This window comes from Paenibacillus sp. 2TAF8, assembly GCF_052114825.1.
GTDB lineage: Bacteria > Bacillota > Bacilli > Paenibacillales > Paenibacillaceae > Paenibacillus.
In genome coordinates, this window is sequence record NZ_JBFRFN010000004.1 from 230,687 (window position 1) to 288,357 (window position 57,671).

The 57,671-nt window shown below is 45.1% G+C and carries 56 protein-coding genes (2 of these 56 running past the window's edge); 14 read left to right on the top strand and 42 right to left on the bottom strand.

Annotated features, from left to right (window positions below):
- Positions 1-657, top strand: partial view of an AbfB domain-containing protein gene (locus tag AB4Z30_RS08290; protein ID WP_441925141.1) — the 3' portion only. 1,212 nt of this gene lie to the left of the window's left edge; 657 of the gene's 1,869 nt are visible here — the last part of the coding sequence; its start codon lies beyond the left edge, outside the window; its stop codon occupies positions 655-657.
- 97 nt (positions 658-754) lie between these two features.
- Here the strand turns inward: AB4Z30_RS08290 and AB4Z30_RS08295 are convergent, their stop codons facing one another.
- The 4 genes from AB4Z30_RS08295 to AB4Z30_RS08310 all read right to left on the bottom strand — a co-directional run bounded on the left by AB4Z30_RS08295 (position 755) and on the right by AB4Z30_RS08310 (position 3,544).
- Complete coding sequence (locus AB4Z30_RS08295) at positions 755-1,219, bottom strand: hypothetical protein (protein ID WP_441925143.1); 465 nt, start codon at positions 1,217-1,219, stop codon at positions 755-757.
- A gap of 48 nt (positions 1,220-1,267) precedes the next feature.
- Positions 1,268-1,822, bottom strand: coding sequence for a GNAT family N-acetyltransferase (locus AB4Z30_RS08300; protein WP_441925145.1), 555 nt, complete (start codon positions 1,820-1,822; stop codon positions 1,268-1,270).
- Positions 1,823-2,058: 236 nt separating this feature from the next.
- Positions 2,059-2,331 carry a CD3324 family protein gene (locus AB4Z30_RS08305; RefSeq protein ID WP_441925147.1) on the bottom strand — a complete coding sequence of 91 codons (273 nt, stop codon included), beginning with the start codon at positions 2,329-2,331 and terminating at the stop codon, positions 2,059-2,061.
- A gap of 283 nt (positions 2,332-2,614) precedes the next feature.
- Complete coding sequence (locus AB4Z30_RS08310) at positions 2,615-3,544, bottom strand: helix-turn-helix transcriptional regulator (RefSeq protein WP_441925149.1); 930 nt, start codon at positions 3,542-3,544, stop codon at positions 2,615-2,617.
- A 182-nt stretch (positions 3,545-3,726) separates the two neighbouring features.
- Here AB4Z30_RS08310 and AB4Z30_RS08315 point away from each other — a divergent pair, with 182 nt between their 5' ends.
- From AB4Z30_RS08315 to AB4Z30_RS08340, 6 genes are all read left to right on the top strand, one after another.
- The gene (locus AB4Z30_RS08315) at positions 3,727-4,293 is read left to right on the top strand and encodes a hypothetical protein (protein ID WP_441925151.1); all 567 of its coding nucleotides are present in this window, start codon (positions 3,727-3,729) and stop codon (positions 4,291-4,293) included.
- Positions 4,294-4,441: 148 nt separating this feature from the next.
- Positions 4,442-5,212: a helix-turn-helix domain-containing protein gene (locus AB4Z30_RS08320; protein WP_441925153.1), complete on the top strand. Its 771-nt coding sequence runs from the start codon at positions 4,442-4,444 to the stop codon at positions 5,210-5,212.
- Between the two features lie 112 nt (positions 5,213-5,324).
- A complete protein-coding gene (locus AB4Z30_RS08325; protein WP_441925154.1) occupies positions 5,325-6,290 on the top strand; it encodes an MBL fold metallo-hydrolase in 966 nt (321 codons plus the stop codon).
- Positions 6,291-6,667: 377 nt separating this feature from the next.
- The gene (gene rsgA / locus AB4Z30_RS08330) at positions 6,668-7,741 is read left to right on the top strand and encodes a ribosome small subunit-dependent GTPase A (RefSeq protein WP_441925155.1); all 1,074 of its coding nucleotides are present in this window, start codon (positions 6,668-6,670) and stop codon (positions 7,739-7,741) included.
- Positions 7,738-8,772 carry an aminoglycoside phosphotransferase family protein gene (locus AB4Z30_RS08335; RefSeq protein WP_441925157.1) on the top strand — a complete coding sequence of 345 codons (1,035 nt, stop codon included), beginning with the start codon at positions 7,738-7,740 and terminating at the stop codon, positions 8,770-8,772. Before rsgA ends, AB4Z30_RS08335 begins: the two co-directional genes overlap by 4 nt.
- A gap of 135 nt (positions 8,773-8,907) precedes the next feature.
- Positions 8,908-9,489 (top strand): dihydrofolate reductase family protein, encoded by a 582-nt coding sequence (locus tag AB4Z30_RS08340; protein WP_441925159.1) that lies wholly within the window; start codon positions 8,908-8,910, stop codon positions 9,487-9,489.
- A 271-nt stretch (positions 9,490-9,760) separates the two neighbouring features.
- Here the strand turns inward: AB4Z30_RS08340 and AB4Z30_RS08345 are convergent, their stop codons facing one another.
- The 7 genes from AB4Z30_RS08345 to AB4Z30_RS08375 all read right to left on the bottom strand — a co-directional run bounded on the left by AB4Z30_RS08345 (position 9,761) and on the right by AB4Z30_RS08375 (position 16,377).
- Positions 9,761-10,882: an SGNH/GDSL hydrolase family protein gene (locus AB4Z30_RS08345; RefSeq protein ID WP_441925372.1), complete on the bottom strand. Its 1,122-nt coding sequence runs from the start codon at positions 10,880-10,882 to the stop codon at positions 9,761-9,763.
- 139 nt (positions 10,883-11,021) lie between these two features.
- Positions 11,022-11,420, bottom strand: a complete 399-nt coding sequence (locus AB4Z30_RS08350) for a hypothetical protein (RefSeq protein ID WP_441925161.1) — start codon at positions 11,418-11,420, stop codon at positions 11,022-11,024.
- A 264-nt stretch (positions 11,421-11,684) separates the two neighbouring features.
- Positions 11,685-12,407, bottom strand: a complete 723-nt coding sequence (locus AB4Z30_RS08355; protein WP_441925163.1) for an amino acid ABC transporter ATP-binding protein — start codon at positions 12,405-12,407, stop codon at positions 11,685-11,687.
- A complete protein-coding gene (locus AB4Z30_RS08360) occupies positions 12,404-13,060 on the bottom strand; it encodes an amino acid ABC transporter permease (protein WP_441925165.1) in 657 nt (218 codons plus the stop codon). Before AB4Z30_RS08360 ends, AB4Z30_RS08355 begins: the two co-directional genes overlap by 4 nt.
- 18 nt (positions 13,061-13,078) lie before the next feature.
- Positions 13,079-13,876 (bottom strand): transporter substrate-binding domain-containing protein, encoded by a 798-nt coding sequence (locus AB4Z30_RS08365; protein WP_441925167.1) that lies wholly within the window; start codon positions 13,874-13,876, stop codon positions 13,079-13,081.
- 316 nt (positions 13,877-14,192) lie between these two features.
- Positions 14,193-15,089, bottom strand: a complete 897-nt coding sequence (locus AB4Z30_RS08370) for a response regulator (RefSeq protein WP_441925169.1) — start codon at positions 15,087-15,089, stop codon at positions 14,193-14,195.
- Positions 15,061-16,377 carry a sensor histidine kinase gene (locus tag AB4Z30_RS08375; protein ID WP_441925171.1) on the bottom strand — a complete coding sequence of 439 codons (1,317 nt, stop codon included), beginning with the start codon at positions 16,375-16,377 and terminating at the stop codon, positions 15,061-15,063. Before AB4Z30_RS08375 ends, AB4Z30_RS08370 begins: the two co-directional genes overlap by 29 nt.
- Positions 16,378-16,622: 245 nt before the next feature.
- On the opposite strand from AB4Z30_RS08375, the gene AB4Z30_RS08380 reads away from it, so the two are divergent.
- A complete protein-coding gene (locus AB4Z30_RS08380; RefSeq protein WP_441925173.1) occupies positions 16,623-17,120 on the top strand; it encodes a DinB family protein in 498 nt (165 codons plus the stop codon).
- 236 nt (positions 17,121-17,356) lie between these two features.
- Here AB4Z30_RS08380 and AB4Z30_RS08385 read toward each other — a convergent pair whose 3' ends face one another.
- Positions 17,357-18,328: an SMI1/KNR4 family protein gene (locus AB4Z30_RS08385; protein ID WP_441925175.1), complete on the bottom strand. Its 972-nt coding sequence runs from the start codon at positions 18,326-18,328 to the stop codon at positions 17,357-17,359.
- Positions 18,329-18,561: 233 nt separating this feature from the next.
- Entirely contained in the window at positions 18,562-20,187 is a 1,626-nt protein-coding gene (locus AB4Z30_RS08390; protein ID WP_441925177.1) for a rhamnogalacturonan lyase B N-terminal domain-containing protein, read from the bottom strand.
- Positions 20,188-20,771: 584 nt separating this feature from the next.
- Here AB4Z30_RS08390 and AB4Z30_RS08395 point away from each other — a divergent pair.
- Positions 20,772-21,560, top strand: a complete 789-nt coding sequence (locus AB4Z30_RS08395) for a hypothetical protein (protein WP_441925179.1) — start codon at positions 20,772-20,774, stop codon at positions 21,558-21,560.
- 97 nt (positions 21,561-21,657) lie between these two features.
- On the top strand, positions 21,658-22,278 hold the full coding sequence (locus tag AB4Z30_RS08400; RefSeq protein ID WP_441925181.1) for a hypothetical protein: 621 nt from the start codon (positions 21,658-21,660) through the stop codon (positions 22,276-22,278).
- A gap of 87 nt (positions 22,279-22,365) precedes the next feature.
- On the opposite strand, the gene AB4Z30_RS08405 is transcribed toward AB4Z30_RS08400, so the two are convergent.
- Together AB4Z30_RS08405 and AB4Z30_RS08410 are read right to left on the bottom strand one after the other, a co-directional pair.
- Positions 22,366-22,983: a hypothetical protein gene (locus AB4Z30_RS08405; protein WP_441925183.1), complete on the bottom strand. Its 618-nt coding sequence runs from the start codon at positions 22,981-22,983 to the stop codon at positions 22,366-22,368.
- A gap of 182 nt (positions 22,984-23,165) precedes the next feature.
- On the bottom strand, positions 23,166-25,556 hold the full coding sequence (locus AB4Z30_RS08410; RefSeq protein ID WP_441925374.1) for an S-layer homology domain-containing protein: 2,391 nt from the start codon (positions 25,554-25,556) through the stop codon (positions 23,166-23,168).
- A gap of 289 nt (positions 25,557-25,845) precedes the next feature.
- On the opposite strand from AB4Z30_RS08410, the gene AB4Z30_RS08415 reads away from it, so the two are divergent.
- Together AB4Z30_RS08415 and AB4Z30_RS08420 are read left to right on the top strand one after the other, a co-directional pair.
- Positions 25,846-28,185, top strand: coding sequence for a helix-turn-helix domain-containing protein (locus tag AB4Z30_RS08415; RefSeq protein WP_441925185.1), 2,340 nt, complete (start codon positions 25,846-25,848; stop codon positions 28,183-28,185).
- A gap of 20 nt (positions 28,186-28,205) precedes the next feature.
- Positions 28,206-29,861 (top strand): extracellular solute-binding protein, encoded by a 1,656-nt coding sequence (locus tag AB4Z30_RS08420; protein WP_441925187.1) that lies wholly within the window; start codon positions 28,206-28,208, stop codon positions 29,859-29,861.
- Positions 29,862-30,267: 406 nt separating this feature from the next.
- Here AB4Z30_RS08420 and AB4Z30_RS08425 read toward each other — a convergent pair whose 3' ends face one another.
- The 3 genes from AB4Z30_RS08425 to AB4Z30_RS08435 form a co-directional block, all read right to left on the bottom strand.
- Positions 30,268-30,450, bottom strand: coding sequence for a hypothetical protein (locus AB4Z30_RS08425; RefSeq protein WP_441925189.1), 183 nt, complete (start codon positions 30,448-30,450; stop codon positions 30,268-30,270).
- The gene (locus AB4Z30_RS08430) at positions 30,447-30,680 is read right to left on the bottom strand and encodes a hypothetical protein (RefSeq protein ID WP_441925191.1); all 234 of its coding nucleotides are present in this window, start codon (positions 30,678-30,680) and stop codon (positions 30,447-30,449) included. Before AB4Z30_RS08430 ends, AB4Z30_RS08425 begins: the two co-directional genes overlap by 4 nt.
- 351 nt (positions 30,681-31,031) lie before the next feature.
- On the bottom strand, positions 31,032-33,113 hold the full coding sequence (locus AB4Z30_RS08435; protein ID WP_441925193.1) for a TerD family protein: 2,082 nt from the start codon (positions 33,111-33,113) through the stop codon (positions 31,032-31,034).
- Between the two features lie 550 nt (positions 33,114-33,663).
- Here AB4Z30_RS08435 and AB4Z30_RS08440 point away from each other — a divergent pair.
- On the top strand, positions 33,664-34,842 hold the full coding sequence (locus AB4Z30_RS08440; RefSeq protein WP_441925195.1) for a hypothetical protein: 1,179 nt from the start codon (positions 33,664-33,666) through the stop codon (positions 34,840-34,842).
- 118 nt (positions 34,843-34,960) lie between these two features.
- Here AB4Z30_RS08440 and AB4Z30_RS08445 read toward each other — a convergent pair whose 3' ends face one another.
- The gene (locus AB4Z30_RS08445; protein WP_441925197.1) at positions 34,961-36,106 is read right to left on the bottom strand and encodes a response regulator; all 1,146 of its coding nucleotides are present in this window, start codon (positions 36,104-36,106) and stop codon (positions 34,961-34,963) included.
- 174 nt (positions 36,107-36,280) lie between these two features.
- Here AB4Z30_RS08445 and AB4Z30_RS08450 point away from each other — a divergent pair, with 174 nt between their 5' ends.
- Positions 36,281-39,418, top strand: coding sequence for a hybrid sensor histidine kinase/response regulator (locus AB4Z30_RS08450; protein WP_441925376.1), 3,138 nt, complete (start codon positions 36,281-36,283; stop codon positions 39,416-39,418).
- A 139-nt stretch (positions 39,419-39,557) separates the two neighbouring features.
- Here AB4Z30_RS08450 and AB4Z30_RS08455 read toward each other — a convergent pair whose 3' ends face one another.
- From AB4Z30_RS08455 to AB4Z30_RS08565, 23 genes are all read right to left on the bottom strand, one after another.
- Positions 39,558-41,063, bottom strand: coding sequence for a malate:quinone oxidoreductase (locus tag AB4Z30_RS08455; RefSeq protein ID WP_441925199.1), 1,506 nt, complete (start codon positions 41,061-41,063; stop codon positions 39,558-39,560).
- A gap of 405 nt (positions 41,064-41,468) precedes the next feature.
- Positions 41,469-42,227: an ABC transporter ATP-binding protein gene (locus tag AB4Z30_RS08460; RefSeq protein ID WP_441925378.1), complete on the bottom strand. Its 759-nt coding sequence runs from the start codon at positions 42,225-42,227 to the stop codon at positions 41,469-41,471.
- A 104-nt stretch (positions 42,228-42,331) separates the two neighbouring features.
- A complete protein-coding gene (locus tag AB4Z30_RS08465; protein WP_441925201.1) occupies positions 42,332-43,132 on the bottom strand; it encodes an ABC transporter ATP-binding protein in 801 nt (266 codons plus the stop codon).
- On the bottom strand, positions 43,129-43,983 hold the full coding sequence (nikC, locus tag AB4Z30_RS08470; protein WP_441925203.1) for a nickel transporter permease: 855 nt from the start codon (positions 43,981-43,983) through the stop codon (positions 43,129-43,131). The genes AB4Z30_RS08465 and nikC overlap by 4 nt, the downstream gene beginning before the upstream one ends.
- Complete coding sequence (nikB, locus tag AB4Z30_RS08475; protein WP_441925205.1) at positions 43,980-44,927, bottom strand: nickel ABC transporter permease; 948 nt, start codon at positions 44,925-44,927, stop codon at positions 43,980-43,982. Before nikB ends, nikC begins: the two co-directional genes overlap by 4 nt.
- Positions 44,927-46,486, bottom strand: coding sequence for a nickel ABC transporter substrate-binding protein (gene nikA / locus AB4Z30_RS08480; RefSeq protein WP_441925207.1), 1,560 nt, complete (start codon positions 46,484-46,486; stop codon positions 44,927-44,929). Before nikA ends, nikB begins: the two co-directional genes overlap by 1 nt.
- Positions 46,487-46,685: 199 nt before the next feature.
- Complete coding sequence (locus AB4Z30_RS08485) at positions 46,686-47,849, bottom strand: immunity 26/phosphotriesterase HocA family protein (RefSeq protein WP_441925209.1); 1,164 nt, start codon at positions 47,847-47,849, stop codon at positions 46,686-46,688.
- Positions 47,850-47,999: 150 nt separating this feature from the next.
- Positions 48,000-48,521 carry an SUKH-4 family immunity protein gene (locus AB4Z30_RS08490; RefSeq protein ID WP_441925211.1) on the bottom strand — a complete coding sequence of 174 codons (522 nt, stop codon included), beginning with the start codon at positions 48,519-48,521 and terminating at the stop codon, positions 48,000-48,002.
- Positions 48,522-48,569: 48 nt separating this feature from the next.
- Positions 48,570-49,067, bottom strand: a complete 498-nt coding sequence (locus tag AB4Z30_RS08495; RefSeq protein ID WP_441925213.1) for a hypothetical protein — start codon at positions 49,065-49,067, stop codon at positions 48,570-48,572.
- A 93-nt stretch (positions 49,068-49,160) separates the two neighbouring features.
- Positions 49,161-49,673, bottom strand: coding sequence for a hypothetical protein (locus AB4Z30_RS08500; protein WP_441925215.1), 513 nt, complete (start codon positions 49,671-49,673; stop codon positions 49,161-49,163).
- Between the two features lie 336 nt (positions 49,674-50,009).
- On the bottom strand, positions 50,010-50,477 hold the full coding sequence (locus AB4Z30_RS08505; protein ID WP_441925217.1) for a hypothetical protein: 468 nt from the start codon (positions 50,475-50,477) through the stop codon (positions 50,010-50,012).
- Positions 50,478-50,557: 80 nt separating this feature from the next.
- The gene (locus AB4Z30_RS08510) at positions 50,558-51,232 is read right to left on the bottom strand and encodes a hypothetical protein (protein ID WP_441925219.1); all 675 of its coding nucleotides are present in this window, start codon (positions 51,230-51,232) and stop codon (positions 50,558-50,560) included.
- Positions 51,233-51,875: 643 nt separating this feature from the next.
- Positions 51,876-52,289 (bottom strand): hypothetical protein, encoded by a 414-nt coding sequence (locus tag AB4Z30_RS08515; RefSeq protein ID WP_441925221.1) that lies wholly within the window; start codon positions 52,287-52,289, stop codon positions 51,876-51,878.
- 76 nt (positions 52,290-52,365) lie between these two features.
- A complete protein-coding gene (locus AB4Z30_RS08520; protein WP_441925223.1) occupies positions 52,366-52,638 on the bottom strand; it encodes a hypothetical protein in 273 nt (90 codons plus the stop codon).
- Positions 52,639-52,827: 189 nt separating this feature from the next.
- On the bottom strand, positions 52,828-53,217 hold the full coding sequence (locus tag AB4Z30_RS08525; RefSeq protein ID WP_441925225.1) for a pentapeptide repeat-containing protein: 390 nt from the start codon (positions 53,215-53,217) through the stop codon (positions 52,828-52,830).
- A 17-nt stretch (positions 53,218-53,234) separates the two neighbouring features.
- The gene (locus tag AB4Z30_RS08530) at positions 53,235-53,561 is read right to left on the bottom strand and encodes a hypothetical protein (RefSeq protein WP_441925227.1); all 327 of its coding nucleotides are present in this window, start codon (positions 53,559-53,561) and stop codon (positions 53,235-53,237) included.
- Positions 53,558-54,142, bottom strand: a complete 585-nt coding sequence (locus AB4Z30_RS08535; protein ID WP_441925229.1) for a hypothetical protein — start codon at positions 54,140-54,142, stop codon at positions 53,558-53,560. The genes AB4Z30_RS08530 and AB4Z30_RS08535 overlap by 4 nt, the downstream gene beginning before the upstream one ends.
- Entirely contained in the window at positions 54,129-54,530 is a 402-nt protein-coding gene (locus AB4Z30_RS08540; protein ID WP_441925231.1) for a hypothetical protein, read from the bottom strand. The genes AB4Z30_RS08535 and AB4Z30_RS08540 overlap by 14 nt, the downstream gene beginning before the upstream one ends.
- A gap of 21 nt (positions 54,531-54,551) precedes the next feature.
- Complete coding sequence (locus AB4Z30_RS08545; protein WP_441925233.1) at positions 54,552-55,043, bottom strand: hypothetical protein; 492 nt, start codon at positions 55,041-55,043, stop codon at positions 54,552-54,554.
- A gap of 521 nt (positions 55,044-55,564) precedes the next feature.
- Complete coding sequence (locus tag AB4Z30_RS08550; RefSeq protein WP_441925235.1) at positions 55,565-55,963, bottom strand: Imm7 family immunity protein; 399 nt, start codon at positions 55,961-55,963, stop codon at positions 55,565-55,567.
- 142 nt (positions 55,964-56,105) lie between these two features.
- A complete protein-coding gene (locus AB4Z30_RS08555; RefSeq protein ID WP_441925237.1) occupies positions 56,106-56,597 on the bottom strand; it encodes a hypothetical protein in 492 nt (163 codons plus the stop codon).
- A 119-nt stretch (positions 56,598-56,716) separates the two neighbouring features.
- Positions 56,717-57,220: a hypothetical protein gene (locus AB4Z30_RS08560; RefSeq protein ID WP_441925239.1), complete on the bottom strand. Its 504-nt coding sequence runs from the start codon at positions 57,218-57,220 to the stop codon at positions 56,717-56,719.
- 11 nt (positions 57,221-57,231) lie between these two features.
- A protein-coding gene (locus AB4Z30_RS08565; protein WP_441925241.1) for a WXG100 family type VII secretion target crosses the window boundary here: on the bottom strand, positions 57,232-57,671 show its 3' end. The gene runs 838 nt beyond the window's last position; 440 of the gene's 1,278 nt are visible here — the last part of the coding sequence; its start codon lies beyond the right edge, outside the window — the gene reads right to left on this strand; the stop codon is at positions 57,232-57,234.

The window sequence follows — 57,671 nt, forward strand, 5'->3', positions numbered from 1 at the left end:
TCTGAAGGGTATTACAAATACAAAATCGAGATTAGCAACGATGGTGTAAACTATGCCACGCTAGACCGCACCAATAATCTGACATATGGTTTCACCACGGATTCGGTGCACTTTACCGCCCGCTACGTGAGAATCAATATGGTCAATGCCGTCTTGTGGAACAATCCGGGCAACTGGTACACCCCAACGCTGCATGAAGTCAAAATGCTGGGCCCATCCACGCCTGAAGCTACAGGCTACAGCCAGTTTACTTCACACAATGTACCGGATCGCATGATCCGTCACGCCAACTATGTCGCTCGCATTGATGCAAATGTCTCCCCGGCTCTGGATGCCCAGTTCCGTGTTGTACCTGGACTTTCCAGCTCTACAGGTGTTTCGCTGGAGGCAATCAACCACCCTGGTTATTTTCTGAAACGCAATGCGAGTAATAAAATTGTTCTTGAAGCCTTCACAAACACCACCGCGTATAAGGGCGATGCCACGTTCCTGATTAGCCCCGGCTGGGCTGATAGTAGCAAACTATCTTTGCAATCCTATAGTCAACCCGGATATTACATCCGGCACTATGATTATGTGCTACAGCTGGATACTGTGAGCGCTGCCAGCAACGCTACAGTGAAGGGTGATGCTACGTTTGGGCGATTGAATTTCTAATCACCATAGATTATATCAAGAAAGCCGAAGCAGCGGTTTAGCGCACTTCGGCTCTTTGGCTTTTTCCAGCATTGCAGCGATTCTTCTGCTTCCAGAATCAACTTGTTATAGCGATACACCAGCTCTCATGAAGAACTACATCAAAATCGGAGAGTGTAAGCGTAGAGCGGGACAAATTTTTTCTTGTGATAACTTCATCTTCATGATCATATCCAAACCAGAGATGCCAGATTTCCAAGTTCGTTTCTTGATCGATGGAAGTTACATATTGATACAAGTCCTTTGTTAGACTGATATCAGGAGCATCGAATTTATAAATATGAGTCAGGTCTGTATACTGGCTTATGATTTTTACAGCATATGGTGCACTTTGGATGTGAAAACGATTAGAGGCTGCCGGGTTACCGTAAAGGACAGTTGCACTCTCATTCATCTCTTTCCAAGGAATCAAGCCATCCGGGACATTCAACCGAATCATATCACTGACAGCTAAAACCTCTTGCCCGCGAAGTTTGATCTCGGGAATCAGACGATCTGCTGCGATGTAGTATTCAAAGCTCATCTTGTGCTTCATCCTTCCTTCATCTGTTCCATGTCCCTATTATGACATTTAACGATGATTCGAGAAACGAAAGATCAATTTGAGCCCATCCTCGTCTGCGGTCATGGCTACTTCTTCCTCGTACAAACCTTGCGTGTAATTCGCTACCGTCTTGCGCCAGAAATGCTGACCCGTTTTGTTTTTCTCCCCTGGATTGGTGAATATCTCCCAGTTGCCCTTAAGCATAGCGAAGATCATTACAGCCGCCTTCTCCGCTACACCCGTTCCCCGATACGGCTGTAGCAGGAAAAATTCATGCATGAAAAAATCGATGCCTGGTGCACAGTGAGGCGGTGTTGCTACCATTGCAAATCCAGCAGGCCTGTCCTCGGCCATGATCAAAAAAGGAAAGAGACAGCCCGGCTTTTCCCACCATATATTTTGCACATCATATTGGTCTTGTAACGTTTGATAGGTAGAACTTTCCTCGTATATGCCATGTTTATTCGGTCGATGTCCCTCCCGCAGCCCATAATGTCCAGACAGGTCATGCAGGTATAACGGATACATGTTTTTGATGATGTACGCCTTGTCTGGATTCGTTAGTTCCACTTGGATGTTCATGTTGCAGATCACCGTTCCTTCCGCTGGTTACGCCCGCTTCCTTACTCTATATAAGTAAACGTGCTCTCTGGACTCTATTGTACGGATGCTGGCATTGGACAGATATGTAATATTCGTTTTCTAACCATTCTGTACATCTACATGTCCGCACATGAAAAGTGCATAGTAAAAAGCCACATCCGATAGCTCGAATGTGACTCACACTTCATCCAAATCATTTCGCTTTGATTTCAACTTCACTTCACTTTTTTGCAATATACAATTTTCTTGATGCTTTCGATAGATAAACAATATTGATCTGCAAGCTCATCGATCGTTGACCCCGTAGCAAACTTCTGGAAAATCTCGTTGTTCCGTTCCCGAATTAGTTGTCGGCCGCCTGAATTCTCTCCCCATTTCTTATGGGTATCCTTCGGCCTCGGAATATAGATTAATCCACCAGGGAGATGTCGCTGTATTTCTTCGAGCAATGCCTTCGGAAGGACGGCATCTGCATTCACATATTTCATCGTACTCCACTCCTTAAAAAGTTAATCTTTAAGGTAGCAGAGCCTCACGAGTAAACTTCTGACTTCATCACGTCAATGATGGCGGGAATGGATATTAGGCTCTATGCAAACAACCGCCGTTGTTCCTCGCATGGACTCTGCATAGAGCGGATGGTAAAACTTCTTATGAATCGAATCATGGTAGCCCCCCTTTCGCTGAATCGATATAAGATTACGTTAAGTCATGCCCCAGCATTTCGGGTAACAATTCTATATCTTCCATATGAGAAGCCGATATCCTCTATTAATCCCTCCATTCGTCGCTATTTTCGTTCCTATACTGCGCCAGACTTTGCTCTAACATCACACGAACCTGCTCCTGCAATTCCGGTGGCGATATCACCATAACCTCGGGTCCATAGGAAAGTAGCCTACGCGCGGTAAAAGCAAACTCCGAATGCGGCACAAGACCGTACCACTTTTGCTCTGACACGGTCTTGAATAACGCATCCGATGCCGCTATTCTTGCCCCGAATGCTGTAAATTGCAGTACAACCTCTTCGCCATCTGCGTGCGCAGCCTGTTTCAGCCATGCTTTTAGTGTGGGTACAGATTCATCGATCTGATCCAGCACCGTCAGCTGCTTTATTCGATCCACACGATATAACAATACGCGATCGTTATTTCGCGCAGGCATGTACCAATAACCCTGCTCATAATAGATGCCCAAGGGATACACGTTTACCTTTTTCCTGCCGCTACGAGCATGGTACATGAATGAAATAAGTTTCTTCTCGACTGCGGCCGTTAACAGATCGGATGTGAGAGACTCCAGATGTTCACCCGGACGCTGCATAAATGCAATGTGTTCCCTCATCCCTGCAATCCGTTCCTGAACATCCGCAGGCAGCGTGGAGAAATACTGTTCCGCCAGATGCTCCCGAATCATACCATACGGAAAATCAGGAACCTCTTCCAAATATTCAAGCATCATAAACAGGCCCAGTGCTTCTTGCTGTGTCAGTTGCAAGGGCGGCAAAATCCGATTGGGCAGCACCCGGTATCCGCCGTTAACACCTACCTCGGTGTATAAAGGGAATCCCATCGCCTGTAAAGCATCCAGATCACGCTGGATCGTACGAACAGACACCTCAAATCGTTCTGCCAGCTCCCGAGCTGTGAACTTATGTCTGGAATCCATAAGGCGCATCATTGCCAGCCTGCGTTGATTCATCAGAACCCCACCTTAATTACGTCACTTTTTGTCATAGTAAAATTGTAACACAGCCGAACTGATCCACGATCATATACGCCGCACAATATCCTTGAATAAGTTTGTTTGACAAGCAGGCTCTTCACACAACGATGTAGAACTATAGAACATTCACCATTAAATGTCGGGAGTTGAAAACAAGAATGAGCCGCAAAGAACTCTTTCCTGCAGATGTATGTGAGGTTATTGATTACATTGAACAAGGCGATGTATTGAAGGGGTCTTACCTTTCGGTTAACCATGACGGTGCAGTAAATGGAACAGCATTCGAGACTCAAGATTTGTTTGCGAATCTGGAGGAAGCCCTAATATTTTACCAGGAAGAAGACGTTGAGCCGCCTTGTTACTTTCTACTGGACATTACCGCAGACGCCTTAGGAGATATTCCACCTGCCTCTGGAGAGGAGCAAAAATCCCTCGCCCAAACATTTATTCTGTATGAAGAAGAACAAGACTTCTATGGCATGATGAAGAAAAAATTAGAGGGACAAGCCTCGGAACTGGGCCTGAAGCCTGATCAACTTAACCATCTTGCTGATATTATCAGCGGTGATCTATTTCAGATCGCCAGAGCCCGATTGTTATGCAAGGAGCCGCATCCGTATTTTGAAGCCATGTTTAATGTCTATAAAAATCAAGGACTTCCTGTAGGCTGGGTAGGTGGCGAATCTGCCGCCGAAGGACAATTCATCATCTACACTCGTCCTTAACATCCGAAAATACATGCCAAGTTAATGTTCAATCAACCAGCGATATCAAAATATCAACGGCTGGTTGAAGTTTCACCTAGGCCTCCATACAAGAAATGAAGAACACACGTTATTCTATAGAAAAACATGTTCAAGGAGGTTTTTTACAATGAACAATCTGCAAGGAATGGGAACAAAGATCGCACAACTCCGCCGGTCTAACGGCATGACTCAGGAGGAGCTAGGAAAGCTTTTATCCGTGTCAGCACAAGCTGTTTCCAAGTGGGAGAATAGTGATTCTTTACCGGATCTTCCCCTGATCGTAAAGATAGCAGAAACGTTTAATTGCTCGACCGATTACCTATTAGGACGTGAGGGTGGACTCACATCATTAATCCCTCAAATCCGTGAAACGCTCCATAAGATGGAGTTAACAGATCGAATCGCATTTCTTGAACATATAATTACATTAACCGAAGGACCTTCCTCTACACTACCTGTTAGTTCAGGTGGAAATCCATCTCTAGTACATATACACCTTGGTCCAGCAGGTTTAGGTCTCTGGGCGAAAGATCGCCTTGCTTGTATTGCTACACCAATATTCTTGAAAGAATCTGTGGAAATGCTGAGAACAGCAGCTGCATTCCCGCTCAACTTGTTATCGGATGACGTTCGCCTTGTCTTACTCATTCTCTTGCGAGAGATAGATGATTTGAAGCCAGAGTATGCACTGGATGAAAAGACACTACGAATGTACCTGCCAGACTCTATACATCTGGATCAGGTTCTTACGGAATGCATTGAACTTGGGTTTGTCGACCGCGTACGCGGTGGATATCGACTGAATTTCAGAGCCGATCTTACAGTACGGCTGCTCGCAATGATTCATCAGATCATAAATCAACAGGGAACTATGAATGTAACTGTAGGGAGCGTATAACCCGCCGAAGCCTACGATTGATACATCAAACACGGATGTAACCGAAGTTACCACTCAAATTAAAACATGAATTCAACAATATATTGCGAATAAACAGATCGGAGTGGAAATTTTGAGAGACAAGATCGCAGCCTTTCGAGGCTCCAAGCATTTTGAATTAAATCATGTCACGGATCATGTCATTGCAGCTATTTCAGTTCCAGGTACAGGCTCTTTGGGAAATGCAACCATCATTGATCTGGGTAATATAACACTCGTCGTTGATACCTTCCTGACCCTGCAGGCCGCATCCGACTTGAAAGAAGCCGCTACTTATATTACAGGGAAACCGGTAAGCTATGTTGTGAATACACATTGGCACAGTGACCATACCTCCGGGAATCAAGTGTTTGCACCCGAAGCCCACATTATTTCGACAACGGCTACTCGTGAGATGATGGATACTTTTTCGAGACAAAGAATAGCTCAATATCGGGAGAACACGGAGCAGATGAATCAGGCGATTCATCAACAAGAAATACAAATGCAGCAAGAGACCGATAAAAAGTTAAAACGAGAGATGGCCTGGGATAATGCCAGCGACCGTGAGTTTATGCAGATGCTCCCTGATCTGGAACATACCATTCCAACGATAACCTTTGATCAACAGATGGTCATTCATGGCAGCAAATGTACGGTTCAACTCCTTACATTTGGCGGAGGACATACACATAGTGATGCTATCTTGTACATTCCTGAAGAGAAAATCGTTATCACAGGAGATCTGGTCCTGTCCAAACACCATCCGGTTTTGGCTAATGCCAACCCGCAGGAGTGGCAGCGTATATTGGAGCAGATCGAGCAGCTTGAGGTGGAAAAAATCATTCCCGGGCATGGAGAGGTATGCTCTCTGCAAGAGCTTCATGATGTAAAAGGTTATATCTCGGATATGCTAGCTCTGGTGACAGAAGCTGTGCAAAACAAACAACCTATGGATGATATTGAAGTACCTCTTAAATATAACGGATGGTCTTTTACAACCTACTTCAAGTCGAATTTGAGCAAAGTCCATACGCTTATCACGGAGTCAGAAAAATGAAAATTGGATTTCAAAAAAATTGAAATCGGCCTCCAACTAATATTGAAACATTTTCCAAAACAGGTTATAGTAAAGAAGCTTAGCGATAAGCGAGTTCCTTACACGAAGGGAGAGGTTTTAAATGGCTGCTACTTATATCAATATGGTGGTTCAGTATTAAAACTGAATAGTTGGCATATCTGAAAAAAGCGGGCTAATTCCCGTATTCTTTGTTATGCCATCCAAAGTAACCTTTCGTGAATATTGCTGTTTGCAGATACGATGAAGGTCGTATCTTTTTTGCGTCCTGATGCCGCAAAACAGTAGCTTCGTAGAGGCTGCTTGTTTGCGGCATTTTTGCGTCCAAAAACAACATTAAAGGAGCCAACCTTATACCCATGATGAATTTAAAAACCTACGGATATATCGAAACAGAAGAGGTCCCAGATGGATTATTACCTGGCAGAATTACAGAACTTCGGCGGGAGCAATTCACCGTCATGACAGAACGTGGTGAAGTCACCGCAGTATTAAAAGGTTCATTTTATTATCAGGCGGATATGCCAACTGACTTTCCTTGTGTGGGGGATTTTGTCCTTCTGCGCTACAACAACATTGGTGATTCCCTGATTGTGAAAGTGCTGCCCCGAAGGTCCAAATTCTCGCGTGCAGACTATGCGGGTCATGCTGCAGGCTATGCCAAAACGATATTGGAGCAGGTTGTTGCGACCAATTTCGATGTTGTATTTATCCTTTCTTCGCTGAACCAAGATCTCAATGTGAATCGTATTCTGCGTTACCTGACTCAAGCCAGACAAAGCGGGGGTAAACCGGTCATCATTTTGACCAAAGCAGACCTCGTTACAGCGGATCATCCCATGCTCACAGAAGTTAAACATCGCATCTCCGATGTGCCTATTCACGTGATCAGCAGTCATACCCGTCTAGGGCTGGACGAACTCGCCCCATATCTTGCTCCGGGTCAAACCGTTGTCTTTCTCGGCATGTCTGGCGTGGGTAAATCCTCGCTACTTAATGCATTAAATGAAAATGACGTCATGAAAGTTCAGGCCATACGAGAGGACGACAGTCGGGGACGACACACCACAACACATCGTCAACTCTTCATGCTGCCTTCGGGTGCAATGGTCATTGATACTCCTGGAATGCGTGAGCTTGGGCTTTTTGATGCTGACGAAGGTATTCGTGCAAGCTTTACCGATGTCGAAGAATTATTCGCTCAGTGTCGCTTTACCGATTGCCGTCATCAGACCGAGCCGGGATGTGCCGTTCTCTCAGCACTCGCGGACGGTTCATTACAGCATGAACGTTGGGAGAATTATATTTCCCAGCAGTCAGAGAACAAGTATGTACAACACAAAACCAACTACCTCATCGAAAAAAGAGCAAAAAACAAAATCAACAGGATTCAGAGTAAACAAACCAACAAAAGTGGAGGTCGGAAGAAATGAATAAGACGAAGATGACGAAAATAAAGATGCAAACCTTAACTCATCTTTTAAACCTATATTTTAAGAAGAACATTATTGCAGCGGACTATCATACAACTACTCTGCATGGCGGAACTGTGGGCAACGTCAATCTCGTAACTGGAACAGCCGAAACCGAAGATGGCCAAAAGTTGCCTTACCAACTTGTACTGAAGGTTCAGAAACAATGGGAACGTTATAACGATCCCGGTTCCTGGCGCCGGGAATATGATCTGTACATCTCTGACCTCGGAACGACATTCTCGGATACCTTCCGCTGGCCCACATGTTATTACGCGGAGATGAATGCCGAAGAAAATGAATTTCAACTGTGGCTAGAATATATCGATGGCGTGTCCGGTCTGGATCTGTCTATTGAAATGGTTGAACAGGCTGCGCTGGATTTAGGGCGTTATCAAGGCAAGCTGTATGCGGAACAGCCCCCAGTGCTGAAGAGCCTGACCAATTTGAGCCATGCCGATCTCATGAAAAATACGTATCTGCACTATCGCTCATGGCCTGTCGTTTATGACTACATCCGTTCTGAAGCCTGTGAGTTCCCACCCCATATTCGGCAAATGTTAATTGATATGGATGAACACTCGGACGAAGTATTTGCTCGCATTGAACAACTGCCGCTTGTGTTAAACCACCGGGATTTTTGGGTGACCAATCTGATCTATACCGATGGGAACATCGCGCTCATCGATTGGGATACATCGGGATGGGGATACTTTGGAGAGGATATCGCGAGCCTGGTTGCCGATGAGTGTGATACTGAGCATATGGTAGAATATTATCAGCGCTGTGTTCCTGCGTATTACAAGGGCTTTGCGGAATATGCCGATGCTCCCCCACTCGCAGAACACTGCGTACACGAGATGATTCTGTTCGTGTTCGGGTACAGACTGGTAGAGTATTATGTCCATGCCGAGTCCGATGCGGAGAAGGAAGAGAATCAGCGTATACTCCAGAAAATTTATGAAATGAAACATAGCCTACTACAGGCATAAACGGCGTGGTAGTTTATTATTTGTCCAGGCTTTCAGGCTCCCTCCTTAGCATTTTTGAATAAGTCCTCAAACTACGTCAATTATTGTCATAGTTATGTTGTATCTTATAGGTATCAAATGAAGGAGCGATGAAATATGGATACTTCTAATTCGAAAACAATTCTCTACATTGCAATGAGTCTGGATGGATATATTGCCCGACTGGATGGTTCCGTCGATTGGTTGTTTGATGTACAAGGTGACGGAGGCGATAACGGCTATGCCGCATTCTATCAGACCATCGGGAGTGTAATTATGGGACGTTCTACGTATGAGGATGTGCTTACTTTATCCGAGGATTTCCCTTATTCAGATCGTCCTGCCTATGTGCTTTCCCGCTCGGAGCAGCCATCTGCACCGCATGTACAATTCACATCCGAGAACGTGGAAACACTGATTTCGCGGTTAAAACAGACCTACGAGGGAGATGTGTGGGTTGTAGGTGGGGGGCAGCTTGTTCAGTCGGTGATGGAGCAGCAAATCCTGGATGAGATTGAGGTCGCTATTATCCCGAAAGTACTGAGTGAAGGTATTCCTTTATTTCCAAAAGGCACCGTGCCCACCCTGCTGAAAACGATTCGTACTCAGACGCTTGGGCAGATCATTTCCATCCGTTATGAGGTGCAACGCCATCTTGCAACAAAGGCTTCAATAGAATTAGACGATCAGACTCGATAAAACAACTCAAAGAAGACCGTACAGCGTCCTGCTGTGCGGTCTTTCGTTACCCTTGGGTATATAACAACCATTGGGAGAATCTATATAAGTTGGAGAGTTCATTTACACAAAAACGGAGAGGACAGAAAAAACCTGAAAAAGCAAAGCGCTCGCCTTTATCACCGGAGTTCCCCTTGGAAAAGGAAATTTAAAAAATCTGGGGATAACAGCGATTGGAAGGTTATTCTGTCATCGGAGTGTTCCGTGTAAAAAATGTAGTTCAACTTGTATATTATAGAATTCGCTGAATGTAATCCGTTAAAACATCTGCCGCCCTGCGATGTGACGAATCGCCTGGGTGTGTCCTTGCGCCCATTGTTTCTTCAGTTGTATTGGGAAGTTGAAGGATCGAGACAGCATGATCTCTTGATTGCTTCTGATATGCATCCACCGCGCGATATATTGCGGGGAGCAGTGAAGATCCAAGCATACCATAAGCCCAGATGATATGTGCTTGCGGGTTATTTTTCCGCAACTTGATCAGGAAAAGCACCACTGCCTTCTCGAATTTGGCCAAGTCTTCTTCATGATACGTCCCATCTTCATTGAGGCGTTGCTTGTACACTTGTCCGGTCAGTGGATCGGTCCAAGCTGGAGATTGGAATGCACCATCATCATTACTGCCCAGATTCACCACAACCACATTAGGCTGCCAAGAGCTAAAATCATGTGGCTCCAGCACACCAAGCCGCTCATTGCGCTCCCCTTTTAGCAGACCGCAGACCTGCTCATAATACTCCGGAATGTTGCCAGCAGGATTGTTGTCCCAACTGCTCAGCACACCCCATCCGCTCTGAGAGATGACACGATACTCTGCATGCAAGGCCTCAGCCGTCATGAATGTGTAATTGTGCAGTGCACTGAACCACATGGGAATCCAGTCCTCTTCTGTTTTTGCCCCAATCGCCCCTTCACCCGAGGTAATGCTGTCTCCGATAAACTCGATTTTAAGGGTTTTCTCTTCTACAGGCAGGAACGTGCCATCGGCCTTCACTGCATGAAACTTCAGACTGTTGCCCGGGTCACCACTCATCGCCTGTACATCCTTAATGATACGTACATTTTTCACCATAGCCGGATTCATCCCACGGAATATACAGATCCAGGCTCTGCCTCTGATTAACATCTGCCGACTCACTGGAACACCATTAATAATGATACTGATCCAGGGCTCAAGCAAATCATAAGACGATTCTATTTCCACCCAAAATTCCGCACCCTTTACGTTACATTCGACTGCACTGCCTGTCCAAAACAAGGTTACCGGCGATTGTTGTCCTGTTGTTCTTCCGTGAATTTTCATATGTGGCACAGCTGAAATAGCAATGGTCTCTAATTCTTCATTGGCGCTGATATCCATATGGACCCTCCTGTTATAATTTACTTTTGAAAACTAACGTTTCATTAATGAAGTTTTAACGGGAATCTTATTCGCATTGATCTCCGAGTACTGTTCTAAGTTCTACGTATCACACTCTTTCGCCCATCAGCACCTACACCACCCGGAATGGAGCATGCCCTGTCTCTGCATAACGAAGCTGTGTGGGTTTACGCAGACGCAGACTGCAGATCAGTCTAAATACAGCCCGTTTCTGTTCCACCTCCACCAAGGAAACATCAATCCATAGAGGAACTAGCGGGACATGCCAGCATAAAAGATTCACAGCCTCATCCACCGTAAATTGCCGATGCTGCACATTGTTCGGGGCCAGTACAACCAGCCGCATCATCTCGTCTGCACCATTTAAAGATTTGTCCGGCTCGTGCATCGGTTCAACGAGTAATTGAACCTCCTCGTATTCCAGTTGATCCCGCATTCGGATCTTCTCCATCGCTTGCATCAGATGTGACCGAAAAATCTCTTTATCCATCTGAGTTACTCGCTCCATCATGATGACCTCCCACTCGTGGATGTTTACTGATGATGCTATCAGTGAAGCTGTCTATATATGTTGAATTATAGGTTTACATGGACACTCCAACTTATATAGAGCTTCTATATGTATTACGCACGACAACAAAATCCCCTGCAAGTAAACCCGTTCAAGTTCATCATATCAGATGTGCTTGATCTGTGGTTTACCTGCAAGGGATATGCTCATTATTTTGATAATAGAGGGATATTAATTGCCATATGTTGCTCTGGATTATTCTTGTTACAACACCTTGCCAAGAAATGCCTTGGTTCGCTCATGACGGGTATTCTGAAAAAGATCCTCCGGCGTGCCTTCCTCGACAATATAACCACCGTCCATAAAGATCACCCGATCCGCGACCTCGCGGGCAAAGCCCATCTCATGTGTCACAACAATCATCGTAATGCCTTCATGTGCAAGGTTCTTCATAACTTGCAGCACTTCCCCAACCATCTCGGGGTCAAGAGCCGAGGTAGGTTCATCAAACAACATGACACTCGGATTCATGGCAAGTGCACGTGCAATGGCTACACGTTGCTGTTGTCCACCAGACAACTGCTCGGGATATGCATCCTTTTTCTGAGATAACCCCACCTTACCCAGTAATTCCAGCGCTTTTTTCTCATTATCGGTTTTGCTCAGCTTCCGGATATGTTTTGGAGCTAACATGATATTCTCCAGCACCGTTAGATGCGGGAACAGGTTGAACTGTTGGAACACCATCCCCACATTTGTACGCAGCTCGTCGATGTTGGTCTTGGGCGAGGTAACTTCCACTTCGCCAATGATCACTTTGCCTGACGTGACTTCCTCCAACAGATTAAGGCAGCGTAAGAAGGTACTTTTTCCTGACCCCGAAGGGCCRATCACACATACCACCTCCTGCTCCCGAATTGTTGTGGAAATATCCTTCAGCACCTCGTTCGCGCCAAACTGTTTCCTCAAGTTCTCTACAGTAATCATCGGATCGCATACCTCCTTTCAATGAATCGGGAAGCCCGTGATAACAGCACAATGATAATCAGGTAGAACACACCGACTGTACCCCAGATTTCAAATGCTCGGAAGTTCGCGGAAACGATAATTTCCCCGCTCTGTGTAAGCTCCGCAATCCCTATCGCTGATAATAACGAAGTATCCTTAATGGTGATAATAAACTGGTTTACAAAGGTAGGAATCATACGCCGGGTTGCCTGCGGCAGTACCACAAGCCACATGGTTTTGAAACGACTTAGGCCTAATGACCTTGCGGCTTCATGCTGCCCTTTACCAATGGACTCAATACCTGCCCGGAAGATCTCCGAGATATATGCACCGGCATTCAAACTAACCGCGATAATGCCTGCTGTCATGGCTGGAATGCGCATATCCAGAAACACCGGCAGACCAAAGTAGATGAAGTATACCTGGACCAGAAGCGGTGTGCCACGGATGATATCCACATAAAGCGAAGCCACCAGGCGCAACAACCGATTCAAGGAAGTGCTCATCAAGCCGGAGATCAGACCAATCACCATTGCAAACATGAGTGAGATCACAACAATTTTTAACGTAACGACCGTTCCCTCTAGCAGAAGAGGCAGTGCGTCCAGTATGACTTGCCAGGAGGAATCCATCCATATCACCGACCCTTTCTACTTTGCTGCTGTTCCTAAATATTTTTCAACGATCTTGTCGTATTCGCCGTTTGCCTGCAATTTTTTCAGTCCGTCATTAATCTTCTTCTGCAACTCGGTATCCCCTTTGGCAACGGCAATGCCGTAGAAGTCACCGTTCAAGCGATCACCAACAATTTTGAGTTTGGAGTTCGGGTCAACGGCAATTTTGTAAGAAACCACCGGGAAGTCTTCGAGTGTTGCATCCGCGTTTTTGTTGGCTACTTCCTGGTACATGGATGGGCTATCATCAAAATATTTCACAGTTGCACCATAGGTCTTCGCATATTCATCAGCGAGATTGGCACCCGATGTACCTTTTTTGATCGCAATCGTTTTGCCTTTCAAATCTTGTGGGCTCTTTATATCGTTGTTAGCTTCATTCACAATTAAGGACAGTCCGGCTTGATAATACGGTTCTGAGAAATCCACAACCTTTTTACGCTCATCCGTGATGCTGATGCCTGCAATCGCTCCGTCCAACTGATTCGCCGTAATGGCTGGAATGATACCTTTGAAATCCATTGGTTTGATCTCTACCTCAAAGCCTTCTTCCGCCGCAATGGCATTCATCAGGTCAATATCGATCCCAACATATTTCCCATCCTTTTGAAACTCGAACGGAGGGTATGTCGCATCCGTACCAAACGTATATTTTGTTGCTGCCGATCCACTTGCAGACTGGGCATTACTGTCTACTCCTGAGTTTGCTGCGCCACAGGCGCTAAGAGCCAGAGCAAGAACTGAAGCCATAACGATGGATGCTACCTTTTTCATGGAAAAACCCCTTTTCCTGATTCGATTGGGATCGACTGAATCGATCATTTGTATTTATGTACGTATTGTATTTCTACACCTACGAAAACTTACGCAATCCTACACATTTTATTAACAACTTATGAAAAATAAAATAACATATAAACCTTTTCAACTAAAATAAAGTCTAAAAATCCCAAATAAATTATAGAAAACCCTTACAATATGTTATGTTATATTACACCAAACAAAAAAGACTCTCGAAGAAAGTTTCGAGAATCTTGAAATTAAATTACAAATTCCTGCGCTTTGATATTAATTTCTTTCCCTTACTGTTTTAGCTATTTATTTTCTCTAGCGTTTCCATGTAAAACACTTGCAGGAACTTCTTAATATTCACCTTGCTCTTGTTGTCGCTTGCCTGTTCCTCTTCCATCGCTCTCATCTTCATACGCACATCCTGAAAATCAAAATAAAGCGGCGCATAATGCTCAAATTTATGATTGCTGTAATCCGTAAGTCCAATGGAGGCCAGATTCGTCAGTGCTGTCAGAACCGTTCGGCGAATGCGCTGTTCCATCGCCTTGCACTCCTTCTCCACTTCTTTGGGCGTCAGCTTGTATTTTTGGGCTACCGCTTCATACGATTCTTTCAGCGGCGGCAGTTCGGAGGCCTGCTTTTGCTCGATAGCATACTCCATCAAAGCTACAATATCTTTGCTTCCACTCTCACCGATGATGCCCAGATCCATTAATATGCTTCGCGCCGAATCGCGCACCGTTCGGGTCTGAGCAGGAGCCTGAACTTCAACTAGATTCAGCCGAGCCATGGACTGCTTGATCTCCTGTACATATCGCTCATACTTCCACTGCTCGTTCACTTTGTTCAGCACATGCTCCACTTCTACCCGATTGATCGGTTTATGAATGAAGAATTCGATCCCCTTCTGGTAGGCCGCCCCTACCATCTCCTTGTTGACCACTTGTGAGATCATGATAAATTTCCCGCTATAACCACTCTGCTTCAGGTTCGCTACCGTTTCAATCCCGTCTTGATCCGGCATCAACAGGTCAATCAGCACCACATCCGGTCTGAGATCAAGAATCATGTGCTGTCCCTCCAGGCCACCCTCGGCCATGCCTGCAAGCTCTAAGGTTTCGCAAGTCTCAATGATATCCTGTAGCATGCTGCGGCTCACCACATCATCATCCACGATCATGATCGAAAGTGTCATCGACATTGGCCTCCTTCATTAGATTGACCCTGGGGATCATGATTCTGAACACAGTACCCCGCCCGGATGGAGCGGCTTCTACCTGAATCTGCCCTTCCAGTGACTGAACGATATCACGTACATGGGACAGGCCAATCCCTGTGGCAGCAATGCCGACTTCATTGAACTTTGTCGTATAACCGGGCTCAAAAATAACCCCACGCTTCGCATCAGGTACCCCTTTTCCAGAATCCGTCACCACAAAATGTACATCCGCATCCTGTTCAAACACCTGTACTCGAATCATGCCTTCCTGTTCAATCGCCTCGACCGCATTAGCCAGCAAGTTATTCATAACCGTAAGCAGCGGAATATAATATGGCGACTCGCCTTCATACTGCTGTTCAATCTCGATCTCGACCTCTTTATTCAACATCTCACTGTATTTCCGATTGGCCTTACCTGCAAAATGCACCACTTCAGACAAGCTCATGTTTACCGTCTTTTCATTATCATAAAGCTTCAATAGCCCCGCCAGAATGCGTTGGGAATCCTTCTTCACTTCATGAATCTGTTGAGCAATGCCCAGTGTACGCTGACTGTATTCGTTCATGTCCTGCTCGTGCAGATCACGGTATAGCTCATAACTGTTAGCCGTAATGCCTTCAATGGTATTCATCGCCTTTTTCAGGTAAAAAACCTCACCATACAATCCCGAATTCACACTTAACATCTGTTCCATCCGCTTTTCCTGTTCTGCGTGCAGGAGCCTGATCTGTCTGACCGCGAAGCTGTTATACAGCCCGATGACAAAGTAACTCCGCAGACCGCCCACAATCAGTAGATACAGCCATTCACGCATATAAAAAATATTCGTCCCGCTCAGCACACCTCGCACGAATAACTCCACCAGGTTGGAGGAAAAATCAATGCCGGTGATGATGCCTCCGAGCAAAAGTGGAGGAATTTCATGAAAACGGCGCTTAATTTTGCTCAACCCATAGGCGAAGACTACATAGTACAAACCAGCCCCCAAGTTATCCCACATGCTTTCCAGCATGGATAAGGTGTGTACATGGTGAATCAGATCAGCCGATTGAAAAGCAATGCTCGCCAGCCCCGTCAGAATCCCTGTTTTTATATAAGATAAATGTGGCATAATCATCAGCAAAAATAAAAGAATGCTGACCCCGAGGCCGATCCGGAAATAATCTTCCCGAAAGGGATTAATTTTGAACTGTGCGCCTATGGACGTAGCCAAGGCAACCGCAGCCATCTGCACATTCTCGTTTTTGACCCAATTGCGCATCGCTCTCTCCACCTACTGTAATAACGTTTACAAGCGCTTATGAATCGAAACCGCGCTTCTGATGTTAAATATACTAACATACGCGAGAAACATTAGAAATAATTAAAATTTGGGGGTATAACTTCTTCGAAACCAGAGAGCCTAAAAAGGCTTGAATTTCAGCCTGTTTTAGTTTTTCACAATTTAATTGTATAATGTATATAACGACAGGTCAGAGACCTGTTCTTCAGAGAGGAAGATCGCACATGTCAGATGTTAATCAAAGTTTTGGACAAGCCCTAGTGAAATCCCTGGTCGGAGAGCGCGGACACATTCGTATTGCCAAAGCACTTCCCGATATTGATGTAGAACTTGCTCGACGTACACATGAGGCTATGCCTTATACCATCTACCAATTGGTCAAACATATGCACTACTGGCAGAATTTTATGCTGGAGCATGTGGAGGGACGCAAGCCGCAGATGCCAGCGAGCGTAAGCGAAAGCTGGCCAGTGGAGACGGGCCCACAGGATGAAGCGACGTGGAAAGAGGATATTCAAGCATTCCTGAGTGGTATTGATCAAGCGGTATCCATCGCAGAAACGGCACAACTGAATGATCCACTGCTGTATTTCCCAGGAGAAACCAAAGGCGGGTTACTACGTAATATCGCCTCACATAACTCCTATCATCTGGGCGAAATTGTGTTGCTCCGCCGATTCTATGGCGCATGGCCACCTCCAGGTGGCGGATTCCCGGCTTAAGAGATAAGTCACACGAAAATAAGGCAAGTTTTACAGCCCGGATAAACTCCTATTCAGCATGTTTAGCATATACTTTAGACGAGAAGCCGCAGGGGTGCACCCCTGCGGCTTCTCGTTGTTTAAGATCATATCTCATCATATATGTTCGTATTTGCTCATATTCACTCACGCTTCAGGCTCTCCCGTTTCCATTACAGAGAACGATAGGTTGTTCAATATGAACTATTGGCATTGTCTTAGACTTCGGGACGCATTAACCCTTGGATAAAAGTCTCAAAGTTTGGTGCAAGCGGAGTGATTTTTCGCTCATTCTTGTCGACGTAAACGACCTCTGGCTCCCCATCATTGCCGTAAGAACGGTAATCCAACATGACAATCCCTGCTTCGGAAGGTGCTTTCGCAATGACCACACCGATTTCCGGATATCCATCACGTTCAATCACGGCCCAGCTGCCCTCTGTACCACATAGCGCGTGGCGTTTCTCACGACCAATGCCTAATATCCCCTCAATCTCGACATACCCGGTTTCTCCAGACTCTTCGTTGGTCACTGGGAAAAAGCGATGATATGGAATGCCTCCGTTGTGTTCCTTCATCATCTCAATGTAGGAGACAGGCAAGCGGAATACGAGTTGCTCCTCCACCGATTCAACCAAGCCGTCGCTTGGCGGGTCAGATACATATTGCTCCAGAGCCAGCTCACTATCATTCCAGAACTCCCCAGATACCGGGACTGGTGGATCAACATGGACTACATTTATAGATGAGATTACCGCAGGCTGCTCTTCAGCTGTTCCGTTTTCCAACTCGACACCTTCCTGCACCTCACCCGCTGAGTCCTCGTCCTCTTCTTCCTCATCATCCCTGTTCCGAATCCATTCCAGAAACTCCAGCGTATCTTCGTCGCCCGGCTCCAGCTCGTCGGATCGCTCGAATGCCTGCTCTGCCTTGTCGTATTGCTCCAGATAATAATAAGCTAGTCCAATCCGGTACTGCCAGAGCGGGTCATCTGCTCCCTCTTCGGCCACAGTCAGGAATTGTGCCACAGCTTCTTCATATCGCTCCAGATTGTTTAAAGCTCGGCCTAGGTGGTTCACTAGCTCATAGTCCCTCTCTTCTACCGGAACCTCCTGCACCGCGTCTACAATCTTCTCGTACTCATCCTGCTCGTGCCATGTTTCCAATTGTTCCAATAACCCTTCGTTCATCACTGTGCCTCCGTTCCTTCATCTCATCATTATGTATTGAAAATTATACCACTATACCGAACTGCTTCTCCAGCGAAGAAGAAATCGCTCTATAGCATCATCGCTTTTTACCATAGTAGCACGGATTTTCACTCAACCAAGTAATTCAGCCGATTGAAATAACTTGAAAAGCATAAAAAGCAGCCCAACCTCATGTTATGCATTCGGTTGGGCTACTCAGACAGCTTTCTTCGTTAATTCAACAACTCCACACAATCGTAGACCCAGCCAGCACTTAACCATTTCCCCAGATCACTGGAGCCGCTAATCGGCGTAATGGTTATGGTATTGGCACCGTTAACAAAGTATGATGCAGGAATATTCCAGCTAAAGGTGGTGTTATTGCCCCGGTACGTGCCGATGGTGAAGCTACGAGAGTTTGGTTGCGCAGAAGGGGCTGGATTACTTAATGTGCGTCCGTTAATAGTTACGCTCGGTCTTCCATTGTTGTAAGCGGCCGTAATCCCGATGTTCAGAACATGCGAGGAAGATGCTTGTGCTGCATTCAGATTAAAATTCACCGTTGTAGGCGAGTTCTGACCCCGGAACTGAATAGCCGGAAAACGATTTGTTGCACTGCCAGGAGTATAAGTCACCGGCCCCCAGTTTGGGTTGCGGCTGTCGGAAGGATGACGAATTGCAATCGTCTGTCCGTTCAGAAATTCCCGTGGTGTCCCGTCCCAGTTCCCAATCCGCCAAATGCTGGAGGCTTTGCTCGGATCATTGTTGATGGTGCGGGTGTTCACCGTTGTAGTTTGTCCAGCATTCACGTTCACATTTTCCGTGTATACCGCAAGCTCACCCTTATATACCGTCATGGTGTATGTTCCGGGAATCATGCCGTACCTGGTTGCAGACCCACTCGATGATGCATTTGCCCAATACTGAGCGTTGCTGTTCGCAAATCCAATTGTATAAGCATAACCTGCCTCCATGCCAGAAAGTCCATTTAACACCACATTACCCCGGCTAGTCACCCATCCCTGCAGATTTAATCCCGACATCCAGTTGAAATCAGGTACCGCAGGAGTGCCACCCGTTGTAAAAATAAGGGCATATGGACCATGCAGGCCAAGACGCCAGTTCTCTGTCTGGGCATGTCCTGAATTCATATAATTATAAACTTCAGTTTCAGAGCCACTTTGGAACTGAATATCACGGAAGAAAGGCCCGCCCGAGCTTTTCTCTCGGTTACCGTATGCCATGAATACACCTACTCCGTTACCCGTTACCCCTCGTACAGACAGGTCCTTCGCCTGATCATTGCCATAATATTTGGAGGCCGATTGCCCATTCGCGAACCCGAACACATCCTGACTTTCAATCGCCCCCGTATTACCCCGGTTATTTGAGTTCACAGGCACACCGGTGAGCACACTCCCATTGCCGCGGAAAATATAACGAAGCTCCCCAATCGACGGCTGTGCCGTAATATGCGTTGCCATATAGATAATATTCTCACCACCGCGCGAAGCATAATAATGAGTCAGCATGTTGGTCGAAACGGTGATCAACACCGTGGAACCCGAGGGAGATCTATTCCATGTAACATTCGCAGAAGATCCTAATCCCGACCCGATATGAGACCCCCTGCTACTATTTAGTTCCGTTCCATTTATTTTGGCCGAGATGATATCCCCATTCGTTTTATTGACCACATACACAAGTCCCGACCCGGTATTTACTTCAATTCTGGAGCCATTGTCTGTCACCTGGATGGTGGCGGCATGGCTTGTGGAAGCAGGAAAAGCGAAAACCGAGGCAACCATGACGATGAACAGCAGCATACTCAATCCCTTTTTAACGAAACGTTGAGCCACGTCAATATCCCTCCTGATTATAATCATATTATAAAGCGCTTACATAATTGAGCGAACACACTTCCTTATGATGTGATGTTGTTGAAGAGGTATCCCAATTGCAGCCATTTTGATTTGATTATGATCTACTATATCTCCTCCTTTTCCAGCACTTTTTGATTGTTGATCAAGTTTTTCTTGCAATTACATCAATATAATACCATTATATTACAAATTCTCTCAATGAGTATCTATCTTATATGAAAAAAACGAACCGGCTCGTATATACGAACTGCTTCTCCAGCAAAAATCAGCTCTAATGAATATGAAAATTTACTAGTATATAAATCCCAGATATAGTAGTAAATTTGATTCATTTTACTCCTTTTGACTGACTAATATTGTCGAATAAGGTGCAAAAACGAGAGTTCATGGTTATGGTTCTATAATAACAATAAGTTAATGCCCAATATTTGTAATTCGTGATTTATAATCTATGTCGCTTTTGTCGTTAGGATTTTAAATATTGCTATAAAATTATTTACAAATAAAATTTTTCCATTTATACTACTTTTTGAGAAAAAAATAAATTTTGGAGGTTCAACATGAGAAAACTTAAGCTATCATTTTTACTCGCTATTTCTTTAGTACTGAGCAGTTTATCTGGGCTAGCCAGTGCTGAGAGCAACAAAGAGACAGAAGACAACTTTCCTAAACTGATGCAGCAGGCTGATCAGCTGAAGGATAGTGGTGCAACTGATAAAGAAATTGATAAATTTCTGAAATCTCAAGGTGTTCAAGTATTATCGAGTAACACAATAACTTTAGATGAGAAAGGAAATGAACTTAGTGCCAGCAGTGGGGAAGTTTCCATCATGAATATTGATGCTGCTGATAGAAAAGTGACAACTCGCGTGACCAAAGACAGTGGAAGATATTATGCATGGGTTCAGATTGACAGAATGCCAACACTTCCGTCAAATGCTACTTTTGAAGATTACCCTGCTTCATATGATGTAGTGTCTATTAACTGGAATCCAGCCTATTTTAATTATGTTGCAAATGGAGTAACAAACGCTAATATGTGGCTGGCTGACGCTGATTTTAGAGATAAAGGAACTATCCTCTTTAATATCTACGATAACCTTGACCGTGGAAGTACAGTAAGTGCATATGCAAAGTTATCTGCCAAGAAAGCAGGATCAACGACAACAGCAGTAAAATACACCCATACCTATGATAAGACACAAAAGAGCTCAACTTACACTGGTAATGCCAGTTGGAGTTGGGGGAGTCCGCTTGGTGTAGGAGTATCGTATGCAATAGCAACGTCAGAAGTAGAGGCCAATTGGTCAAAGTCTGCCACTGCTAGTGTTAAGGTCACACTTAATTAGAATAATTAAATCATAATAAATAAAGTAAACGGAAAATCTTATTTTCCGTTTACTTTATTTAATTCTAGCTTACTAATTGGAGATAGGGGGAACAGATATGAAAAAAATCAGTGTACTTCAGTGTGGACTTATAATCATCGCAGCTGTGATAGCTTCAAATATTCTGCAATTTTATATCTTTAATCAAGACAGTAATAAACATCTAAGTTCTACTGCCTCTCAGCCCATTTATGAAAGTAAATATAATTTATATAATGATTACGCAAGCCGCATACAGAATGTATATCAATTTCTAGTTCAATTGGATAATGTCAAGACACCGAACGATAGTTATCTACTTTCAGAAGGTTTTTACATTGGAATTAGTTCAGATTATTACACTTATTTAGAGTCATTAATTAGAAAGACAGAAAGTGCGAATTACAGCGAAGAATTAAAACACATTATTGAAACTAACGAAAATTTGCAGATTATGATCTATGAGTTAAAAAACTATTTCACAATACATCAGAATGATGCAAGCTTTCCTGAGCAATGGAAAGAAATTAAAAGCTTGCTAAAAGAAACTAATGTACTGCTAGCCTCCGGGTCTTCCAAAGATACAACGTTGTACAACATAACAAGTTATCCGGAAAACTTCGTTCCAAAACCTGATTATCAGAGCACCATGTCAGACCTGAACGAAAATTTTGCTAATCTCGTGAATCTACTCCGCTGATCAAACTTAATATCTCTATTTACCAAAAATACTTAAGCATCGATTATCATGCAGATCGATGCTTATCTTAATTTCGTACCGCTTGTCTTATTTGGTGTCCATTACAAGTTCGTATTGATCAAAAATCCAGCCACTCCTGATCTGCTCGGCAGCCTTCTTGCTAATACGCACAGAAGGTTTTTGCACGCGCAACCCGTCTGGTTCAGGCACCGAAAACCGCAGCAATTTTGTTCTGTTTTTAATCTCACTCACCAGTTCTTCGTACAACTTATATGTGAAAGGCCGATGTTCCCGAATATCCTCATACGTATAATCTGTTCCTTCGCCACTTTCGGCTTGAATTCGGATATCTTTGGGGAGCGAAATCATAATGCTAGGCAGCTCCTCCGCAGCCCATTGCTCACGATACGGGAAACTGATGCCTTCATTTCTGACGAAAAACCCAGCTATCCCCTGATCCATAGTAAGTACGATGGAATATACAAAGTGCGGGAAGTAGTCCGCCACCTTCTCATTAGCTACATAGTAATCATAAAATTGCTCATATGCCTGAAGCACCTGTTGTTTGTCATATGAGGTCTGGGCATAATTCGTTGATACAAACGAAGCTTCTTGATCCATAAACAGCTCCATGATCTCGCCCCACTCTTCCGGTGTGATCCAAAACTTGATTTTATAGAATCCGCTATTAGTCAGTCGACTCATGTTCTCCCGCCCTTTACGTAAGTTAGATTCGTACAGGTAATCATCCATATTTTACTACAAACTCACATGAATAGATGTCTACAGCATCATTCACAACAAAAAAACCGAAACGGCCCGCATATGCGAACCGCCCCGGCAATCTTGATCAGATCCAAGTAGGGTGAGATGTGATGAGTTTACAATTACAGACCTGCAATTACTGACTTGATCGAGCTGTCACTTTCCAGTGCACGGATAATGATCGTTACCGCTTCAGCGCGAGTAGATTTGCCGTTAGGCACAAACTCAGATGCCGTCAATCCATTCACCAGCTTCGCGGAAGAAGCAAGTTCAATCGCTGCTGCAGCCCAGTTATCGGATTTCACATCGCTAAAGCTGATCTTCGTGCCTGTTGCAAGTGTGTTCAGATCCAGTACACGAGCAATGATCGTAACCATCTCGGCACGTGTAATCGTTGCGTTTGGCTTGAAGGAACCATCTGCATACCCGCCGATTACACCTTTATCTGCGAGCGTGCCAATGTATCCAGCAGCCCAGCTTGTATTTGTATCTTTGAAGCTGTTAGCTGCTTTATTCTCGCCAAGGCCAAGTGCACGAGCAATCATCGCTGTGAATTCAGCACGCGTTACAGAAGCATTGGGCTTGAATGTGCCGTTCTCATATCCGTTGATGACACGCAGTTTCAATGCAGCATTAATATTTTTGTTGGCCCAGTGCGTGGAGATATCACTCATCGCCAGCTGTTCATTTTTCGTTGCTTCAATTGCTGCATTTACGTTTTTCAATACGCTATCCTGGCTTACAACATCCGATTTGAACGGATTCGTCGTTACGCCACCCGGATTTGTAGTATCCTTAACAGCAAGGACAACACGGTCATTTTGATACATAACCTCCGTTGTATATTGGCTTGGCAGACCTTTCACATCCACCGATGCAAATTTACCATTCAGTTTGTTCGCACCGAAGCTGATCAATGTGAGGTTGCCTTGAGCAGGTACATAGTTGTTGTCAAAATTCACTTGAAGCTTACCGTTCGCATTCACGGCGCCTTTAACATCCAACACATCACTTGCGCTGCTCACATTAAGCTCCAATGTTCCGCTCGATGCTTGTGTGAAGTCACCTTTAATGTTCCATATACCCTCTACTTTTTCTGCAACCGTACCGCCATTATTCACGACAGAACCGGCACCAAATGCATTGGCTGAATCACTCTCCAACGTACCGGCTTTCACTTCAGTACCACCGGAATACGTATTATTACCTTGCAGATGAAGCGCTCCGCTACCTTCTTTGGTTAGCTTGCCTGTACCGGAGATGTCATTACGCCATACGTCTTTTGCATTAAACCCACCTTTAGCTGCATCCATAACCACCGTTACATCGGTGTTAAACGCGCCATATCCGTCAGCTGCGGCAAACAGGTTCAGACGTCCCCAACCTTCCGGATCATCCAGTACCGGATACCCTGATGCGATTCCTGTTGTGGACAGAACCGCGCGGCGTTGTTGATCGTTCAGGTAAGGCTGTCTTGTTTCAAGCAATACTTCCGCACCTTTAGGTACTTGTACTGCCTCAGTTGTGGAGCCGATTTGCGGGAATCCATAGGTCATGCGCTCTGTGAATTCGGATTTGTTACGAGCGTAATCTGTAAAGTGGTCTTTACTGGTGCCTGTCTCTTTCAAAAGAATTTCATGTGCTTGAGCATACGCTTGCTCTTTCAACTCTTTATTATCCGGATCATTCAGAGCAGATGCTGCGAATGCCGTTGCCAGCACACGACCACCCATCACATCGAGTGGGGAGTGCATACCGGCTACAATTCGGTCATCGCCCATTTCAGAAGCACGAGTCATAAGCTCCTGGTAACGTTCAGGCACAGCGTAAGCAAGAGCGATAGCCGCAAGGTAAGACGCATTCGTGTGACCGCTTGGGAAACCACCATCCGTCTCCGGTTTGCTGCTCTGAACAGCAACCAGTGAAGGCACGATCAGTTGTTCACCCTGCCAGCGGAACGGGCGTTTATATTGGTAGAACATTTTCGCCTGTTGTGTTGAAGCATAATCACCACGAACTTTACCGATCAGGTCCACCATTTTCCCCAACTCGGAATTAGAATCGCCTGCTTTGTTTGAATCATTTTTATCCGAATACTTGGTTGTCGCTGCATCTGCCGGAATACTTGTAATGGAAGTGAATGTACCTGACTTTTCCCGATATACACCAGCCAGTTTCCCCAGACCCTCCACTGCGCCATAGGATTGATTCGTACGGTCTGTATAGTACGCAGCATCTTCGTCTGCTTTGGAACGTGTTTTGGCACGTTGTGCCACATAATCAATGTTGTAGTCCAGTACGGCACTGTTCAGCTTCGTACCATTATCCCACGCACTTCCTGGTGTCCACAGGTCGAGGAACTTGGATAACGTGCCAATCGCCGGATTGCTGTCTACCGTCATTTTATCCGGTTTGTTATTTTTGTACGTGTCTACGAAGTAACCCCATGCCGGTTGTTTCGGTAAAGCCACGGTATCATTATTCTGTGCTGCGAGCGCAGCGCCTGGTGCCATAGAACTTGTCAGAACGACCAAACCTAGAGCAGCAGTGAACAATCTTTTCTTGTTTTTGTTTGTAGCAACTTTTGTTTTCAAATCATGTCGACTCCCATCGTTTAATAGTTGGTCTCGGTTCGGTCTCAAATGTAGCATTGGAGCCGTAAAACCAGCAATAAAACAATTTCGTCATTGTATCAATTTCGACGCAATATCATAAATCCTCAACATTTTACATGAAGTTAATATAAATCGTGAACCTTGCAGAATGTGAGTAGTGTATAATTTGGGCCGGGAGGAATGTTTGATGAAAAAGTGGAGCTCTGCATGGGCGGGACTAGCCCTTTCTTATGGTTCAATCGTCATCGTTATTGTGCTGCTGATCTGCTCATTTTTCTATATCTATTTCTCACGCAGTTACAATGAAGAATTAAGAAATAAGAATCAGCTGATTCTTGAAAATACAGCACGTACCATTGAAGAAACCGTACTCAAGCGAGTGCAGCAAATGTATGTTGATCTATCGCTTGATAAATCAGCCAACATTCGTCTATTTGCGGATCAGGAGGATCGAAACGGACTGAATCAGGTGGTTGACCTGCAAGAGTTGCTCCAAGCCAAAGTTGCTGCCAATACTGATATCGTACAAGGCATTCATCTCTATTATCCTGCACGGAATATTATGCTCTCCTCCCTCTACGGACTGCGTTATAAAGCAGATCAGAGCGAAGGCTCCGTGTATTATGCAGACTGGCTTCAAGAGATGCGTACCAGCAAACATAACAGTCTGTGGACGCCAGCGCGTCATATTCCAAAGGACATTTTCTCCAGTCAAACAAGTGGGAATACCAATGGTTTGTTTACGTATGCACACAGCTACCCATTTCGCTCAACAGGGGAAACGAGCGATGTCATCATTGCTATTGATGTCAAAGAAGAAGCCGTGAATAACATCATTGAGAATATGATGCCTTCTCAGTATCAGCATACCGTGATCGTCAACGCTGCCGGGAATGCAGTGAGTCGATTGCAAGAGCAAAGTTCCGGTCAGTCTGATATGTACGCGGCAACTCTGAAAAAGGCGCTTGAGCTAGGCCATGTCAAAGGCAGCTTCGACGAGAAGATTGGGGATTCGCCTTATGTGGTTTCCTATCAAACGCTACCATCGACTCAATGGATGATCTACAGTGCAACGCCATCCAGCTACTATTATGAACAGTCCATCATGATTCAGAAGCTTATTCTCGGGATCTGTCTGATCGCACTGCTGGTCGGTCTGGTCTTATCTGCCCTGTTTGTCCGCGCTAATTATAGCCCAATCAAACGTCTGGTTGGTCGTATTAAGGATTTGTCCGGAACTGCACCTAACCAGGTTACTAATGAATTTCGCATGATCGACAATGCCTTTCTTCATCTCAAAGAACAAGTGAACAATCTCGAGGAGACCATGATCGCGAACAGCGCAGCTGTACGACACAAAGCGGTGCTCAACCTTCTGCAGGGCAACCCCGAGAAGAGGCCATGGAAAGAGGAACGCGCTGCGCTTGGTATCGCCAGACCGTATGCTGAATACTGCTGTATGCTGATGAATACCGGGTCTACGATTGTTGAAAATGACTCTTCCAAACAGCCTGAGGCCATTGCCAGACTGATGCATGGACTGGAATGCTTATCCCTGCAAGACAGTCGCCTTATTGCAGAAGAGTTGCCAGATAAGCGGCTTGCTGTCATTCTCTGTACCGATGTGGCTTCAGAAGCATTATTGGACAAGTTCTCCCAACTACTGCTCGCAGAGACGCGTCAGCAGTTGCAACCAGACATTCAGCTGTCTACAGGCTGCTGGGTCAAGGATCTCCGTGATATTCATCAAAGTTTCAACGGAGCGCAGGTATTGATGAAATATGCTTATTTTTTGCCAGAGCTGCACATTCTGAAAGACCATTCCCTGATTCAGCGCGAGCACAGCCTGGATGAAATTCCGCAGACCCTGCTTGCCAAGTTCAGAGACAAACTTCAGAGCAGGCAGCTGGATGAAGCTGTAGGTACCATCGAGCAGGTGGTTGAACATATGCGAGAGGGGCAGCATCCTGCGGATTATTGCCATTTTATCCTGTCAAACATGGTGTTTATCTACTCGGATGTTGCCAAAAATGTGCGTTATAAGCACCCGTTACAGTTTGGGCACCCCGATCTGTATCACGAATATACCAATCTGCATGATATATTGGCTTACCGTAACTGGCTGACAGCGTCAATCACTACATTTATAGAAGAAACCGAGAATCGTAACAGTGACCGTGCTGTCTCAACCATCGAGCTAGCCAAGCAATATATTGAAGCCAATCTTTCGGATGACCTCTCGCTTGAGGCCGTTGGAGCCAAAGTATTCCTCAGTCCCAAGTATCTGAGCAAGCTTTTTAAGGAAGAAATGGGCGTCACCTACACTGACTATGTCACATCAAGGCGGATGGAGCAGGCCAAAGTATTGATTGAAAACAACAATATGACCATAGACCGAGTTGCAAGCTCGGTGGGTTACGGCACAACCGCCTATTTCATTAAACGTTTCAAAGAAATGTACGGCTGTACACCAGGCAATTATGTACGCAATCTCTCTTCGGCAGCGATATCCGATGCCAGATCATAAGGATGAGGAGGACGGATCGGATGAAGGTGAAGGAACAGAAGGCAGGAGCGAAAGTTCCTTATCACTATCGGATATTTCTGACTACGGCACTACTGACGCTGATGGGCGTTATTGTTGGTGGCTGTAATCTGCTGAACGGACCCAGTGCCATGGTCGAATCAGAGCCCGGCGGCACGTCCTCCACTCCTTCGGACAAAGCCATGTATCATATCTCGTGGACGCTACATCAAAATCTACCCGTTCCGCAAGATGCCGAGATATTGAAACAGGTGGAAGAACAATTCGATGTCGATCTGGACATCTGGAATATGGAAAACAACAAATATGAGTCGCTTCTCGATATGAAGTTAGCCCAAGGTAACATTCCAGACCTATTTCGTATCCGTCAGCCGCAAGATCTGTTGAAATACCAGCAGCAAGGGGTGATAACCGAGATCCCGGTCGAGACGCTGAAGCAATATGCACCGAATCTCATGCGTATCATCCATGAACAAGCCCCTGCCTATGAAGATGCAGGAGTTATAGACGGGAAGTATTACGGCATCCCTGTCATTAATCCAACGAACATCTATCGTACACCGGTGGTATATCGGCAGGATTGGCTGAACAAACTGGGTTTGTCCGTTCCGCAGACGCTGGCGGAATTCGAGAAGGTGATCTATGCATTTACCTTTGATGATCCCGACGGCAACGGCATCCAGGATACGTATGGTTTATCCAGTGAAGGCATGAATGTTGTGTTCGGAGCCTTCGGTCAGATTGTTTTTGCTGATCAGCTATATTTCGGCACGAAGGACGGGAAGAAAGTTATTGGTGCGTTGCAGCCCGAGATGAAGCAGGCACTGACCTACCTACGGAAGTGGTACAAGGATGGTGTGATCGATCCCGAGTTTGTCACAGGCGAGAATAAAGGCGGGTACAAACATCTGTCCCATGCATTTATTAACGGTAAAATCGGGATGACCTCGATGGGGAACTACTACCACTGGATTCAGGAGGGCGATTATGAGGATTGGCGTGTTGAACGTGACGGTAAAGTCGTGAAGAGTCCAGTCCAAGCAGCATTTAATGTAAAAGAATTAACGGCCAAGTTCCCTGAAGCTCGGGTCACATTAGGCCAACCCTTCATGGGGCCTCACGGACAACGCGGTTCCAAAGGCAATGACATGTTAATGAGCTTCACTGCGATCGGAGCGGATGCGGTCAAGGAGCCCGGCAAACTGGAGATGATCCTGCGTATTTTGGATGAGGTGAGTGCAAACCCTGATTCAGACAAGGCAGCAAGTATGACCTACGGTATGCCAAATAAACATTGGACGTGGACACCAACGGAGCCTCGGAGTGTCGTCATCAAGCCACCGTATGACACCATGTTTGGGTACCAGAATACGATTGGTGCCAATATCGGCATGACTGTCCCGCTGAAAGAGACGGGAGAACGTGAACAATGGGCTTCAACGCTACACCTAGATCAAGACGGCATATATAACGTGCTGGAGGTCGCTACACCCGCTCTGGCTAAATACAGCGATTCGTTGATTCGGTTGAAGAACAAAGCCTATATCTCATTTATTACAGGCGAGCGACCACTCCGTGAATTCGATGAGTTTGTACAGGAGTTCATGTCCGCAGGCGGTTCAGAAGTGATGAAGGAAGCAAATGCGTGGAAGCAGTAGCGAGCGCAGATTGGATGGAGTTTCTCGCAAGCGTGCCGAGGGGCATGTCAAGGGAAAGTGACGCAACATACAATTGCGAGAAATCCACCGTCTCTCTCCGCACTCTCGGGCTCTAACGATCACCAGTAACCTTATTGGACTGATTTTCGCACATTTATAAATCTAACGATCACCAGCGACCTTATTCTAGCCAAAATGCATCACAGACGACAGTTTTCCGCTAAAAAAAACCAAATAGGGTCATCTGTGATCGTTAGATTTTCAAACAGGCTTAAATGCTCCAAATAACATTATCTGTGATCGTTAGCCGCTGTCCAAAGCTTCGGGGACGGGAGCTCAGCTAACTTATGGAGCTATGTCAAGAAAGTGGACATTTAGGCTACGGTTTCGTCCGTAAACTGCATCTCTAGATCAGCTGATGGAGAAGAAGCAATAGAATACACAACATCACCGTCAGAATTGCAAAACAAACTCCAGCCCACATAACATATTTTTTGGGTGCCTGAGGATTAATCACTTTACACATAAAGTAAATAAAGAAATAGCTAACCAACGCAAATAACACCAGAATGACAGGGGTAATGGTCATACTTCATGCACCTCCTTCTTGGCCTGCAAATTGATGGATATCAACAATTCCTTCGTTTTCATCTCGAGGGCTTTGCGGGATTTGACAACCTTGAAGCCAGTAAGTGGCAACAAGTCCTGCAATGATTTTAATGTGAATTCAATCAATTCAGTGGAAGATGACTGCTCGTTAAAGGCATACTGGTCAAGAATGGCATACACGCTTGTATTTTGGCTTGTATTATTATTCATGTAGATTAGATCACTCCTTTGAGCATTTCTTTGAAAAAGAAAGCAACAACCTCATAGTCACGCCAAGGTTACTATAAAATGGAACTCATCGTCAAATGAAGTCAAGTTAACAGTGGAACTCCAGCAGATGAAACCCGAGTTAAAATAAAAATCTCATTCGATATGATCCTGTGTATCTTCTGACTATATTCCTTTTCAGCTTTTATCTTCTAAGCAAGACAAAAAGAAGCAACCTTGCGGCTGCTCCTTCTTGTCATTACGTGCTCTATGCTTTTTCTTTTTCACACGCTCATATACATCCACCACAACACATCGCACCACAATTCACTCCAGCCCATGCCGATCTGCGGATCAAGCGAGATACTCAGCCATAATCTGCTCGATATCATACGGTGTCACACCTTCATCAACCGCATAGATCGTATCGGCCTGCTCCTTCGTATCTACCAATTCACCTCTCGCTGTGGCGTGCAGCACGAACAAGTCATACAACTGAGGTTTGCGTAATGAAGTCATTGCTTTCCCCATCAGCACGATTCCTCCCCGATTGCCTTCCACATTGTTGTAATAGTCCGGGTACCTTGTCAGCGCCAGATCCGTCCAGATGATCGTACGCTCCACCAGATCCAGAATAACGGGAATGGCAATCTGCGTATCAGCCGTAATATCGATCTTGTTCTCCACCGTGGATGGCTCATAAATTTCGCCCGAGCCGGGTTTCTTACGCATCATCCAGCCTGCAAAACATTCCGGCAAATTACAGTACGGATGACTGGTGAAGGAGTGCAGTGTCGTCACCACATACCTTCCGCCATAATTCACAATCGAAGGGATATGCAGATCAATAAACTCACTCGCCCCATAAGGTGCAGTCACAATATCGCCACTGTGGACAGCCTTATATTTAACAGACTTCAGATTCGTATATGAGATATGTTCAAGATAGTTCCAGTCCTTGTCATACATGACCGCAGACAGGTCGATATCTACACGCCCTGTAGGCGTGCCATCGACCTCGCCCTCTTTCCACCAGTTGAAGAAACGAATCGTATCACCCTCCCCCATCGGGATACGGCTTCCTCTCACAATCGTTCGTAAAGCTTTGCTCGCGGAACGCTGTGAAAAAGGTACCAGATAATGCTGCAGTCGCTCATCAACATACGTCTTCCCGAGCGAAGAGAATTCAGCGAATCGTGTGATCAGGGCCTGCTCGCATATTTGCACCACTTCCTGACAGACTGCTTCATTCAGCTTCGGTAGCTCATTCGGGATACCAACCGCCTTGGCGACATTGCCTTTCGGAAAAAATACCCGCATTTTTGACGCTTCATTCCGGTGTACAAAATGCTCTCTCACCTGCAATAACACCGGCGTGGACACCTGTGCAGCGACCTCTCCAAAAGCAAGCAGCACATATTCTTCGTTGTCTGTAATGCGTAGCATATGATCCAGTTTCCGCGCGAATTCACCCGGACGCTGGGACAACAGGTCGATCAGGCTCCAGATATTCCGATACTGGAACGCGAGCTCCACGCTACCGTTAAAGGTTGAGAACGGCTTGTTATTTCGCAAAATATCAAAGGCTTCCTGGCTCCGCGGATACCGCAGCTTGTATTCGGATGGATGCAAAATTTCGCCTAGCCGAATCCAGCGATCCTTGTAGCGCAGCATATCTTCCGTGATGGAGCCGCATTGCTCCAGCAAGCTGAGGAGCAGGCGGCGCTCACGACGTTTGAATTTACGAAAAGGCGAGGCGGTTGCCAGACTGACGTCCCCCTCCGACCAGGATACCGCCAGTCGGAGCACATCGCTTGCCGTTTTAAAATAAGACCCGATACGTTCCATGCTTGCCAGTTCATATTTCAATAGCACCGCAACGACAAAGCCTACATTCTCCTTAAACGGAATCTCCTCCGGCAACATGGTCTCAACCTTACTCGGATCAGCGTGTTTCAACGCTAGTTTGATATCTTTTTTGTCCGTATCCGAGATGGAACCCTTCGCCTCTATTAACTGATAGATCAGCTTCTGGAACGCTTGCTTACTCCCCAGATCAATGATTTTCAGCTTCGTTTGCTCCAGGGAAGGAGACCGCACGCCAGCAGTCATAGCCGAAGGCTCAAAATCGTCGAGCGTAAGATGTGTCAGGTAATGAAGCACAGCATTTAAGTAAAGCTCCGCTTCGTCTGCTTCCATTACCTGCTCCGGGAATCCCGCATACATCGGTTTGTACTTCACATGGGCACCGACCATCACTTCTAGGTCTTTGACCAGCTGCCCCATCAACGCTGTAAATTGTTCTTCGGACAGCGTCCGCAGTGCCTGCATCAGCTCAGTGGAAAAAGTGAACCCGAGAGATTCTATATTTTTGAGCGCAGTCGCCAGAACTTTTTTGGGCAATGGATGCTGCCGCTGTTCGCTCGGTTGAATCATCAATTTGCCTGCTCTGCGCACATAGATACTGTTCATTTTTATATTGCTGTAATCTACATGATTATCGACATTTACTTTCCAATTGTCAGTGTTACTATTACTATTATTACTATTATTACTATTATTGATATTGTCGTTATATTTATTGTTCATGATCAAAGAGTCCAGGAAAGCCATATCCCTATTAACATTTGGTGGTTAGCTTTAGAAGGAAGGAACATGATAGCCTGGACGCCTCCTCTCTGATTTGAAATCTTCAGGAGAGCGGCGACCCTAGTATTCTCCAATGATGTAGAAGGAAGGACCGCCATAGCCTGAAGGCCAAGAGCTCGAAGTTCCGAAATTCGTCACCCGAACCTTTGGTGAACTCATCATCTCAGATTTTGGCATCCATGAGCAGGGCGAAAGTATTACGACATGATTTTTGGGTACTTTCTTGAGAAATGTCCATGAGGAACGATCAGAGGATACAAACTAGAGCGCACAGTGAAGATCGAGACAGAAGTGCGGGAAATCCAAACGTATTTTTGAAATGAGGATGCCTGAGAAAATGAAATTACAAACGTTATATAACGATTACATTCGTCTTAAATTCCATCTCCCCCCGGAACCCACACACGGGGATATGATAATGGCATATGGTCAATATGAGGATGGCGGTGCAGCATTGTTCTTTGCTGATCACCCGGAAGAAACCTTCTCAGACTGGATGGCTGAAGTACGTCCGAAAGACCCCTACTATGGACCAAAGCCGGATTGGAAGCCCGTTTTAGCTGAAACGTTTGAGCAACTGGATGTGTATGATGAGATGATTCTGTTCTACCTGCTGTTCACGATGAATAGCACACTGTCCATCAACATGCACAACACCTACAGTGCCATGAATGATTTTATGAAAAACTATAGCTTCCTCCAGCTGTCCCATCTGCGTGACATATCCCGTTTAAAGGCTGAACAGAAGCAGAGACTGCGCGACTTTTTCTTCTTTTTTTATCTCTACGCGCATCCGGTCAATGAGGAAACATTATATGCCTGCTCATTTCACGAACAACGTTTAATCCATACAAAAACCGGCATCCCACTCGGGGAATACTTCGCTGCTTATCATGATCATTACGCCACACATCGAGACCAATACACAGAACAACTGGTGATCTCAGCAGAAGAGATTCAAGTGTGCGAAACCTTAACCATGGAGCTGTTACATGTCATCGAGGGTCGTTCCAACAAGTTAATCATACCTTCTGTAAAAAGTGTGGAGACAGCCATTCAACTCATCAACGACGTGGATGGAATGCTCAAGCTATATGTGGATGATTCTGCGGCATTTTTCCAGATCATTAGAGATTTGCTCCATGGTACGACCAGAGATGTAACTATTGAAACAAGTGCTGGTGCTAATAATGATGGCGATACCACCGCCAATGCGGATTCACTTCTTGTTAGTGCGGGAGACACTTCAAACGATTTCAGATCATACCGTGACTATTGTTTTACCGTTCTACTTCAAAATTACGCTTCTTATATTCTGTTCTTTGATTTTAATGAGATCCGAGTGTTCGTGAGTGCTTTCCAGGATACGCCAGAGGAATGCAGCTTCATCATCAGCAAAATGTTCACAGACACCATCTTCCTTCAGAAGATGATGCGACAGCACCAGATTGATCTGAACCAGTACCCGGAAGTGACCCGGTTCTTTAATGATGAGGCTAAACAGTGGTATTTGTAGTACCCCTACCAATAAGTAACACATGTTACTTATATAGAAAACAGCCTCATCCATGAGGCTGTCAGAAGGTATGACAATTTCAATTTTTCTCACTCTCACTATCCCGATAAGCAGACATTCACATGTTTTTGAGCTTCCATTCCTGATACCATGACTCCACTTCAAGACCAGGTCGCACACCCGCCTCTTGTTGTAATGCGGCTGCCAGCTGATTATATTGAGCAACCACCGGATCTTTATTGCCTAAGTGGTCATACAGCTTCATCAGAGAAAGACTGACTTCCTCCATCATCGGATCAAACTGCTGCATCTGGTGATACAACATTAGAGCTTCATTGGGATGGCCCGATTCCATGTAGAACTGTGTCAGCTTCAACGCATGATTCTGCCAGAGCGCATGCAACCGCTGACGTTCCAACTCTGCCCATGCATAGTCATCCTCGCCGAAGTACTTGCCTTCATATTGATCCGAGACGTACCGATGCTCAGCAAGTGTAGACAAGGATAATGAAGGCAATCGGTTAAGACGGCTCTCCCACTCTTCCGCATCAAGCCTGAAATCGCCAGTCTCCAATATATATCCAAATTGTTGATAGCGTACCGAAATCCGATCTTCACCCATGAATTCGTTCAGCATGCTGCGTAAACGATGAACGCCACTGTGCAGGTTCGTTATCCCTCTCCTCTCATCCAGTTCCGGCCATAACAGTTCAAGCAGGGTGTCACGTTTGATCGGTTTATTGCGATGATGGAGCAAATACGCGAATAACTCTCTGATTTTAGTCGTTCTGAACTTCAAATGTTTGGGTGGATCATATGGATGCAACTGCACCCGAAGAATTCCCAAACAGCGGATTAACATTCCTCGCTCTGCTGGGTCTTCGATGACGTCCATTGGTGCCGGTACGGCTCTGCGCTGATACATTTTCATCGTTTTATCCAAACGATTCCGTGTTACGGGTTTCATAATGTAATCCAGCACTTCAAGACCGTAAGCCGTCAGTGCATGTTCGTTATATGCTGTTGTGAAAATAACCTCTGTTCTGGGGGAAACCTCATGAATTCGTTCAGTTGCTTCGATTCCATTCATCCCCGGCATTTCAATGTCCATGAAAACAAGGTCCGGCAGCTGGTGCTTAATTTGCTCAATCGCTTCTTCTGCCCTCAAAAAAGAACCAATGACCTCGCAATCTTCTCTCTCGACTAACAATTTATTCAACCTGCTCAGAGCGAGATTTTCATCATCTACCAAAATCACTCTCATATGCACGCTCCTCCGGCTCGCTTGATCATCCTTTAATCTATAATTTTACCATAAACATCGGGTTGCGAACGCTATCAATTTGGGAATACAGCCTACATTTCTAAATAAAAAAGACTTGATTTGAACAGTACGGTGCAGGAGTTAGGCATATTGTGTCGAAAATTAGAATCTGCCATGAAACCAATAACTAATATGAAAATACCTAGATATGTTGTATTGTCGCTAATATTTTTGACTATTCTACTTGGGTTCCGCTGGGTGTGGTCTGTCTCTTTTGCTATACCCGATCATCCCAAACCCGTTCAAGGTGTGCTGGATCTTCGAGGCTGGAACCTTGCCGATGCTTCACCAATCTCTCTTAATGGAGAGTGGGGATTCACACCCCATGCTTTGATCTCAGGGGGAGAAGAAACCAATACAGATTCAGCGCCTACAGGTTCGGACACGCCAGCGACATGGGTTCAAGTACCGGGTGACTGGCGTAATGCGTTACATCCAGAATCTACATCGTCGTTCGGATATGGAACGTACCAGCTTCGCATATTGCTGGACCCATCCGTAAAAGAAATCTCCCTCTGGGCTCAGAAAATTCAGACTTCATCCCTCATTGAGATTGACGGAACGGTTGTTGCCAAATTTGGTCAACCCGCCAGCAATGCCGAAAGCTATCAACCAGAAAGGACTGCATTTGTTAGCACCTATGCACTGGACAAGACAGGTGAACTCACTCTAATTGTGCAGACAGCCAATTTCGACGACCCGTTCAGTGGAGGAATTACGCGTTCCATATACTTGGGTTCTCCTGCGGCCATTGGAAGTGAACGAGGTCTATCGATTGATTTGCAGAAAATAACGTTTGCCGTACTGCTTCTTCACAGCCTGTATGCCTTTGTCATGTTTCTGTTTATCCGGAAGCAGCGAGCGCTGCTCACGTTTTCATTATTAATACTGGCCACAGCCTTAACGGTCATATCTGACCATGACGGTCTGTTATTAAACTGGCTTCCGCTAAACTTCACTTGGATGGTTAAAGCCAAGGCGATTTCATATGCCTCATTTGCGCTTTTCCTTCTCATGCTGGCCAGAAGCTTTGCGAATCCTAATCATGGGCGAAAGCTCTTTCTGGTTTATGCAAGTGTGGTGGGAGGATACCTTGCATACTTACTTGTTATACCCGTGAAGCTTGTATACCAAGCACTTCATACTCAGATTCCTGATTTCCTGTATTTGTTTGCCATTGGCTGGTCTGTGCTCCTGTTCTTCAAAATGGCCGCAGCCAAACAAAGTGACGCAAGCTTTCTGCTCTTTGCAGCAATGAGCAGTTTGTCCAGTGTGCTATGGGGAATCGTGAACTCACACAACGAAATCACCAACGTATATTATCCGATTGATGTCATGGCAGCCATATTTGGGTTTGCAGCCTACTGGTTCAGGAAATATTTCCGCAATGCCACTGAAATTGAAAAACTGTATGAACAGCTCAAAGTGGAGGATCAGCAGAAAGATCAATTCCTGGTGAACACAGCGCATGAACTGCGGACTCCCCTGCATGGAATTATTAACATTGCCGAAAGCATTGCGGTGCGCGATAAGCGTGAACAGCGTCAATCGGGGGGACAACATACGGAAGACATGAAGCTGTTAGTGAACATCGGAAGACAGATGTCGCAATTGATTGATGACCTTCTGGATGTCATTCGTCTGAGGGAAAAACGCATCATATTGCAGAAAAAACCACTATCCCTCGCCTCAGTCATATCCGGCGTCATTGGTATGTTCCGATTTATGGCTGAAGGCAAGCGAGTCCAGATCATCGTGGATACTCCTGAAGGTTTACCGCTGGTTCTGGCCGATGAGAGACGGCTTGTTCAGATCCTGTACAATTTGCTTCATAATGCACTCAAGTTCACAGATGAGGGTACCATTACGGTATCGGTTAGAGCAGATAAAGATAGCGTCATTATGCAAGTTTCGGATACAGGTACCGGGATCAGCGATGAGTTACAAGCCCGTATATTTGACGCGTATGAACAGGGTACAGCCCAAGCCCGTTTGAGTGGTGGGATCGGACTCGGTCTAAGTATTAGCAAGCAGCTTACAGAGCTTCATGGTGGTACACTCACCGTGAAGTCGGTAGTTGGGCAAGGATCTGTTTTTCAAGTCTCGCTCCCCCGAGGGGATACATCGGCCTTAACCGATCAGACTGAGCAACCGCGATGGGGTGCCCCACATGAGGAAACTGCAGTGAGTGCAAGTGAAGAGCAGTATCCTGTGGAGCCCATCATACCTGGGAAGACGACTGCCCGTATCCTCGCTGTTGATGATGATCCCGTAAACTTACGTGTGCTCATCTCGATGTTATCGAATGAACCGTATGATATACAACCGGTAACTTCGGCGTTAGATGCACTTGAATTACTGAATACGCAGTCATGGGATTTATTAATTGCGGACGTCATGATGCCTCATATGTCCGGTTATGAACTGACAGAAAATGTACGTAAGCGTTACTCCGTATCCGAGCTTCCCATCCTGTTGTTAACCGCCCGAAACGAGCCGGCGGATGTCTATGCCGGGTTCATGGCGGGTGCTACCGATTATGTAACCAAGCCTGTCGATGCCGTGGAGTTGAGACACCGCATTGGTTCATTGATTGTGTTGAAGCAGTCCATTGATGAGCGATTACGGATGGAAGCCGCTTATTTGCAGGCACAGATTCAGCCTCACTTCTTGTTTAACACACTTAATTCCATTATGATGCTCAGTGAGATCGATACGGATCGAATGCAGCGTCTCGGGGATGCTTTTATCGAATACTTGCAGACCAGCTTCCACTTTGTAAATTCGGAGAAAATGGTGGAGATTGCCCACGAGATTGACCTATCGAAGGCCTATCTCTACATTGAGAAGGAACGATTCGCGGAACGATTAAACGTAGTTTGGGACATTCCAGAAGATATCGATGTGATATTGCCTCCGCTCACGATCCAGCCGCTCATTGAAAATGCCGTTCGCCATGGTGTCCTCAGCCAAGTGGAAGGCGGAACGGTATGGATTCGCATCGTTGCCCAAGCTGCCGGCACGCTGATCGAGATCGAAGATAACGGCTCAGGTATGCAGCCAGAGCAGATTGAACGAGCGCTCGCATGGCCTAAACCAAATCCGTTAAAGCCTGGAGGCATTGGTTTAACCAACACCCATCGGCGCTTAAATCAGCTCTATGGGCAAGGTTTGACGATCGTCAGCTCACCTGGGCAAGGGACGAAAGTTTCCTTTTTTATACCTGACCAGGCGGATATGGATTCGTTATAAGTTATTTTTTTGGGAAACTAAACCACAAAAAGCTGAGCCTGGACTTGATCCGGACTCAGCCTTTTTTACTTTTATACTTTGTTGCTTCTTTGCTTTCTGGCTTCATCTCCTGGTTTAAATGAGCTGAAGCCATTTATCCTTACACATGTAATGCTTGCTTCTCGTCCGATAACCCCAGCGATTTTGCCGTAGACAGATTCACCTCACGCAATAGATCGAGATTGTCTGCAAGCGAGATGCCATAAGACGGAATCATTTCTTTGATCTTTGGCTCCCATTCCTTCATATTCTGCGGGAAACAACGCTCCAGTATCTCCAGCATGACTTGAACCGCTGTTGAAGCACCCGGAGACGCGCCTAATAGTGCCGCAATGGAGCCATCCGCCGCAGTCACAACTTCGGTTCCGAATTGTAGCGTACCCTTGCCACCCTGAACGGTGTCTTTAATCACCTGCACACGCTGACCTGCCAGCACCATATCCCAATCCTCACTCCTCGCGCTCGGCACGAAATCACGCAGTTCTTTCATGCGCTGTTCCTTCGTTAACATGAGCTGTTGAATGAGATATTTGGTGAGCGAGAGTTCCTTCACGCCAGCCGCAAGCATCGTTAACAGATTATGCAGTTTCACCGATGCAATGAGGTCCGCATTCGATCCAGTCTTCAAAAACTTCGGTGAGAAACCGGCGAAGGGTCCGAACAGCAGGGACTTTTTGTTGTCGATGTATCTTGTATCCAAATGCGGTACAGACATTGGCGGAGCCCCTACGGAGGCCTTACCATACACCTTGGCATGATGCTGCTCCACAACTTGTGGATTTTGACATACCATGAAGATCCCGCTTACAGGGAAACCTCCGATATGTTTTCCTTCCGGAATGCCGGACTTCTGGAGCAGATGCAGACTTCCGCCGCCCGCACCGATGAAGACGAATTTCGCCCGATGGCGCTCAACGGCTCCGCTCGTCAGATTTTTCACGGTCAATTCCCATGATTTATCACTCTTGCGTTTAATATTCTTCACGCTATGTTTATAGTGGACTTCCACCTTTTGTTCCTGTAGATGTTTCAGTAGCATACGCGTTAAAGCACCAAAGTTAACGTCCGTGCCAGAGTCAATCTTGGTCGCTGCAACAGGCTCGCTGCTTGTACGGTCTTTCATCATCAGCGGCATCCACTTCGCCAGCTCTTCCCGGTTGTCCGAGAAATCCATGCCTGCAAACAGCGGGTGGTTCGACAACGTGTCATATCGTCTTTTTAGAAACTGCACATTGCTCTCCCCATGCACGTAACTGAGGTGAGGAATCGGCATAATAAAGTCCCTCGGATTCCGAATCAGACGACTATTCACCAGATAGGACCAAAATTGCTTGGAAACCTGGAATTGCTCATTCACCTTAATGGCTTTACTAATATCTACGGTTTTGTCTGGTCGTTCAACAGTATAGTTAAGTTCGCACAGCGCAGCATGCCCGGTTCCAGCATTATTCCACTCATTCGAGCTTTCTTCTCCTGCGGTGGCAAGCTTCTCAAAAACCTTAATATTCCAGTCTGGTGCCAATTCTTTCAGCAAAGTTCCCAAAGTTGCACTCATAATTCCGGCACCGATCAAGATTACATCTGTACTCGTTTGTCCCTGGCTCATGTTTACCGTCCTTATACCCTATATTTGCCAAAAGGATGTAAGCGTTATCGATTTGGCATTGGCTGCAAGCCCACTTTTCGAGGGTTCGCGCCTTGTCTGAATGAATATAACCTTGAACTAGTGTATCAATAATATGGAGCAATTTAAATATGCAATTTCAAGATATTAGCTATTTCCTCAGTATACGCTAGTTTGTCACGGTTCGTTAGCCCGGTTATAGGCCTGAAAGATTTATTTGTTCAAAGCAAAGAAGGAACTTTTCATTCGCCCGGTAAAAGGCCCTCTTTTAAAACTTATGATTCTCTGTGAAAAAAGGTGCACAAAGAGCCGCATGCATCTCAACCTTCGCATAACGGCTCTTATTATAGAAAGAAGTCAGTTCACAGGCTCATACACGCCGTGTCTTCAAAATATCGAAATCAGTTCCTTCGTATACGGGTGGCGTTCCTCGGCGAACAATGCATCCGCGTCAAACCGGTCTACAATCTTCCCGGATTGCATCACGATAATCCGCTGGCTCATCCGGTGCACTGCCGCCAGATCATGCGAGATGAACAGGTAGGACAAGCCTAGCGATGTCCTTAAATCAGTGAGCAGTTGCAAGACAGCTCCTTGTGAAATGACATCCAGACTGGCCGTTGGCTCATCCAGCACAACAACATCCGGCTCAATGCCGATGGCTCGGGCAATGGTCACGCGCTGCCGCTGACCACCACTCAGCTCATGGGGGTAGCGGTTCGCCAGTTCACTCGGAAGTTCTACCGCCTCTAGCAGCTGGCGGATGTAGGCTTCCTTCGATGTGTAGGTGAAGTGCGCGAGTTTGGCATCCCGCCCTAGTTGTTCATAGGGGTCAATCAAGGATGCTCCGATAGTGAGCTTCGGATTCAGTGCAGCCGAAGGATTCTGGAAAACAATCTGTATCTTGCGACGGTGCGGGCGCAAACGGCGTCCATCCAGCCGGGCTATGTCCTGCCCGTCAAGCTGGATCGAGCCATGATCCACGTCCTCGATGCGCAGCAGACAGCGGGCCAGTGTGCTTTTGCCACAGCCGCTCTCTCCGACAAGCCCCAGACATTCGCCACGGTTCAGGGTGAACGAAATATCGTTGATGGCAGGATGTTCCGCACCAGCATAGGTGCGGGCGAGCTGTTCCACATGCAGCACGACTTGGCGATCCGATGATGAATTGGTTGATGGATTGAGTAATGAGACCGGATCAAACGGAACTGATGGGCTTGATCGGTCACCCCTGTCATTTACTGTGCTTCTCACTCCGCACCCACCTCCTTCAAACCAGACTTTAACTCGTTGCTCAGCACAGGAGCAGCTTCAATCAATTGGCGTGTATACTCATGCTGGGGATGATCCAGAATCCGGTGTTTGCCGCCCGATTCCACAATCCGCCCTTCTTTCATGACGGACAAGCGGTTCGCATAACGGCGCACATGCCGCCAATCATGTGTAATAAACAGGATCGCACAGCCCGTCTCGGCTTGCTTGCGTGCGAGTAGTTCCATTACGCGATGTGCGGACATGCTATCCAGCGCTGTCGTTGCTTCATCAGCAATAAGCAGACGTGGGGAGAGCATCAGCGATGTAGCAATCGATGCTCGCTGTAGTTGACCCCCGCTCAGCTGAAACGGATAGCGGCGAAGAAGCTCCGGGCTGAGTCCAACAGACTCCAACGCTTCTGCGGCACGCTTTTTACGGATCGCAGCAGACTTCTCGCCGTGCACCTTCTGGTATTCATCAAAGTGCCCGCCAATGCTACGAAAAGGGGTGAACGCTCCCTGATAGTCCTGAAAAATATAAGAGATATCGCGTCCGCGCAATGCTCGCATCTCCTTCGGCTTCCGTTCGAGCAGATTACTGCCTTCGAACAGCACGCGTCCGGATGCGCGCAGATTAGGCGGCAGCAGTTGTCCGATGGCCTGAGAGAGCAGGCTTTTGCCACTGCCGCTCTGTCCCACCAGCGCCATGAATTCCCCTTCGCGGACGGCAAGGGATACACTGTCCACAATGGTCCGCTCCTGGCTGAGGATGCTCAGATCCTCAATAGAGAGAATCATGGCTGCACCTCCTTTTTCACATCAAACCGGTCTCTCAGGTAGTCGCCCAGCATGTTCGCCAGCAGCACAACGGAGACAATAGCGAGACCCGGGAAGACCATTAGCTCAGGTCTGGATTGGAAGTATGGACGCGAGTCATTGAGCATTGATCCCCATTCGGATGTTGGTGGCTGCGCGCCAAGTCCGATGTAGGACAGGGATGAGATCAGCAGGATGATTTTACCGAGATCCAGACTCGCCAGTACCAGCACATGCCCTGCAATATGCGGTAGCAGATGTTTGGTCATGATTCGTGCATCGGACAGACCGTTCGTGCGAGCTACACGGATGTAATCCTTTTGCGACTCGGACAGGACTGTGCTTCGAACTAAACGCGCATAACTCACCCATTTCACTATGACAATGGCAAGTACCAGATTGCCAATGCCAGCACCAAGCAGACCGCTCAGCACAATCGCCACGATGGTGTCGGGGAAAGCCAGAAACGCATCCGCGATACGCATGAATAACTTGTCGATCCAGCCGCGTTTGTACCCTGCGATTAGACCAAACGGAATGCCGATAAGCAGTGCCGCACCGAGTGCAAGCAGGCTGTAACCGAGCGTATGACCGCCGCCGAGAAGCAGACGTGTCAGCACATCACGGCCCAGATGATCGGTGCCAAGCGGATGAAGCGCACTCATCCCCTGCAATCTGCTGCGCAGGTCAGTGAGGGTATGATCATGTTTCAGATATAGAAAGGCATAGAGGGAGGCCGCTATAGCGAGCAGTGCAAACAACATGCCGATGATGGCTTGCCAGTTGTGCTTTTTTGTTTTGGTTGACGGCATGCTCAGGGGCATTGTTTTCATCGGTGGGCCTCCCTTTCCTTCAATTTCATTTCGGGGTTCAGATAACGGTATGACAGATCAACTGCGGTATTTACTAGGAACACGACAACTGCCATGATCAGGATGTATCCTTGAATCAATGGATAATCGCGCTGGCGAATGGCGTCAACAACCAGCTTGCCGATCCCAGGATAAGCAAACAACACTTCAATTACCACAACGCCGCCAATCAGGCTGCCCAGACTGACCCCAAATACAGTGATTACCGGAGGCAGACTGTGTCTGAATGCATGCAGGAAGAAGATACGCCACTCCGAAAGCCCTCTGGCCCTGGCAGAGCGCACAAACTCCTGACTTAAAGAATCCAGCAAGCTAGAACGTAAAAGACGCACATAAACGCTGGAGATAGCAAGTCCCAGCGTCAGTGATGGCAGAACAAGTGAAGTAAACCCGTCTCGCCCCATTGTTGGCAGGCTTCCGAATCGCACGCCGAACAGGTCAATCAGGATGAGTCCCAACCAGAAGCTGGGCACAGCTGCACCCAGGATCGACAAGATGCGGCTGCCCTGGTCAATCCAGCTGCCTCGATAGAGTGCGGACAAGGAGCCGAGCGGGATGGCAACAATCAGCATAACCAGCAGTGAACCGAGTGTCAGCTCAGCTGTTGCCGGAAGTGCACGCATCAGTGTCTGCATGACCGGTTGACCTGTCGAGTAGGACACACCAAAGTCCATCCGTACAAAATCAAGCAACCAGCGGCCAAACTGCACGGGAAGCGAGTCATTAAAGCCCATCTTCTCCCGCAGTGCTTCGACTTGCTCCTTGCTGACCGATAACTCCTCCACATTCAAAATGGTTAGCACTGGATCGCCGGGAGCAAGCCGGATGAATAGAAAGCTCACGAACATAATGAAGAGCAGAAATACAAATACCTCCAGAAACTTGCGAAGCAAAATGCGAAACATTACATCACATCCAGCTTATTTGTAATCATGTAGTATTCACTGCGCGTGGTGACCCAGTTTTTCACCTTTTTGCCGTTGTAGGCCACAATCGTTGCTGGATGCAGTACAAAGGAGTTCAGCACGTTATCATGTACATAATTGGCTGCTTTCTCTGCCAGCTCCGCACGTTTCTTCGGTTCAACCGTAAGGTTCAGTTCGTCGATAATCTTGGTCAGTGCCGGGTCTTCCGATCCGCTGAAGTTCAGCGCACCCTTAGGATGGTATGTCGCATTCAGATAATAACCCGCATCCCCGCGTGGAGCGGTCAGATTACTGTATGTAGCGATGTCCCAATCCCGGTTGGAAGCCATGTATTCTTCCGGTGCATCAATCTGACGAATCTGCACATCGATCCCGATCTTTTTCGCATCCGACTGGAATACTTGTGCAATCAGAGGCAGATCGGCGCGTGACGAATAGGTGAGTAAAGTCAGCTTCAATGGTTTGCCGTCTTTGGTCATCACACCGTTTTGCTGGGTGTAGCCAGCTTCGCCAAGATATTTCACAGCCACATCCGGGCCGGTCTCGGTTGTTGCATGTGTGTATTTAGGCGCAAAAGGCAGTGATGGCAGGAACGGGCCAATGGCAGGCTCGCCGTAACCAAGCAGGATCGTATCGACAATGCCTTTCCGGTCAATCAACGCATCCAGCGCACGGCGAACATTCACATCCTTGATGCTCTCCCGCTGCATATTCATCGTCAACTGGTGCACGCGGAACGTGGATGTGGATTCGACTTGTAGCCCGTCGATGGCTTTGAGAGATTCCAGACTTTCCACTTCCGGACGGTAGACGACGTCTACTTGACCGGACTTCAGTGCAAGTGAACGGGCGTTAGCATCTTCATTAAACGAAAATGTTACGGAATCCAGCGGCGAAGCCCCGTCCCAATATGCATCATAGCGGCTCAGCTCCAGCTTGCTGCCTGCCGTGAAGGAAGTTAGCTTGAACGGGCCTGTACCGACAGGCTTGTTCACAATATCCGGCTCACTAACGTCAATAATCGCCGTGTTCGGGTTCACCAGCTCGGATGCAAATTCCGGGAACGGCTGGGTTGTTGTGATCTCCAGTTTGTTTCCCTCGGCTTTGATCGTATCCACCTTCAATGTATTTTGGATGGCTACGTTCTCCTTCAGCGACCGCTCCAGAGAAGCTTTAACCGCTTCCCCTGTCATCGGTGTGCCGTTCTGGAAGGTCACATTGTCGCGCAACGTAATCGTCCAATGCTGACCATCTTTACTCTCCCAGCTCTCGGCGAGCCATGGTGCAACTGTCAGGTTGTCCTCATCCAGACGCAGCAGCGTTTCCGTAATGCCCGCACGCAGCGGCACATAACTTGAATCCACATGTGGATCAAGTGAACTGGTGGAGAAGTTGTATAGGAAGTGAACGTTCTTATTCGCTTGGGTACTAGTACCGCCTTGCGCCGCAGGACTAGATATGGATGCTCCGCAAGCGGTAAGTAACACTGCCGCACTCAGGGCCAAGGAGATCAGCGCCAGCAAAGGCTTCTTTTTCATAAACAAGGTCATGCCCCTCTCTCTTCATATAAATATCAATCTCAAAATTAATCGTAAAAATTACTATCTAAACAATGAATATTATCTTATCGTAATGATTACGTTTTGACAAGATATTTTTAGTTGATTGCACGCAAAAAAATCCGTCTCTCCAATGAGAGCGGATTTGGGATGTTTTTGTATATGAGAGGCGCAGGATTTAATTCTCTCCATCTGTATGGATGTGATACTTTCTTTTTACATAATCGATATACTGCGAACGGGTCATAGCCCCCGTCTTCTGGCAAAATTCATCATATGTAATGTCTTCGGATAATCCGAATTCCGCCAACGCCAGTTTACGCTCCTGCGCATACTGCGGATGGGCCAGGTCCCTCTCATGCATACGCTCAGATGGCGGGCCAAAGCATTCGGTGGTCAGACCCGAGCAGGCTCCGTGATTCATGAAATTCCGTTCCAGCCTAAATGGCGTTTGCTCCTCTGGTTTATGTAACGTGCCCAAGCCCCAGCTCAAACGAACTACACGCTCATTCGTCATGCTAGTTGTCGATCCGTACCCTATAGGAAACAGGATATCCTCTTCCTCCAATGGTTTATGAAACACAAACTCATATCCTCCACGCAGAAAAAAGTCATCCATCACAATCCTCGTCGTCTCCGACATTGGGGCTGCCAAAATATCCTCTAGCGAAGGGGAACGCTCCGTTGTCTTCCATAAGAAGGGCCTTACAAACAGTGGCATTGTCATGACCGATCTCCAAATGCTTTGCTCGGAAAATAAATCATCCTTTTCCATCTGACGAAGATTGCCAATTACAAGCACATATCCATCAGTATGCAAATCTAGCTCTACTCTGAAAATATCACCTGGCACCGCCTGATAACGTTGGTTTGGCATATTTTTCAAACGATCCAGCTTGCGGTCATAGTCATCCGGCACGGTGCCCGGAAAATGTTCCAGCCAGGAGATGATCTCTGCTTTGGATGTCATGTGGGAACAGTCCGAAATGGGTAGACTCACGCTGTTACGTTTATTATAAGCTGTAACGTAACTCTTGCCATCATACGGATTGATTCCAGCGGAGAACGTAACACCTTCTGCCTTGAAGCCGGATACTGTTGTGTAGGTCAATTTTTTTTCCTTGCCTCTGCTCGTTTTGGGCACAACAAATTGCCGATCTCGCACCTCAATAGACACATCCTCTTCCACATAGCTCTCCGGCTGGCTCGATATTCGTTTACGAATAACGTCTCCATCAAAATAAACATAGTAGCCCTTCTTGATGTCTACCCTATCCCAGTGCGATTCAACAGGTTCAAGACCAACATATGCGCGGGTCTCATTGCTCAGCCATGCATCCATAAGCAAAATCTCCTTTCCAAGTTATACTACCCTGTCACCTTGAATTGATTAGATGATACCACATCATCACTGTCTTTTACGTAAAAAATGCCGCAGGAACCGGAGCTAGTTGAACAAGCGGATTGGGTATGTTTTTTGTTCATATGAGTACTATAAGCCTGTTTCGTAGTCTTCAAGTAGATGTGACCAGTAACTTTCGGCATTTTCTATGGCTACAGGATCAATCTGTTCAAAGTACCTGCGAAGTTCTCTGGCATATCGAGCTTGGGTATACATGCCTTCGCCTCTCATCTTTGTAGACAGTTCACTGCGAATGAAATGGAATAAAAAGAAGGTTTCTATATTTTTATTTAACGCATACACTGCGGACTTAGCTAGAGACGGGTTCATATAAAGTATGTCACTCTCTGGTTTGAGATAAAGGCCGCAAGCATCTCGCATACCATAACTCGCAAAGTGACCAATCTGAATGTATCGCTCGCCTGCAACATCCTTGTCGTGGAATTGATCCATTCTATAAAAGAAAAAGTCATCATATTGCTCGGGTATACCAACATGGGTTAGAAAGTGAGCATTCTCTTCGCTTATGCCCCTGAGTGATAGCTTGGCATAATCATATTCCAGCACATCCGTGTCATAGTATTCTTTTATCTCCAGAATGTTGAAGTTCATCGTTCTTATCTCTCCCTGTAGCCGAGTCCGGAACATATCGTAAAATGTTTATTGCTGTGCCCATCCTCTCAATCCCTCATCACTAATATCTATTGGAGCCTGCTTAGACATATATTCTGCATTTGCCAAAGGGAAGACATATCCACCTGTTCTAATCTCACCATGCAGCAAGCTAATCCTTCCGCCTCGTTCAATCAGAAGTATGAGGGGTTCGTACAGATCATGAAACTTTATAGCCTTTTCATTTCCAGACTCGACTAAACTCAGCCATTCTAGATACGCTACACAAGTTCCTTTCATAAAACTGTTCGTTAACTCGCCTAACCGAGGACATTGATCCATTACATCTAAAGTGGAATGATGTCCAATTGCGCGGGCAGCATTGAAGAATGGGTAGGATGTTTCTAAATGATATGTAGTAATCAGTAATGCTGCTCTGCGGATATACTCCTGCACCAATGCCATATTTGAGGGATCGTCTACTTGTGTAGAAACACTCCAGTCTATACGGCCTATTCTCTCTATCCCTGTGACGAGCCGATTCATGAATACACCCACCTCTTCTTCCTTACTACTATCCGATCCCATGTTATAGTCCCAGCAAATCTCCATGCTCTTAGAATATCCCCACCGACGTCACTATCCCCCCAGTCCGTTACGATCTATGAGATTCAAGGAATTATCGCTAATATCTTGAACGGGGATCACCAGAGTTCTCCAATACATTAGTGGATATGCTGCATCACCTACTTCCAGTTCACCCTTCCGTATAGTAAACATCCCACCTCGTTCGAGGAATTTCAACATTGGCTCGTGCAAATCAGCATTTTGAATCGCATCATTTACTCCTTGATCGATTAATTCGCACACTTCCAGATAGCTATAACAAATGGCCTTCATATAGACATTATGAAGTGTATCCAACGGGGGACAAGCACAGTACACATCAGCATCTGTCTCTCTTCCAATCATCTTGGCAAAGCTAAATAGGGGATAACGATCTGGGAATACGCTCAGCTTGTCTAGGAATACATTCACACGTCTTAGATACTCACTGATTAATATGTGATGTGAGCTTTTTGGGGAAAAGCTATTCATTTGAAACGAAATCGCAGACATACGCTCGATCCCTTTAGCTAATGTAGGCCCCATATCGTTACCCCTCTCCTATTAGAATGCCTTAAGATGGCTCTATACGAATAAAATTAGGCACAGTTCTTTTATATTCAACCCCATCTTCAAACGAGATCATGCTTACATGTTCAGGTGCTCTGATTCTAGAGATATGGACTCCATGTATACATGAATCACACCATATATCCAGGAATCCAATCCTGACACGTAAATCTCCAACATATTGAAAATGGATCGCAGCATGTCCGCAGTTCGGGCATTCTTTCTTCGAATTCTCATCCTCGACATCGAACAATCTCAACCAATCATAAAACGATGATTCAGACATGAGTTCACCTCTCTTTGTGATCCTTCTCAAAGTAATCCCGCCATGTCCTTTTCAATAAAATTACCTTCCAGTAAATTATAGGGCCAGTCATAGATGTCCGGATTCTCCCGGCAATGTGAATTCATGATAAGCTGACCGTTAGCGCGTATGAAAATCACTCCAGATGCACTGTCTGTCAGTGCTACATCCTCATCCAGTTGTGCAGTTAATTTGTTCACCGCTTGAAAGATAACCCGTAGTGCTTCTTCTGGGGAATGTGAGAAAATTATAATAGGGATACAATAGTTAATATTCAGACCTAACTCTTCCCTTGTAAAACTCACTAATTCATCATCATCCTGTACAATACAAGAAAAGGTAGCATTCATTAATGTGTAGTAATCATCCTTGCATGTCATGCGAGTCCCAGGCGAAAATGACTGTATAGCACTCATTAATAATGTCGCTAGTTGTTTCGTATCTTGTTTATTGAAAACATACAATGCTAGTTCCATAAGAAGACCCATCCCGATCATTATTCTTTCAAGTTGTTTACGTCGAGCAGTGAAGTTCTGCCCTAAGGGTAATGCTTCTACTATTGTGCAACAAATTGTTTACTGTCTTTATCAAAGCTGTACTCCGTAGTTAAAGTGTCGCCTTGACCTTCCGTATTTCTTGTAGTTACAACCAGTTTTTCGCTCTTGTTTAAGGGAGCATTATCTTTTTCGTAATTCATTGTATCGTGTACGTTTTCCCCGCTTTTAAACRTAATTGCAAAAGCTTCTCCGCTATTTTTATCTATGCCAAATGCATACGAGTTATAGCCTCTCGATGCTGTGTATTCGGGAGTAAGCAAGAAAACGTCCATTGATTCAAAACCTATTTTTTCGAAGGATATAGGTTTTTCAGAAGGTTGAACAAAAACAAGACTCTGTAATTCCCTTATTTCTTTTTTCTCGTCATTATGGTTGTAAAAGACGGAATAATTACCTTGATAAAAGAAGTCCCCCTCTTGTCCTAAGACACTTGGTATAGTGAAGTGGCCGATCATTTCTTTTCCTTCTGAAACTACCTGTAGATCACCATTATCTGTACCCATTTGTGCTCGAATGGTAGGGTTATCTTGATTAGAATCAATTTGTACTACTTTAGCATAAGGTGAATCTGAAGCTAAATTTTCAACTTTCTCTTTTGTGTTTGTCTCTACGGGTGTACTTCCTGTTTTATTTGCTGGCTTTTCTGAATTTTCAGTACTGCACCCAGATATCATAATACTTACGGCAACAATCGAACTTAGTAATAATGCATACTTATTGAAAATTTGAACCGCTCCCCTTCTAAAAGTTAGTGAATTTTACAACGAATATTTCACATCATAATTGAGATATCAGATCGAATAGCGTATCAAAATATCTATCCATATTTTTAGAGAAAAATAGAGGTGACGTTATGAATATATATAGTATGGCTAAAAAAGACGTTCAATTGACCCACCTCATAGGCTATACATTATCTAAGCTTCGTACCTATGAATGGGTCAAATTAATATGTTTGCAAAAGAGAACATTTACCTCAGTACACCTGGATTATATTTTCGATTTCATAGTCCAGAACAAGTGTATAACCAGTTGGCTGAATGTGTAGCTTCTTTTCAACAAGGGGAACTTCAGTGGAAGCTGTATCTCAGTTTTGAGAGCCGCAATCAAAATTATAGCTTAGAGCCGGACCAAGACTAAGAGATGCTATTGAATTTTAGGAAGTAGATCAAAATTGTTTATCATATTTTTCATTTCCACTCTTAGAAGAGAGTAAACGCTCAGCATTCATCTTCTAACTTATAGGCACAAAAGGTGAGCTTATGATCTGCACTCCAGCAAGCACTCTCTTCTCAGAATTTGCTCCATACCGCTGTACTAGACTGTTAATTCTCTGAGAAAATCCTCCAGTACCCTTCGTTTCGTAATGCCTGCTTCAGACAATGCAGCAGACACACGCTCTAGTAACAGAGGCTCATGCATTAATCTTTGTTTATGCTCAGGGGATGTATAGCTCCGTAGTGTATCTATACATATTACAAATAACTCTCTATCCTCAATAGTCATTAGAGACAGCAACAATTCAAATTCATGCATCTCTCGAGTACTGTCCAAGCAGTATGCAAGCTTTTTCTGCCAGTTGAGGGGTTTGCTCCATGCTTCTCTAGATAAAATATCCCATTCATCTGGATTAAAACCTTCAAGAATTTCTGTGGCTATAACACAGCCGTCATCGTACCAGGAATCAACTGTTGTCTCGGCGGATAAAAGAATATCAAGTTGTTTGTACATACTTCTGATTACCCCATCCAATTTTGATATCATACACTTTTAGCTCTTGGTAAAACGCCTGTGCGTCCATCGAAATTCATTCGTTTTGAGACGGGAGGACTGCTATAAATGGTGGATGCCCTGTTTCTTGATTTTGCAATAAGCTGGGCTTGCGGAATCTCAAGCTTGTCTGCAATTCTATGATAAGTGCTTCATCCCCTGGATTTTGAAGTGAAACTTTTACCCAAATGGGACATAGCGGAACTCTGCAACCTAACAATTTAATAACCGATTCGAGATCAAAAAAACGACCTTTTAAATTATCATAGTTCAGCATTCCACGTTGAATATATTCATCTGTAGAGTTCAACGTCTTCCCCCTCTCTTCGACAGGAGTAACGATAAACGTGCTGTGATTCCCCAGCTCCACCTTATGATAAGTAGACAGCTCATCTAGTGTCTTAAGTAAATATCCTCTGAAGGAATCGAGATTTATATATTTTATCAAATGGATCACTCCAATTTAAAAAGATACATAGGTGATGGATTGCTTTTGATTTTATATGCTTTCTTCGGCCTTCATGCGGAGCCAATCCCTTGCTTCCTGCCCTTTGAGAATTATAGGTTTATCGTCTGAACCAACATGAATGCTTTGGACATTAGCCTCTTCTATCCCTTTGATGTTTCTTAACGTTACTCCGTAAAACAAAACCCCTTCAAACCTTGCTTCACTTATGTCTACATCCGTTAAAGAGGCATGGAAATCCATGTTACTAAGACTCAGATCCTCAAACGTACAACTAGCCATAAATGATTGCTCTAAACAAATATCAGAAATATCAAATTCGCGAAAATCAACATCCTGCAAACGAAGTTGCTCACCTTCCTGACCGCTAGTATCTACCCAATTTCTATGAAGTTCGAATCTGTTATACATATCGTTTCTCATCCGTCCCTCGTCGTCCTCTAATCCATGTAAGAAACAGCTGTCTTGATCGTATCGTTTAATTTTAATTCGGGGTATTTTTGGTCGACATCATTGAGCGCGTTAATATATTCAACACTTTGAAGATGATAAGCTATCTCTTCGAACACCTCACTGACCCAAAGAGCTTCCTCTTTACTACACTTTTTCAGAAAATCGATGGTATCATTTTCGTTTTGGCTTAAGATATGAATTAGTTTCTCTCTATGCTTCTCAATTACGGGATCATTCATATGAAGAACTGCTCTTTTTCGTATGATCTCCCTAACTTCTTGGTGCATGTAGATACACCCGTCCTTCCATTTCAAGTTGAGGGCTCCTGCTCTAAATCAGATAACTTCGCATTCATTCTTGCAACATTCTCACTTTTCAATAGTTTAGCGTTGAGTTCAGAGATGAAATCCAGAAACAGATGTGTATTACGTATGATTTCTTCTACAAAGGACTCCAAACTTATAGAAACCCCACTCCATGTTGAGTACTTGAATTCCTCAAGCGGTTCAGTAATAAATAAGTCCAAAATAACTTCACGATCCGTATCTTCCACTAAGCTAACTAGCAGTTCTTCTCCATGTGCTTTAAACTCCAACCATAGATGAGCACTATCAGGAATCCGATAAGCAACGTACGAATTCACGCTCACCATCTGAGCCACTGTCAGTAAGTCCACAAACCATCTGATGAGTCTCTCATTACCGAATGGGCAATCATCAAATAACATACCGTATGTATGTCCGTTGAAATCCAATTCAATCATTCCATCTATATCTTGTTTGGCCTGATCAAACTGCTCTGCCGACATTTGCTTCAGCGCGTCCAAATCATCTACTGCTTTAAATGAAATCGTGAACATATTTTGAGCACCCCGGTTCCACTCAATCATATTCAATATATACTTTGCATCCGTTGGTTTTGGCCTTTTCAAGAAAAGCCAATATCTGATTTGCTACTCCTGGAAGGTCAGGAACGATATTTTTTACTTGCTCTAGTTGCTCACCACTGGCTTTATTAAGATCGAATGACTCGAATAAACGAATAGCCGCATCAATGTTTTGTATTTCCCAAGGACTCTCATCGTACCACCCTTCATGAGTACAGTATTCATGTAATATATCTTTATCAGAAGACGCGTACTGAGTCATAAGATCAAGTAGCGTCTCAAAATATCCATTCCACATTTTTAGAGTATTCTTTTCCCTAGGACTCTCAAAGAAAAACGAAATTTCCGGTTGTCCCTCATATCCAACATAATAGGTGTCATTCATTCTTTCTTTCATTTAAACTAATCCTTCCTTGATCTATCCCATCATCTCAGGATTTTTATAACACCAGTCTGAGTCATAGTTCATGGAGTGTAGTTTCTTAATATCTTCCCAAGTGTAAACCCAATCGTAATCTGCCACCCAAAAGTAGTCCGATTGGTTAAGCTTCAAATATTCATAAACAAATTGAAAAATGACTTCTTCTGCACCAAATACCTCTTCTATTGTACTTACACGAATAAGATCCTGTTTAAGGTCTAGATTCAGATCCTCATAATCATGAAATAAAACACTTTTATTTTCTTTTGCCTTTACATATAAAATAAATTGATGTTTATTCTCTTCACTATTGTACGAATGACTTAGAACATTCAAGGTTGTTGAAGAAAATCGCTCATTTTCAATATGTTTATGATTATCAAAAATTAGCCTATGATCTGATTGAAACACAGCAATTATAGTGTCAGATAAAAACTTCTCTGGTGAATACTTTTCACGCTCCGTTAGAAAAAATGCTGTTGTTCCCATGTTATATGATTCTCCCTTATTTCTCTGAATCCAACAAATTTGCTTCAACTCTTATAAACTCAAAAATAAAATGATAATACAATGTTAGCAGAAGTCCGACACACTGCTCTATCCGGCTAACTTCCTGACTTGTACCTTTCCTCTAAAATCATTTAACATCTCCAGGAATATAGATTGCATAGATGCCTTCCAAGGAAATTTACAATGGAAGTTGTATCCTGGTCTTGAGACACGAAACCAAAACTACACTTTGGAACCACTAGAAGCGTATCAGGCAAGACTAACAGATCAGTATAAGCAAAATCTTGATCTGAAGGAGATTTTAGATGGGAAGTACAACGAAATATGCGAGAAGGCGATCAACGACATCCCTGCTTTAAATGATCATATCGAGGAATGGTTTCAGGTAGAAGATAAAATGCCTATTCTCCCTGACCAAGACTAAAAGATGCTATTTAATTTTAGGGAGTATCAAAATTTTTTATCATATTGTTCATTTCCGCTCTCAGGAGAGCAAACGCTCAGCATTCATCCTCTAACTTAGGCACAAAAGGTGAAAGAAACCGATCTTCTTGCTCTGCAACCTTGCCTCGGATTAACGTATACACCTTGAAGTGATTAGATGATGCTGCATCATCACTATCTCTTACGTAAAGAATGCCGTAGGAACCCGGGGCTAGCTCACCTGTTTTTCTGAACACTTCAATCGGATCATAATTTGTCTCAGGTTTGTGATTATCAAGGCCAGCAATCCAAAGCTGAAAGTCACCGTTAACTGCTCTCAGATCGAGTACACCTGAAGGCCAGTTCAACTCCTCAATGTACTTCTGCAACTCCTGAATAGCTGCATCATATTGATCGTCATCTTCTTCAAACGAGGCACTTTCTCTTATTGTTGCCCATCCATGGTATTCGAACATGGCTCAAGCTCCCTCGGTGTTTGTCTTATGTAAATGGTGAAACATATTTTGAGCACTCCAGTTCCACTCAATCGTATTCAATATATACTTTGCATCCGTCTTGTTTTTCAAAAACTACAATGCTAGTGGCCCATCCAGGACTTTATTCTTTCAAGTTGTTTAAGTCGAACGGTTCCATATCTATAAACTTATCGTACCAATGATTTAATGGAATATGTGTACACCCTACCACGTTTAATTCTCCTGGTTTTAGTTCAACCAATCCTTCTCTTTCAAAGATTTTGATGAATGGTTCATATATAAGTAAGTATTCTACATAACCATGATCCTGATCAGCCAGCTTCGCTAACTGCAAGTAGTATTCAAAAACTGTATACACATAAACGTTACTACCGTGTGTTCCCATGGCTTCCACGTTGCAATAATTTGAGATTTCGACTTCTTGTTCATCCCCAAGTACTTTAGCAACATTAGCTATGAAAGGAGGCAGAGGTTTAGTAGAAATATCTCTAAAGAAGAGCGCTAATCTTCTTAGATACTCCCGCACTAAATCGGCCTCTATCTCGGAAGAACGCGTTCCTACGCTTTCCCAATTAATCGTATTAATCCTGGTTACTGCCGCTTGTAGATTCACTCTGCTCACCTCTTGTTCATTTCCGTTCTCTTACGTAAAGAATGCCGTAGTAACCCGGCGCTAGTTGACCAAGCGGATTTCGCATGTTTTTTAGTTTGGGCAAAATCTGTATTGAACTTTTAAAATGCCCTTTCATCAAGTATTTGTAGAGTCCTTTCACTGATATCTTGTTCTTCAATAACCTTATCTCTCCAATAATTAAGAGGATATGCTGAATCTCCTACCATCATTTCACCTTGCCGAATTGTGAAGCTCCCACCTCTCTCCAAAAATTTAATAATAGGTTCAAATAAATCAATATGTTTATATGCTTCTTCTACACCTCGATCTGCTAATTCGGAAATTTCTAAAAAACTATAACAGACCGCCTTTATATATACATTTTGAAAGATATTTAGCTCTGGAAGGCAATCATATACTTTACTGTTTATTGTTTCTCCTATAATCTTGGCGAAACTAAATATAGGATACCGATCTATGTTAATAGCCTTCATGTCCAAAAATAAATTAACTCTTCTGAAATATTCTACGATCAAAACATGATGGGATTCCTGTAACTTAACTTCTGTCACATCATTTATTGACTTTAGACGTTCAGCAGCTTTATTTAATAAATATCCCATTTATCTTCCACCTACTTAAAAGATTTATTAAAGAAATACTCTTCATATCCAGGAAAAGAAGCTCTAGGTTGTTTAGGAGCATTCTCATGGGCTCCAGGTGGAAATCCATCATATCTTCCCGTTATTGGATTCCATGATTCTAAAGTCCGATACTTTTGTCCCTCTGCCATCAACTTCCGCTCAACTAGTTCATGATCTGCCAATTGCTTGAACCAAGATTTTTGTTCAACGCTCAGTTCACCCTTTTGAGCAGTTTTCCATGCGTATGCTATTTCGTCGTCTGCTATGAACCGTTCCATTTTAAACTCTTTACTACCAGGTTGAGGAACCTGATGCTTGCCAAAGAATAAATGTTTCTTCATGGCTCTTATTTCATCTACACTTAATCCAGTATTTGCTGCGACGTCCTTGATATCATGCATTTTTGTTTGTCTTATGGACTCATACTCCA

Bases quoted from the DNA above. Each gene is read 5' to 3' on its own strand.
- AB4Z30_RS08295 (WP_441925143.1), bottom strand. From the start codon at position 1,219: ATGAGCTTTGAATACTACATCGCAGCAGATCGTCTGATTCCCGAGATC.
- AB4Z30_RS08300 (WP_441925145.1), bottom strand. From the start codon at position 1,822: ATGAACATCCAAGTGGAACTAACGAATCCAGACAAGGCGTACATCATC.
- AB4Z30_RS08305 (WP_441925147.1), bottom strand. From the start codon at position 2,331: ATGAAATATGTGAATGCAGATGCCGTCCTTCCGAAGGCATTGCTCGAA.
- AB4Z30_RS08310 (WP_441925149.1), bottom strand. From the start codon at position 3,544: ATGAATCAACGCAGGCTGGCAATGATGCGCCTTATGGATTCCAGACAT.
- AB4Z30_RS08315 (WP_441925151.1), top strand. From the start codon at position 3,727: ATGAGCCGCAAAGAACTCTTTCCTGCAGATGTATGTGAGGTTATTGAT.
- AB4Z30_RS08320 (WP_441925153.1), top strand. From the start codon at position 4,442: ATGAACAATCTGCAAGGAATGGGAACAAAGATCGCACAACTCCGCCGG.
- rsgA (WP_441925155.1), top strand. From the start codon at position 6,668: ATGATGAATTTAAAAACCTACGGATATATCGAAACAGAAGAGGTCCCA.
- AB4Z30_RS08335 (WP_441925157.1), top strand. From the start codon at position 7,738: ATGAATAAGACGAAGATGACGAAAATAAAGATGCAAACCTTAACTCAT.
- AB4Z30_RS08340 (WP_441925159.1), top strand. From the start codon at position 8,908: ATGGATACTTCTAATTCGAAAACAATTCTCTACATTGCAATGAGTCTG.
- AB4Z30_RS08350 (WP_441925161.1), bottom strand. From the start codon at position 11,420: ATGATGGAGCGAGTAACTCAGATGGATAAAGAGATTTTTCGGTCACAT.
- AB4Z30_RS08360 (WP_441925165.1), bottom strand. From the start codon at position 13,060: ATGGATTCCTCCTGGCAAGTCATACTGGACGCACTGCCTCTTCTGCTA.
- AB4Z30_RS08365 (WP_441925167.1), bottom strand. From the start codon at position 13,876: ATGAAAAAGGTAGCATCCATCGTTATGGCTTCAGTTCTTGCTCTGGCT.
- AB4Z30_RS08370 (WP_441925169.1), bottom strand. From the start codon at position 15,089: ATGACACTTTCGATCATGATCGTGGATGATGATGTGGTGAGCCGCAGC.
- AB4Z30_RS08375 (WP_441925171.1), bottom strand. From the start codon at position 16,377: ATGCGCAATTGGGTCAAAAACGAGAATGTGCAGATGGCTGCGGTTGCC.
- AB4Z30_RS08380 (WP_441925173.1), top strand. From the start codon at position 16,623: ATGTCAGATGTTAATCAAAGTTTTGGACAAGCCCTAGTGAAATCCCTG.
- AB4Z30_RS08385 (WP_441925175.1), bottom strand. From the start codon at position 18,328: ATGAACGAAGGGTTATTGGAACAATTGGAAACATGGCACGAGCAGGAT.
- AB4Z30_RS08395 (WP_441925179.1), top strand. From the start codon at position 20,772: ATGAGAAAACTTAAGCTATCATTTTTACTCGCTATTTCTTTAGTACTG.
- AB4Z30_RS08400 (WP_441925181.1), top strand. From the start codon at position 21,658: ATGAAAAAAATCAGTGTACTTCAGTGTGGACTTATAATCATCGCAGCT.
- AB4Z30_RS08405 (WP_441925183.1), bottom strand. From the start codon at position 22,983: ATGAGTCGACTGACTAATAGCGGATTCTATAAAATCAAGTTTTGGATC.
- AB4Z30_RS08410 (WP_441925374.1), bottom strand. From the start codon at position 25,556: ATGGCACCAGGCGCTGCGCTCGCAGCACAGAATAATGATACCGTGGCT.
- AB4Z30_RS08415 (WP_441925185.1), top strand. From the start codon at position 25,846: ATGAAAAAGTGGAGCTCTGCATGGGCGGGACTAGCCCTTTCTTATGGT.
- AB4Z30_RS08420 (WP_441925187.1), top strand. From the start codon at position 28,206: ATGAAGGTGAAGGAACAGAAGGCAGGAGCGAAAGTTCCTTATCACTAT.
- AB4Z30_RS08425 (WP_441925189.1), bottom strand. From the start codon at position 30,450: ATGACCATTACCCCTGTCATTCTGGTGTTATTTGCGTTGGTTAGCTAT.
- AB4Z30_RS08430 (WP_441925191.1), bottom strand. From the start codon at position 30,680: ATGAATAATAATACAAGCCAAAATACAAGCGTGTATGCCATTCTTGAC.
- AB4Z30_RS08435 (WP_441925193.1), bottom strand. From the start codon at position 33,113: ATGATTCAACCGAGCGAACAGCGGCAGCATCCATTGCCCAAAAAAGTT.
- AB4Z30_RS08440 (WP_441925195.1), top strand. From the start codon at position 33,664: ATGAAATTACAAACGTTATATAACGATTACATTCGTCTTAAATTCCAT.
- AB4Z30_RS08445 (WP_441925197.1), bottom strand. From the start codon at position 36,106: ATGAGAGTGATTTTGGTAGATGATGAAAATCTCGCTCTGAGCAGGTTG.
- AB4Z30_RS08450 (WP_441925376.1), top strand. From the start codon at position 36,281: ATGAAACCAATAACTAATATGAAAATACCTAGATATGTTGTATTGTCG.
- AB4Z30_RS08455 (WP_441925199.1), bottom strand. From the start codon at position 41,063: ATGAGCCAGGGACAAACGAGTACAGATGTAATCTTGATCGGTGCCGGA.
- AB4Z30_RS08465 (WP_441925201.1), bottom strand. From the start codon at position 43,132: ATGATTCTCTCTATTGAGGATCTGAGCATCCTCAGCCAGGAGCGGACC.
- nikC (WP_441925203.1), bottom strand. From the start codon at position 43,983: ATGAAAACAATGCCCCTGAGCATGCCGTCAACCAAAACAAAAAAGCAC.
- nikB (WP_441925205.1), bottom strand. From the start codon at position 44,927: ATGTTTCGCATTTTGCTTCGCAAGTTTCTGGAGGTATTTGTATTTCTG.
- nikA (WP_441925207.1), bottom strand. From the start codon at position 46,486: ATGAAAAAGAAGCCTTTGCTGGCGCTGATCTCCTTGGCCCTGAGTGCG.
- AB4Z30_RS08485 (WP_441925209.1), bottom strand. From the start codon at position 47,849: ATGGATGCATGGCTGAGCAATGAGACCCGCGCATATGTTGGTCTTGAA.
- AB4Z30_RS08490 (WP_441925211.1), bottom strand. From the start codon at position 48,521: ATGAACTTCAACATTCTGGAGATAAAAGAATACTATGACACGGATGTG.
- AB4Z30_RS08495 (WP_441925213.1), bottom strand. From the start codon at position 49,067: ATGAATCGGCTCGTCACAGGGATAGAGAGAATAGGCCGTATAGACTGG.
- AB4Z30_RS08500 (WP_441925215.1), bottom strand. From the start codon at position 49,673: ATGGGGCCTACATTAGCTAAAGGGATCGAGCGTATGTCTGCGATTTCG.
- AB4Z30_RS08505 (WP_441925217.1), bottom strand. From the start codon at position 50,477: ATGGAACTAGCATTGTATGTTTTCAATAAACAAGATACGAAACAACTA.
- AB4Z30_RS08515 (WP_441925221.1), bottom strand. From the start codon at position 52,289: ATGTACAAACAACTTGATATTCTTTTATCCGCCGAGACAACAGTTGAT.
- AB4Z30_RS08525 (WP_441925225.1), bottom strand. From the start codon at position 53,217: ATGAGAAACGATATGTATAACAGATTCGAACTTCATAGAAATTGGGTA.
- AB4Z30_RS08540 (WP_441925231.1), bottom strand. From the start codon at position 54,530: ATGAAAGAAAGAATGAATGACACCTATTATGTTGGATATGAGGGACAA.
- AB4Z30_RS08545 (WP_441925233.1), bottom strand. From the start codon at position 55,043: ATGGGAACAACAGCATTTTTTCTAACGGAGCGTGAAAAGTATTCACCA.
- AB4Z30_RS08550 (WP_441925235.1), bottom strand. From the start codon at position 55,963: ATGTTCGAATACCATGGATGGGCAACAATAAGAGAAAGTGCCTCGTTT.
- AB4Z30_RS08560 (WP_441925239.1), bottom strand. From the start codon at position 57,220: ATGGGATATTTATTAAATAAAGCTGCTGAACGTCTAAAGTCAATAAAT.